50 protein-coding genes and 3 tRNA genes (2 of these 53 running past the window's edge) are annotated in these 55,785 nt (G+C 65.8%); 39 read left to right on the top strand and 14 right to left on the bottom strand.

The genetic code is table 11. The annotated features are described in order from the left end of the window. The 9 genes from D2T30_RS09815 to D2T30_RS09775 form a co-directional block, all read left to right on the top strand. On the top strand, positions 1-279 hold the 3' portion of the coding sequence (locus tag D2T30_RS09815) for a head-tail adaptor protein (RefSeq protein ID WP_128208723.1). 36 nt of this gene lie to the left of the window's left edge; only the last 279 of its 315 coding nucleotides appear in the window; its start codon lies beyond the left edge, outside the window; its stop codon occupies positions 277-279. Next, entirely contained in the window at positions 276-668 is a 393-nt protein-coding gene (locus D2T30_RS09810) for a phage terminase small subunit P27 family (RefSeq protein ID WP_128208722.1), read from the top strand. The genes D2T30_RS09815 and D2T30_RS09810 overlap by 4 nt, the downstream gene beginning before the upstream one ends. Next, positions 668-2,287, top strand: coding sequence for a terminase large subunit (locus tag D2T30_RS09805; protein WP_128208721.1), 1,620 nt, complete (start codon positions 668-670; stop codon positions 2,285-2,287). The genes D2T30_RS09810 and D2T30_RS09805 overlap by 1 nt, the downstream gene beginning before the upstream one ends. Positions 2,288-2,303: 16 nt before the next feature. After that, positions 2,304-4,334 (top strand): phage tail tape measure protein, encoded by a 2,031-nt coding sequence (locus D2T30_RS24015; protein ID WP_128208720.1) that lies wholly within the window; start codon positions 2,304-2,306, stop codon positions 4,332-4,334. Beyond that, complete coding sequence (locus D2T30_RS09795; RefSeq protein ID WP_128208719.1) at positions 4,331-4,681, top strand: phage tail protein; 351 nt, start codon at positions 4,331-4,333, stop codon at positions 4,679-4,681. The genes D2T30_RS24015 and D2T30_RS09795 overlap by 4 nt, the downstream gene beginning before the upstream one ends. A gap of 530 nt (positions 4,682-5,211) precedes the next feature. Then, positions 5,212-5,676 (top strand): hypothetical protein, encoded by a 465-nt coding sequence (locus D2T30_RS09790; RefSeq protein WP_128208718.1) that lies wholly within the window; start codon positions 5,212-5,214, stop codon positions 5,674-5,676. 180 nt (positions 5,677-5,856) lie between these two features. Next, entirely contained in the window at positions 5,857-6,111 is a 255-nt protein-coding gene (locus D2T30_RS09785) for a hypothetical protein (RefSeq protein WP_128208717.1), read from the top strand. A 178-nt stretch (positions 6,112-6,289) separates the two neighbouring features. Further along, entirely contained in the window at positions 6,290-6,592 is a 303-nt protein-coding gene (locus D2T30_RS09780; protein WP_128208716.1) for a hypothetical protein, read from the top strand. Next, positions 6,589-6,897 carry a hypothetical protein gene (locus D2T30_RS09775; protein WP_128208715.1) on the top strand — a complete coding sequence of 103 codons (309 nt, stop codon included), beginning with the start codon at positions 6,589-6,591 and terminating at the stop codon, positions 6,895-6,897. Before D2T30_RS09780 ends, D2T30_RS09775 begins: the two co-directional genes overlap by 4 nt. Positions 6,898-7,279: 382 nt before the next feature. Here D2T30_RS09775 and D2T30_RS09770 read toward each other — a convergent pair. Continuing rightward, positions 7,280-7,354, bottom strand: a tRNA-Gln gene (locus D2T30_RS09770). A 100-nt stretch (positions 7,355-7,454) separates the two neighbouring features. On the opposite strand from D2T30_RS09770, the gene D2T30_RS09765 reads away from it, so the two are divergent. Continuing rightward, positions 7,455-8,639, top strand: coding sequence for a BaiN/RdsA family NAD(P)/FAD-dependent oxidoreductase (locus D2T30_RS09765; protein ID WP_128208714.1), 1,185 nt, complete (start codon positions 7,455-7,457; stop codon positions 8,637-8,639). 101 nt (positions 8,640-8,740) lie between these two features. On the opposite strand, the gene kdsA is transcribed toward D2T30_RS09765, so the two are convergent. From kdsA to D2T30_RS09750, 3 genes are read right to left on the bottom strand one after another with little or no spacing between them, the layout of a single operon-like run. Further along, positions 8,741-9,574: a 3-deoxy-8-phosphooctulonate synthase gene (kdsA, locus tag D2T30_RS09760; protein ID WP_128208713.1), complete on the bottom strand. Its 834-nt coding sequence runs from the start codon at positions 9,572-9,574 to the stop codon at positions 8,741-8,743. 20 nt (positions 9,575-9,594) lie between these two features. Further along, positions 9,595-11,310 (bottom strand): capsule biosynthesis protein, encoded by a 1,716-nt coding sequence (locus tag D2T30_RS09755; RefSeq protein ID WP_128208712.1) that lies wholly within the window; start codon positions 11,308-11,310, stop codon positions 9,595-9,597. Further along, entirely contained in the window at positions 11,297-11,947 is a 651-nt protein-coding gene (locus D2T30_RS09750; protein ID WP_128186611.1) for an ABC transporter ATP-binding protein, read from the bottom strand. Before D2T30_RS09750 ends, D2T30_RS09755 begins: the two co-directional genes overlap by 14 nt. Before the next feature lie 124 nt (positions 11,948-12,071). Here D2T30_RS09750 and D2T30_RS09745 point away from each other — a divergent pair, with 124 nt between their 5' ends. Both D2T30_RS09745 and D2T30_RS09740 read left to right on the top strand, forming a co-directional pair. Further along, positions 12,072-12,683 (top strand): uracil-DNA glycosylase family protein, encoded by a 612-nt coding sequence (locus D2T30_RS09745; RefSeq protein WP_128208711.1) that lies wholly within the window; start codon positions 12,072-12,074, stop codon positions 12,681-12,683. Further along, entirely contained in the window at positions 12,680-13,480 is an 801-nt protein-coding gene (locus D2T30_RS09740; RefSeq protein WP_128208710.1) for an SseB family protein, read from the top strand. The genes D2T30_RS09745 and D2T30_RS09740 overlap by 4 nt, the downstream gene beginning before the upstream one ends. Positions 13,481-13,872: 392 nt before the next feature. Here the strand turns inward: D2T30_RS09740 and D2T30_RS09735 are convergent, their stop codons facing one another. Further along, on the bottom strand, positions 13,873-15,351 hold the full coding sequence (locus D2T30_RS09735; RefSeq protein WP_128208709.1) for a phospholipase D-like domain-containing protein: 1,479 nt from the start codon (positions 15,349-15,351) through the stop codon (positions 13,873-13,875). A gap of 137 nt (positions 15,352-15,488) precedes the next feature. On the opposite strand from D2T30_RS09735, the gene mobA reads away from it, so the two are divergent. Next, complete coding sequence (gene mobA, locus D2T30_RS09730) at positions 15,489-16,151, top strand: molybdenum cofactor guanylyltransferase MobA (protein ID WP_128208708.1); 663 nt, start codon at positions 15,489-15,491, stop codon at positions 16,149-16,151. A gap of 26 nt (positions 16,152-16,177) precedes the next feature. Beyond that, the gene (locus D2T30_RS09725; RefSeq protein WP_164881771.1) at positions 16,178-16,714 is read left to right on the top strand and encodes a DUF2478 domain-containing protein; all 537 of its coding nucleotides are present in this window, start codon (positions 16,178-16,180) and stop codon (positions 16,712-16,714) included. 681 nt (positions 16,715-17,395) lie between these two features. Here D2T30_RS09725 and D2T30_RS09720 read toward each other — a convergent pair. Next, a tRNA-Asn gene (locus D2T30_RS09720) sits at positions 17,396-17,470 on the bottom strand. Positions 17,471-17,539: 69 nt separating this feature from the next. Continuing rightward, entirely contained in the window at positions 17,540-18,412 is an 873-nt protein-coding gene (locus tag D2T30_RS09715; RefSeq protein ID WP_128208777.1) for an MBL fold metallo-hydrolase, read from the bottom strand. A 49-nt stretch (positions 18,413-18,461) separates the two neighbouring features. On the opposite strand from D2T30_RS09715, the gene D2T30_RS09710 reads away from it, so the two are divergent. From D2T30_RS09710 to D2T30_RS09685, 6 genes are all read left to right on the top strand, one after another. After that, positions 18,462-19,808: an ATP-binding protein gene (locus D2T30_RS09710; RefSeq protein WP_128208706.1), complete on the top strand. Its 1,347-nt coding sequence runs from the start codon at positions 18,462-18,464 to the stop codon at positions 19,806-19,808. Between the two features lie 169 nt (positions 19,809-19,977). Next, positions 19,978-22,392: an endopeptidase La gene (gene lon, locus D2T30_RS09705; protein ID WP_128186625.1), complete on the top strand. Its 2,415-nt coding sequence runs from the start codon at positions 19,978-19,980 to the stop codon at positions 22,390-22,392. A gap of 129 nt (positions 22,393-22,521) precedes the next feature. Next, a tRNA-Val gene (locus tag D2T30_RS09700) sits at positions 22,522-22,596 on the top strand. A gap of 445 nt (positions 22,597-23,041) precedes the next feature. Then, positions 23,042-23,272: a YdcH family protein gene (locus tag D2T30_RS09695; RefSeq protein ID WP_128186627.1), complete on the top strand. Its 231-nt coding sequence runs from the start codon at positions 23,042-23,044 to the stop codon at positions 23,270-23,272. Between the two features lie 64 nt (positions 23,273-23,336). After that, the gene (purE, locus tag D2T30_RS09690) at positions 23,337-23,822 is read left to right on the top strand and encodes a 5-(carboxyamino)imidazole ribonucleotide mutase (protein ID WP_128208705.1); all 486 of its coding nucleotides are present in this window, start codon (positions 23,337-23,339) and stop codon (positions 23,820-23,822) included. After that, positions 23,815-24,888: a 5-(carboxyamino)imidazole ribonucleotide synthase gene (locus D2T30_RS09685; protein WP_128208704.1), complete on the top strand. Its 1,074-nt coding sequence runs from the start codon at positions 23,815-23,817 to the stop codon at positions 24,886-24,888. Before purE ends, D2T30_RS09685 begins: the two co-directional genes overlap by 8 nt. Positions 24,889-25,080: 192 nt before the next feature. Here D2T30_RS09685 and D2T30_RS09680 read toward each other — a convergent pair whose 3' ends face one another. After that, the gene (locus D2T30_RS09680; RefSeq protein WP_128208703.1) at positions 25,081-26,100 is read right to left on the bottom strand and encodes a ribose-phosphate pyrophosphokinase; all 1,020 of its coding nucleotides are present in this window, start codon (positions 26,098-26,100) and stop codon (positions 25,081-25,083) included. Positions 26,101-26,215: 115 nt separating this feature from the next. Here D2T30_RS09680 and D2T30_RS09675 point away from each other — a divergent pair, with 115 nt between their 5' ends. Continuing rightward, entirely contained in the window at positions 26,216-26,815 is a 600-nt protein-coding gene (locus D2T30_RS09675) for a 2-hydroxychromene-2-carboxylate isomerase (protein ID WP_128208702.1), read from the top strand. Beyond that, positions 26,815-27,624 (top strand): alpha/beta fold hydrolase, encoded by an 810-nt coding sequence (locus D2T30_RS09670; protein ID WP_128208701.1) that lies wholly within the window; start codon positions 26,815-26,817, stop codon positions 27,622-27,624. Before D2T30_RS09675 ends, D2T30_RS09670 begins: the two co-directional genes overlap by 1 nt. A gap of 1 nt (position 27,625) precedes the next feature. Here D2T30_RS09670 and D2T30_RS09665 read toward each other — a convergent pair whose 3' ends face one another. Both D2T30_RS09665 and D2T30_RS09660 read right to left on the bottom strand, forming a co-directional pair. After that, positions 27,626-28,048 (bottom strand): OsmC family protein, encoded by a 423-nt coding sequence (locus D2T30_RS09665; protein ID WP_277749242.1) that lies wholly within the window; start codon positions 28,046-28,048, stop codon positions 27,626-27,628. A 220-nt stretch (positions 28,049-28,268) separates the two neighbouring features. Further along, complete coding sequence (locus D2T30_RS09660; protein WP_128186639.1) at positions 28,269-29,417, bottom strand: deoxyguanosinetriphosphate triphosphohydrolase; 1,149 nt, start codon at positions 29,415-29,417, stop codon at positions 28,269-28,271. Positions 29,418-29,515: 98 nt separating this feature from the next. On the opposite strand from D2T30_RS09660, the gene erpA reads away from it, so the two are divergent. From erpA to xth, 3 genes are read left to right on the top strand one after another with little or no spacing between them, the layout of a single operon-like run. Beyond that, positions 29,516-29,848 carry an iron-sulfur cluster insertion protein ErpA gene (gene erpA, locus D2T30_RS09655; protein WP_128186641.1) on the top strand — a complete coding sequence of 111 codons (333 nt, stop codon included), beginning with the start codon at positions 29,516-29,518 and terminating at the stop codon, positions 29,846-29,848. Between the two features lie 56 nt (positions 29,849-29,904). Next, on the top strand, positions 29,905-31,179 hold the full coding sequence (locus D2T30_RS09650; RefSeq protein WP_128208700.1) for a hemolysin family protein: 1,275 nt from the start codon (positions 29,905-29,907) through the stop codon (positions 31,177-31,179). Between the two features lie 58 nt (positions 31,180-31,237). Beyond that, complete coding sequence (gene xth, locus D2T30_RS09645; RefSeq protein WP_128208699.1) at positions 31,238-32,017, top strand: exodeoxyribonuclease III; 780 nt, start codon at positions 31,238-31,240, stop codon at positions 32,015-32,017. Between the two features lie 462 nt (positions 32,018-32,479). Here xth and D2T30_RS09640 read toward each other — a convergent pair whose 3' ends face one another. Next, positions 32,480-33,649, bottom strand: a complete 1,170-nt coding sequence (locus D2T30_RS09640; RefSeq protein WP_380728296.1) for an FAD-dependent monooxygenase — start codon at positions 33,647-33,649, stop codon at positions 32,480-32,482. Positions 33,650-33,721: 72 nt separating this feature from the next. Beyond that, positions 33,722-34,144 (bottom strand): RNA polymerase-binding protein DksA, encoded by a 423-nt coding sequence (dksA, locus tag D2T30_RS09635; protein ID WP_128186649.1) that lies wholly within the window; start codon positions 34,142-34,144, stop codon positions 33,722-33,724. Between the two features lie 317 nt (positions 34,145-34,461). Here dksA and D2T30_RS09630 point away from each other — a divergent pair, with 317 nt between their 5' ends. Further along, a complete protein-coding gene (locus D2T30_RS09630) occupies positions 34,462-35,400 on the top strand; it encodes a DMT family transporter (protein WP_128208698.1) in 939 nt (312 codons plus the stop codon). Here the strand turns inward: D2T30_RS09630 and D2T30_RS09625 are convergent. After that, the gene (locus tag D2T30_RS09625) at positions 35,342-35,998 is read right to left on the bottom strand and encodes a thiamine diphosphokinase (protein WP_128208697.1); all 657 of its coding nucleotides are present in this window, start codon (positions 35,996-35,998) and stop codon (positions 35,342-35,344) included. The genes D2T30_RS09630 and D2T30_RS09625 overlap by 59 nt on opposite strands. Positions 35,999-36,137: 139 nt before the next feature. On the opposite strand from D2T30_RS09625, the gene D2T30_RS09620 reads away from it, so the two are divergent. Beyond that, positions 36,138-38,090, top strand: a complete 1,953-nt coding sequence (locus D2T30_RS09620; protein ID WP_128208696.1) for a hypothetical protein — start codon at positions 36,138-36,140, stop codon at positions 38,088-38,090. 21 nt (positions 38,091-38,111) lie between these two features. Here the strand turns inward: D2T30_RS09620 and D2T30_RS09615 are convergent, their stop codons facing one another. Then, complete coding sequence (locus tag D2T30_RS09615) at positions 38,112-39,323, bottom strand: aminotransferase-like domain-containing protein (RefSeq protein WP_128208695.1); 1,212 nt, start codon at positions 39,321-39,323, stop codon at positions 38,112-38,114. A gap of 330 nt (positions 39,324-39,653) precedes the next feature. On the opposite strand from D2T30_RS09615, the gene D2T30_RS09610 reads away from it, so the two are divergent. From D2T30_RS09610 to D2T30_RS09555, 12 genes are all read left to right on the top strand, one after another. Further along, on the top strand, positions 39,654-40,814 hold the full coding sequence (locus tag D2T30_RS09610; protein ID WP_128208694.1) for a M20 aminoacylase family protein: 1,161 nt from the start codon (positions 39,654-39,656) through the stop codon (positions 40,812-40,814). Next, positions 40,811-41,947, top strand: coding sequence for a M20/M25/M40 family metallo-hydrolase (locus D2T30_RS09605; protein ID WP_128208693.1), 1,137 nt, complete (start codon positions 40,811-40,813; stop codon positions 41,945-41,947). Before D2T30_RS09610 ends, D2T30_RS09605 begins: the two co-directional genes overlap by 4 nt. Positions 41,948-42,027: 80 nt before the next feature. After that, positions 42,028-43,101, top strand: a complete 1,074-nt coding sequence (locus D2T30_RS09600) for a phosphotransferase (protein WP_206612906.1) — start codon at positions 42,028-42,030, stop codon at positions 43,099-43,101. A gap of 22 nt (positions 43,102-43,123) precedes the next feature. Further along, positions 43,124-44,485, top strand: coding sequence for an aspartate aminotransferase family protein (locus D2T30_RS09595; protein WP_164884271.1), 1,362 nt, complete (start codon positions 43,124-43,126; stop codon positions 44,483-44,485). A gap of 30 nt (positions 44,486-44,515) precedes the next feature. Then, positions 44,516-45,799, top strand: coding sequence for an ArgE/DapE family deacylase (locus D2T30_RS09590; RefSeq protein WP_128208692.1), 1,284 nt, complete (start codon positions 44,516-44,518; stop codon positions 45,797-45,799). A gap of 334 nt (positions 45,800-46,133) precedes the next feature. Continuing rightward, on the top strand, positions 46,134-47,723 hold the full coding sequence (locus D2T30_RS09585) for an ABC transporter substrate-binding protein (RefSeq protein WP_128208691.1): 1,590 nt from the start codon (positions 46,134-46,136) through the stop codon (positions 47,721-47,723). Positions 47,724-47,727: 4 nt separating this feature from the next. Continuing rightward, positions 47,728-48,669, top strand: coding sequence for an ABC transporter permease (locus D2T30_RS09580; RefSeq protein ID WP_128185452.1), 942 nt, complete (start codon positions 47,728-47,730; stop codon positions 48,667-48,669). 88 nt (positions 48,670-48,757) lie between these two features. Further along, positions 48,758-49,672 (top strand): ABC transporter permease, encoded by a 915-nt coding sequence (locus D2T30_RS09575; protein WP_128208690.1) that lies wholly within the window; start codon positions 48,758-48,760, stop codon positions 49,670-49,672. 11 nt (positions 49,673-49,683) lie between these two features. Beyond that, entirely contained in the window at positions 49,684-51,312 is a 1,629-nt protein-coding gene (locus tag D2T30_RS09570; protein ID WP_128208689.1) for a dipeptide ABC transporter ATP-binding protein, read from the top strand. Between the two features lie 18 nt (positions 51,313-51,330). Beyond that, positions 51,331-52,845 (top strand): M81 family metallopeptidase, encoded by a 1,515-nt coding sequence (locus tag D2T30_RS09565; protein ID WP_128208688.1) that lies wholly within the window; start codon positions 51,331-51,333, stop codon positions 52,843-52,845. Between the two features lie 10 nt (positions 52,846-52,855). Then, complete coding sequence (locus D2T30_RS09560; RefSeq protein ID WP_128208687.1) at positions 52,856-54,250, top strand: amidase family protein; 1,395 nt, start codon at positions 52,856-52,858, stop codon at positions 54,248-54,250. Between the two features lie 19 nt (positions 54,251-54,269). Further along, on the top strand, positions 54,270-55,785 hold the 5' portion of the coding sequence (locus tag D2T30_RS09555) for a gamma-glutamyltransferase family protein (protein WP_128208686.1). The gene runs 83 nt beyond the window's last position; 1,516 of the gene's 1,599 nt are visible here — the first part of the coding sequence; it begins with the start codon at positions 54,270-54,272; the stop codon falls past the right edge of the window.

The following is a 55,785-nucleotide window of genomic DNA, read 5'->3' as shown; positions in this document are numbered from 1 at the left end:
CAACGGGCCAGCGACGGCCCCATGACGCCCGGACGCAAGGTCACGCAAGTTTGGACGACCTACGCGCGGGGCAAGGCTGAACTTCGGCAAGCGTCCATCTCTGAGTTTCTTGCCGACTATGGCGAAGGCTCGAACAATTCCGCCGTGTTCCTGATCCGGTGGGTGCCGGGCGTGGCCGTATCTGACCGCATCCTCCACGGCGGCAAGGCGTGGAACATCGTCGCCATTGCCGAGATCGGACGGCGGAAGGGCCTCGAACTTCGGGCAGTGGCGGCATGAGTGTTTACTTGAGAGGGGTTAAGCCCGGACTGTCTGCCGACCATGAGGCGCTGACCAAAGCGCCACCCGCGCCCGCGTGGCTGTCCAGCTATGCGAAGACCGAATGGCGGCGGGTAATGCCCCAACTGATCGCCCGGCGCGTCGTTACAAAGGCCGATCTGTCGGGCGTCGAAAACTATTGCGTTGCTGCTGGCGCGGTTCGTCAGATCGCGGAAATTCTCGCGCTGAACCCTATCCCTGATCTGAAACTTGCCGGGCTTCAAATCCGCTATGCGCAGACCGCCCGCCAACTTGCCGCCGAATACGGGCTTTCCCCGACCAGCCGCGCGCGCATGGGCACGGTGCAGGATGACGACGACGATGCGGATAATCCTCTGGCGGTGACCTGATGACCGCCAGCACCTTTCCCGCGTGGATATATGACAACAGCCCGATCCCCGACCCTCTCGGGCATGGGGAACGTGCCGTTGAATTTCTGCGCCGTCTTCGGCATCCGGCCAGCACCGAACCCGGCCACAGGTTTCAGCTTTATCCGTGGCAGGAGCGGATCGTGCGTCGCATTTACGGCCCGAGGAATCCAGACGGATCGCGGATCGTCAAAACGGTGATGCTTCTGCTGCCACGCGGGAACCGCAAGACCAGTCTTGCCGCTGCGCTATCGCTTTTGCATCTGTTCGGACCAGAAGCCCGCCCCGCCGGGCAGGTGCTGTTTGCCGCCTGTGATCGGGAACAGGCGTCTATTGGCTTCCGTGAAGCCGCAAACATCATTCGCGCCGACAAGCGCCTCATGCGCGCGGTGAAAATTCGGGATGCCTTCAACTCGAAAAAACAGATGACATCCTACCGCGACGGCAGCACCCTGACCGCCCTTGCCTCGGATGGTGGCGCTGCGCATGGCCTGACGCCGAGTTTCACCTTGATCGACGAAATCCACGCATGGCGCGGGCGCGACCTTTGGGAAGCGATCAAGTCCGGCCAAGCCAAGACCGACGACACGCTGATGGTGATCGCCACGACTGCCGGACGTGGTGCTGACAGCCTTGCCGCCGATCAGTTTACCTATGCGACGCAGGTGGCAAAGGGCGAGATCGTGAACCCCGAGTTTCTGCCGGTCCTGTTCATGGCCGAGCCTGATGACGACTGGCAGGATGAAGCGGTCTGGCACAAGGTCAATCCCGGCCTCAAATATGGCTTCCCGTCGCTGTCGGGCTTGCGCGCGCTGGCGAAAGAGGCCGAGGGCAATCCTTCGGAACTTGCGAGTTTCAGGCAATACAACCTGAATATCTGGCAAGCCAATTCGCGCGACCCGTTGTTTGACATGCCGTCTTACGACCGGCGCAAATTCGATGATGAGGAGAAAGACCTCGAACAGCTTCCGGCCTATGTCGGTGTGGACCTGAGCCAAACGGGCGACCTGACCGCCGTTGCCATTGCCTTCCGCCACCCTGATGGGCAGGTGACGCTGCGCAACAGGTGTTTCGTTCCGATTGGGGGTAATATCAAGCAAAAGTCCGACCGCGACCGCGCGCCATATCAGGAATGGGCGGACGCGGGTTTGGTTGAACTTTGCCCCGGTGGCGTGATCGACGTGAAGGCGGTGGAGGATCATGTCGCTGGCCTTTGCGCCCGCTATGACGTGCAGGAGATCGCCGTGGACCCCGCCCTTGCGCGAGTCCTGATGCAGCACTTGGCCGACGCGGGCTTGCCAGTCTTTGCCCACCCACAAAGCGCGGTGGTCATGTCCGAGGCAATCGGAAACCTGATCCGCGTAGTGAATGGCGAACTGATCCGGCACAATGGCGACCCGGTCTTGCGGTCGCACTTTGATGCTGTCGCGATCAGCACGAACGCGCAATCCGGTCTCGTGAGGGCACACAAGGCGAGATCCACCGGAAAGATCGACGCCGCTATTGCATCTACGATGGCCGTTTCACGGGCTGTTGTCGCCCATAACGCAAAATCCCGATATGACAGCCCAGATGTGTTCGGGCTGTCGATGATCCTGTAACGAGTGAGTTTCCCAGATGAGTGACACCGAAATCAAAGGTCTTCTGATCGACCTTGAAGTGCGCCAGACCAAACTTGAGCGCGGCCTTTCGAAAGCGAATAAAACGCAACGCCGTGCTTCGGACGAGATGGAACGGCGGGCGAAACAATCCGCCGATCGCATGAGCGCCGCCTATGGCGGCGTGGGCGACAAGATGGCTGCATCCTTCGCCAAGCTGTCGAAATTCGCCGTGCCCTTCGCTGGCGGCTTGCTTGGCGGTCTGGCGGTGGGAGGCATCAACGAAGGTATTTCTGCTGTCCAGCGCCTGTCCACGGAAATCGCCAATGTCGGCAATGAGGCAAGGCGCGCCGGTGTCTCCGCGAAATCGTTTCAGGAGTGGAAATTCGTCGCGGAACAGAACCGGATCGGGGTTGATGCCCTTGTGGACGGCCTCAAGGAATTGAACCTGCGCGCCGATGAATTTGCGGTGACGGGCAAGGGTTCAGCCGCCGAAGCATTCCAGCGCCTCGGATTCAGCGCACAGGACGTGGCCGAGAAGCTGAAAGACCCGGATGCAATGCTTCAAGAAATCTTCAAACGCCTTGAGCAATTGGACAAGGCCGCGCAAATCCGTATCGCAGACGAGCTGTTCGGTGGCACCGGCGGCGAACGGTTTGTGGAGCTGCTGGAACAGGGATCGCAAAAGATCGAGGCCACGAAGAACCGCGCTTCTGAACTTGGCATCGTCATGTCGGATGACCTGATCGCCAAGGCAGAGCGGCTGAACCGAGAATTCACGACCGTTTCGCAGACGGTGGGCGTGGCGCTGAAATCCGCGATCATCAGCGCCGCCTCTTCACTCTCGGATTTTCTCGACGGCTTCCGGTCCTTCCAGAACCAGCGCGATGAAACCTTGCAGGCCCGGCAGGGTGAAATCATGAAATCCAAAGTCGCCTTGAATGACCGGCTTGGCAAGGTGATCCTTGAGCGCGACCGGAAGCGCATCCGGCAACAGATGAAGGACTTGAACGACGAGGAAGATCAAATCATCGCCGAGTTGCAGAAGCGCACCCCTCCCAGTTGGAAGCCGAAGTCAGACGAATGGGTAGCGCCGAGCGGTTCCGGCGCTGTCGTTCCTGATAGCGGTTCGGGCGGCAGCAAGAACAAGGGAAAATCAGGTGCGTCAAAGGCCGCCACCGATCCCTTTGCCTCGACCAAACAACAGATCGCAGAACTTGAGGCCGAGGGCGTTGCGTTGCTTGCCGCCGCTGCTGCGGGTTCTGAATACGCGGATGCAATCGAACTGGCGCGCAAAAAGGCCGAACTGCTGACCGCTGCACAAAAAGCGGGCAAAGAGATCACGCCGGAATTGACCGATGAGATTGACCAGCTTGCGCAAAAATACGTGAGCGCCGGAAACAGCGCCGAGGATGCCGCCGCGAAATTGAAACTGATCGAGGATGCCGGGCAGCGTGGCGCGCAAACTCTCTCGGAAATGTTCACCAGCATTTTGACCGGCTCACAGTCTGCCGAGCAAGCCCTCTCCAATCTATTGTTGAAATTGGCCGAGGCGCAATTCAATCAGGTGTTCGCGGGTCTGTTCGGGGCCGGTGGCGCGGGTGCTGGTGCTGCGACATGGGTGGGCAAACTCTTGTCCGGCGGGTTTGCCTCTGGCGGCTACACCGGCCACGGTGACAAATTCGAACCTGCCGGGATCGTTCATCGCGGCGAATTCGTGTTCTCGAAAGCGACCGTCCAGCGCCTCGGGGCTGCAAATCTCGACAGACTCCACCAGAGCGCGCTACGGGGCTATGCCTCGGGCGGGCTGGTAGGTGACACCGGAAAGATCGCACAAGCCGCCAGCGCTCAATCTGGAGCCTCTGGGAAGGCACCTGAAATTAATCTCGCATCCCATGTGACAGTCAATGCCTCTGGCGGAACGCCCGAAGCCAACGCCGATCTGGCCGAGCAAGTTGCCCGACAGACCGAGGCAGCCATGCGCGCGCTGATCCAGCAAGAGATGATCCAACAGATGCGCCCCGGCGGCATGATGAGGACAACGAGATGACCCTACACACGTTCAACCCCGCCGTCGCGCCCTCGCCCGGAACGACCAACACGCCCCGCGTCTCTCTGAACAAGGCGGAGTTTGGCGATGGCTATACCCAGGCATCGCCGAAGGGCCTTAATCACATCCGGCGCACCCTCACGTTGAAATGGGAAGGCCTCTTGCCGGAACAGGCGGCAGCGCTGGACAGCTTCTTTACGGGTCAGGGCGGCTATATCCCGTTCTACTACACGCACCCCGTGGAAGGCGTCACCCGGAAGTGGACTTGCGAGGAATGGGGTTCGACCTACGGCGCGCCCGCCAAGTTCACCGCGACGCTGGTGGAGAATTTCACACCTATGACGTAAGACTCGCGGAGAAGGCCGTGGAGCGGCCTCTCCGCGTTTGGGGTGGAGTTGGACCGGAAAACCAGCCGGGGAGTCTGGGTGACTCTCTCCGCGAGTCTGTGACGGCACGAACGCCTCTGGTGGTTCTGTGGTTCTGTGGAACCGGGCGCGGGGCTTTTACGACCGAGGACGGGAAGCGTGTTCCTACCTTCCCCTCACTTCCTCGGATGGGAAATCCTGAAACCACGAGCCGAGCGCGAAGCGCGAGGCCAGCAACGAGCGCCGAAGGCGCGAGGCGCAGGGAGCCGCCGTAGGCGGCGAGTATCGGCCCGAAGGATTTTCTGCCAAACCGTCACGCTCTCGGTAGTTATAAGAACTTCTTTTAAGATATATACTATATATGGAGCGCGTGACGGTTTGGCAGAAAAATCTTGACATCAACAACGATCTGGCCGACCAGATCGACCATGCCCAGAAATGAGGTAGGGGGCCAGCGCGCCAACGCTGACCCCCAAAAAATAATCGTCCCTCAACGATGAAGGTTCTCTACCATGTCCGATTCCGACCCGCAAGGCGGGGCCTGCACTAAGGCACAAATTGCTCATGTTGAACAGATGCTTGCGGAAGTCGCAGCGCCCGCCGAAACCTCGGATGAAAGTGATCTTCGCGCCCTTCATGTCGGAATAGCGCGCCAATATCTCGAAAAGCTGGCAGTCGAAAAGGAGGCGGCGCGAGAGGTAAAGCGCCTTGCCGCTGATGAAGCCAAGTTTCGGAATTACAAGGCCCGTTACGGCTGGTCTCGCGACGATTATACGCAGTTCTGCGCACAACCCCCGGACGTTCAAGGTGCAATCCTGAGCGCGGAACGCTCGAAGCGATACCGCACCAAGAAACGGGACGGCAAACCCGCGCGCGCATGGGAACATCGTAGCGCCGAAGATCGGGCTGAACAAAAACGACAGCGTGAGCGGGAACGTTACCAATTCAAGAAGGCGGCGAAGATCACCAAGGAATAGGCCGCTATGCGGACGCCTTCTGATCGGAAGGCGTTTTAGCTAAGCAGCTATCCAGCCACTTAGCTATCGGACCCGAAAGGTAAGTAAGCACTTACATATTGATTTTATTGAATTTTTATTCTTGACGCCCGAGTCGGCGCGGACATAGATTCTTGGCATCCGAACCAAACGAGGGACGCCATGACCGCCGCAACCACCTATCTCCCGGATGAAAAATTCGGCGCGCTTGTCGCTGACCTGCAAGCCGCCGTCATTCGCGCCATGACCACGACCGGCACCGATCTGCACAACGAAATCTGCATGACGCTTGTGAGCGCTGGTGTTGCCCCGCGATATTGCGCGGACGACGTGGCAAGAGAGGAAGCCAAGGACGACCACCGCTGGAAGGTCGCAGAGGTGAAGCGCCGGCTGCGTGGAATGCGTCAAACGGCCTAAAAAGTTGCAAAAATACAACAGAATGGACCACAATCGCGAATCCGCAAATGATCCATGCGACAAGCGCTTGCACTCTGTTCAATAGAGGATTTCCCGAAGCATCGCTTGATTCGGGGGTAACTGGCGCGATGTGACGACCATCGCGCCCCAACGTAGGATCAAACTAGGAGAAAGATCCATGCTGAATAACACTGGACGTTATACGCAGAGCAACGAGAACACAAGCCCTGTTGCCCCCGAAACAGCAATCGTTGCTGTCTATGATCCTCGACCCGGCGGAATGTCCGACTTTGGAGTGAAGGGAACAATCGTGTATCGCCTCCCCTCCGGGCGCGCCGCTATCGGAAAGTTTTCTATCATTGTTGGGGTTCTAACTGTTGCCTATGGCGACAAACGCAAAGGTAAGCTGCTTAGCGGAACCGATATGCCGCTTTCCGTAGCTGAAACACTTATGAGCGATCTGGTCAGTGAGGCCGCATGATGCAGGCTAAGGATAGATTTTTCGACAGAGTAGAATTCTACTATGACTTTCGCGACGCAAAACCAGAAGACTTCTCCCCGATTGCACTAAAAAATTTGGCCCATGACTTGGTGCAGGCGTGTGATACAGTCAGCGAAATTACCGATTGCGTAAATGACCCGCTCTATCGTCAGATGATCTCTAAGATTTCTGACGATAATATCGCATTGAGGGAATGGGAGTGTCGCGGTTACCATCTGAATGAGGGGGCCCGCTTGTTAGCCCGGACCCTAACACCAAAGTTCGGGTTCAAGGAAGCGGCCTGACTCGATCACAAGAACGGGCGTCCATCAGACGCCCGTTTTTTCTTCCGTCCCGATGAGACACTTCCCCGGCTCGCCGGTATAGGCCCAATGTAGGGTGACGCGCCCTGCCCGACCAGCACGGGTGAATGCGTTGCGATTACTCGGGCGGTGCGCGGTTGGCATAACCGAAAACTCCGAGACGGCACGGCGGCTTTGCCTTATGGCTGCGCGGTGCTGATCCTGATCTGGGCGAGGGCTTCGGTCCTCGCCCTTCTGGTTTTCAAGCTGCGATCCGAATCCCGCCAAGGCCGCAGTTATGGTCCGGTTGGATGAACCGGAAAAGTGTTCCGGAGTCAGTCAAGCCGGACTTCGCAACCCATTGAAAATAAATGGAAATTTTGATTGGCTGGGGCGGTAGGATTCGAACCTACGGTACACGGTACCAAAAACCGTTGCCTTACCACTTGGCCACGCCCCAACCGTGCGGCGGTGTTTAGCCAAGCATGAAAATGATCGCAAGGGGGAAAATCGCGGAAAAACAGTTGCGCAGGACCGGGCAGAAACGATACCGCGAAGGCATGATTGAAGTCGATGTGGTGATCCTTGGCGCCGGGGCGGCCGGCCTTTTTGCCGCGGGCGAATGCCTGTTGCGGGGACGGCGCGTGGTGGTTCTGGACCATGCGGCGCATCCGGGGGAAAAGATCCGGATCTCGGGCGGCGGGCGGTGCAACTTCACCAATCGCGCGCTGACGCGGCAGAACGCGCCCGAGCGGTTCCTGTCCGGCAACCCGCGTTTCGCGCTGTCGGCGCTCAGCCGGTTCACGCCGGCGGATTTCATCGCCCGGGTCGATCGCGCGGGCATCGCCTGGCATGAAAAGCACCTCGGCCAGCTGTTCTGCGACGGCAAGGCGGGGCAGATCATCGACATGCTGCTGGCCCCCCTGCGCGACGGCGGGCTGGAACCGGGCGTCACCATCGACACGGTGGAACGCGAAGGCGAAGGCTTCCTCGTCCACACGAGCGAAGGCACGGTCCGCGCCGCCAGCGTCATCGTCGCCACGGGCGGCAAGTCGATCCCCAAGATCGGGGCCAGCGGCCTTGGCTACCGGATCGCCGAGGGCTTCGGCCTGAAGGTGACGGAAACGCGGCCGGCGCTGGTGCCACTGACCTTCTCGGAGCAGGATCTTGCGCGCACGGCACCACTGTCCGGCATCGCGGTCGAGGCGACGGTTTCCGCCGGGCGCACACGGTTCACCGAGCCGGTCCTGTTCACCCATCGCGGCCTTTCGGGCCCGGCGATCCTGCAAATCTCCAGCTACTGGCGCGAGGGCGACAGCCTGCATGTCGATCTGGCCCCCGGACGCGATATCGCGGGCGAGCTTGCGAAGATGCGCGGCGAGGCGGGGCGCATCGCGCTGCACAACGCGCTGGCGCGGCTGCTGCCGGAAAAGCTCGCGCAGCTGGTCGTGGCGGATGCGGGGCTTTCGGGGCGGCTCGCCGATCAGAACAACGACAAGCTGCGGGCGCTGGCCGCGCGGCTGCATGGGTGGGAAATCCGCCCGGTGGGATCCGAAGGCTACCGCACCGCAGAAGTCACGCTCGGCGGGGTGGACACCGACGAACTCGACGCCCGGACGATGATGGCAAAGCGGGTGCCGGGGCTCTATTTCATCGGCGAGGTGGTGGATGTGACCGGCTGGCTTGGCGGTTACAATTTCCAGTGGGCCTGGTCATCCGGCTGGGCGGCGGGCCAGGTGGCCTGACCCGCGCCCACCGCTCCATCCCATCATTCTTCCATAAATATCCCGGGGGTGAGCGCCAAAGGCGCGAGGGGGCTGGCCCCCTTGCCCCCCCTCCACCCGCGCTACAGCCGGAACGGATCGGCCTTCGCCAAGGCGTCGAACTTCATCAGCGAGCCGATCAGCCCCGGCATATCGTCCAGCCGCACCATGTTCGGCCCGTCGGAGGGCGCGTTGTCCGGGTCCTGATGGGTCTCGATGAACACCCCCGCGATGCCAAGGCTGACCGCCGTGCGCGCCATCACCGGGGCGAATTCGCGCTGCCCGCCCGAGGAACCGCCCTGCCCGCCCGGCTGCTGCACCGAATGGGTGGCGTCCATGATGACAGGATAGCCGGTCTTCGCCATGATCGGCAAAGACCGCATGTCCGCGATCAGGGTGTTGTAGCCAAAGGACACGCCGCGCTCGGTCAGCAGGATCCTGTCGTTCCCGGTCGAGGCCACCTTGTCGGCGACGTTCGGCATGTCCCAAGGCGCGAGGAACTGCCCCTTCTTCACATTCACCACACAGCCGGTATTGCCCGCCGCCAGCAAAAGGTCCGTCTGCCGGCACAGAAAGGCCGGGATCTGGATCACGTCCACCACCTTGGCCGCCGCCTCGGCCTGCGGAATGTCATGCACGTCGGTCAGCACCGGACAGCCGAATTCCGCGCGGATGGTTTCCAGAATCCGCAGCCCGGCCTCCATCCCCACGCCGCGACGGCCCTTGAGGCTGGTGCGGTTGGCCTTGTCGTAGCTCGCCTTGAACACGAATTGCGTGCCGGTCCCCTCGCAGATCCGCGCCAGCGTTTCGGCGATCATCCGCGCATGGTCGAGCGTTTCAAGCTGGCAAGGCCCGGCGATCAGCGTCAGCGGCTGGTCATTCCCGACGGTCAGCCCGCCGATCTGCACGTTCTTCATGGTCTTTCTCCTTTGGGCGCCTAGCTCGACACCTGCTCGCGCAGGATCGAGGCGGTCAGCGACATCATCAGATAGATGCCCGAGAAGATCAGGAAGGCAAGCAGCGTATATTCGAAAGCGCGCGGATAGGTGGGTTCGTCGGGCGCGACGGGACGCACGCCGGTTTCCAGATAGCGCACCTGCCGGTTCGCCTCGATCCGCGCGGTTTCCATCTGCGCGGCCGCCGCCGCCAACAGCGCCTGCCGGGTCTGCAGATCCGCCTCGGCGATGCGAAGCTGCCCTGCGGCGGCGGCCAGCGATTCGCCCGCCCCCGTCGCCTGCGTCAGCTGCCCGCGCATCGCGGCGATCGAGGCTTCGAGCCGCGAGATATCCCCCCGCACCCCCTCGACCCGCGCCGAGCTGGGCTGCGCATTGTCCAGAAGCTGGCTCAGCTGCAACCGCTTTTCCTCAAGCTGCGTCTGGAGCGTGCCAAGCTGGCTCATCACCAGACTGTTCTCGCTGACCGGATCGAGGATGCCGACCTGCTGTTGCAGGGTCAGGACGCGGGCCTGCGCCTCCTGCACCTTGGTCTCGGCGTCGCCATAGCTTTCGCGGGCGCCGCGCATCTGATCCTCGCGCAGCCGGTAGGTGAGCTGGTCGACCTGCTGTTCGGCATAGCGGATCAGCGCCTGCGAGAAGCGTTCCGAGGTCTGCGGATCGGCGGCGCTGACCTCCATCCGGATCACCCCTTCCGAAGGGTCGTAGCCGATCTTCACCATCTTCTGGTAAAGCTTGTAGGCCGCCTCGTTCGAGGCATTTTCCGGCAGCCGTTGCAGCGGATCGATGTCGGGGGTCGAGAAATGATCCTTGAAATGCTGGTCTTCATCCAGCCGCAGCATCGCCTCGCGCGATTGCAAGAAGCTCTGGACGGTGATCGAATCCTGATTGGTCGCCAGTTGCGTGCCGGAAAACAGCCCGCCAAGCCCGGCGCCGGCATTGGCGGAATCGGCCTTCTGGATCACCATCTCGGTCTTCGTCGCATAGAGGGGCGTCGCGACCATGAAATAATACCAGCCGGCGATCAGCGTCGGCAGGAGGACGAAGAAGGCCAGCCGCAACGCCAGCATCGCCAGCTTGCGCCGACGGCGGCGAATGATGTCGCGCTGGATCCGCAGCACCTCGCGGGCGCGTTCCGCCTCGTCGGGAAAGCCGGGGAAGCCGGGCGGCGGCTGGCGCGGGAACGACGGCGGCAACTGCGGCATCGGCTCCAACGCGCCGGCCCGCCTTGGGGCGGGGGTCCTGTCGCCGCTGCGGATCAGATCGCCCCCCGTCGCATCCGGCGCCCTGTCCTCCACCGTGCCGTTCACCACCGGCGGAGAGGCCTTCTGCGCGCCACTGTCGAGCGTCAGCAGCAAGGCGCGATCGAACGGGTCGATGCCGCGCCGGCGCAGTTCCAGCACCGCCTCGGCATCCGTCGTGACGTCGATCCCCTGCCGCAGCGCGATCCGCCGCGCCAGCCGGAGCTGACGGCCGGTCAGCCCCTCGTTCAGGATGGCGTCGAGCGCCTGCCGCCGCTGTTCGGCCGTTTCCCGCGCGGGTGCTGCCTCCGCCTTGCGGGGCCGGAAGATCGCCGGATCGAAGCCGTCCTCCGCCGCGCCCGGGCTGAAGGGCATCGCCTGCACGACGGCCTCCCCACTGCCCGACGGCCGGATCTTCAGCTTGCGGATCCTGTAACGGGGCGCCCTAAGTATAGTCATACATCCGCCTCGCTTCCTCAAGGGTGTCGAACATGTAAAGCCGGCCGTCCCGCAGGACCGCCGCCGACCGGCAGAACTTCTCGATCGTCGAGGCCTGATGCGACACGATCACCACCGTCGATTCGCGCAGCCGTTCATACAGGATCGCCCCTGCCCTTCGGTTGAAGGCGACATCGGTGGTCTGCGGCATGCCCTCGTCGATCAGGTAGATGTCGAATTCCAGCGCCAGCATCAGCGAGAATGTGAACCGCGCCCGCATGCCCGCGCTGTAGGTGCCGATGGGCATGTCGAAATATTCCTTCAGGTCGCACAGCCAGCGGCAGAAAGCCTCGACGTAATCCGCGTCCAGCCCGTAGAGCCGCGCGATATAGCGGGCGTTCTCGCGCGCCGTGTGGCGCGGCACCACGCCCCCCATGAAGCCAAGCGGAAAGGAGACGCGACATGTCTTGCGGATCGTCCCTTCGTCGGGCTTTTCCAGCCCGGCCATCATGTTGATGATCGTCGTCTTGCCGGTGCCGTTGGGCGCAAGGATCCCCAGCGAATGCCCCGGCTCGACGCGGAAGCTGGCCTGATCGAGGATGACCTTGCGCCGGGTACCCGTCCAGAACGACTTGCTGACGTTATCGAATTCAAGCATTCCGCGTGACATGCAATCTGGCTGCGCGACAGGCCGGGGCGGGCGCCGCAAATTCGGGAGGAGGCAGCCATTCATCCGGCGCCGACAAGATCCTATATACAGCGCGCCGATGCCGGATGGCTACATGAAAGGACGGGCCTTGGATCTTGCTGACAGCGCCACAGGGCTGATCGGACGGATCGAGGCCTGCCGGATCTGCGCCGACCGCTTTGCCGCGACCGCGACGGCCCATGCGCCGCGCCCTGTGGTGTGGTTCCGGCCCGGCGCCCGGGTGCTGGTCGTCGGGCAGGCGCCGGGGGCGCGGGTCCATGCCTCGGGCAGGCCGTTCACCGATCCGTCGGGCGACAGGCTGCGCGACTGGATGGGGGTGGATGCGGAAACCTTCTACGACCGCGACCGCATCGCCATCGTGCCGATGGCCTTCTGCTTTCCGGGCTATGACGCCAAGGGGTCCGACCTGCCGCCGCCGCCGGTTTGCGCCCGCACATGGCGCGACCGGGTGATGGCGGCGCTCGGCCCGATGGATCTGACGCTGCTGGTAGGTGGTGCGGCGCAGCGCTGGCACCTTGGGCCGGGGCGCGTCACCGACACCGTCGCCCGCTGGCGCGATCACGCGCCGCACGTCTTTCCCTTGCCTCATCCGTCCTGGCGCAATACGGCATGGCTGAAACGCAACCCGTGGTTCGAGGCCGATCTGCTGCCCGTCCTCCGCGCCCGGGTGAAGGAGGTATTATGACGCCCTACGACCGCGCCCATGCCGCGATGGAAGCCGATCCGGAGAATGAGGCCCTGCGCCTTGCCGTCTATGACCGGCTTGCCGATGCCGAGCTGTTCCTGCTCTTGGAACACGAACCCGACGAGGACAACGACATCATCCCGCAGGTGTTCGAGACCGAGGAGGGCGATTTCGTCCTCGCCTTCGACCTTGAGGAACGGCTCGCGGCCTTCGGCGACGCGCCCGCGCCCTATGCGGCGCTGCCCGGCCGGGTGATCGCGCAGCATCTGGCGGGGGAGGAAATCGGGCTGGGCATCAACCTCGGCGTGGCGGACTCGGCGATGCTCCTGCCGCCCGACGCGCTGGAATGGCTGACCCATACGCTGACCCATAGCCCCGAATATGCCGAGGCTCGCCCCACCGCCTTCGACGCCCCTGCCCTGCCGCCCGCCGTTCTCGCGCTGCTGCTCCCGGCGTTCGAGGCGAAATTCGACCAGATCGCCGGGCTCGCCTCGCATGCGCTTCTGGGCGGCGTCACCTATGAAGGCGGCCGGCGCGGCCATGTGCTCGCGTTCCTCGGCACGCCCGAAGCGGCGCAGCCCGGCCTCGCCAAGGCGATCCACGAGGCGCTGACATTTTCCGGCCTCGAAGCCGGAGAAATCGACGTGACCTTCCTGACCGAAGACGATCCCGCCGCGCAGGTCCTGCTGGACAAGGCGCTGGTGCTGCATCTGCCCGAAGCGGAACCCGAACAGGTGCAGGAGGTGACGCTGACCGGCCCCGGCATGGATCCCGCGAAACCGCCGATCCTGCGCTGATCCCCGTCGGGACAGTGCCTGCCGGACAAGGGCCGGACGGCCTCCCCGGACAAGCCGCCCGCCTTTCATCCTGTCCTGAATTTCCCGGCCATAAATCCCCGGGATGACCGCGGCCGCATCGCCATGCCGAAAGGTCGTCCCACCGAATACCCGGGCCAAGGGCGGCGTCCATCCCCCCGGCAGGAATTCAGTTGAGGGCGCACCGCGAAACCACCGGGAGAACCCCCTTCCCATCATCTTTCCATAAATATCCCGGGGGTGAGCGGCAAAGCCGCGAGGGGGCTGGCCCCCTGCGCCCCATCCACCGGCGCCTCGGCCCCGGTTTTACACGCATTCCCGCAACCCGTCCCGGACCCTCGCGGGGACAACCCGTCGGATCTGCCCTCGCGGGGTCAGGCCCGGTGGTGCAGGCGGTTCAGCAGCCGGTCCCATCCCTTGAACAGCCCACGCCGGGCGGGATGTTCGAACATCTCGTCCGGCCCGTTCGGGTCGAGGATTTCATTGTCCGCAAGCCATTCCGACACGCCCGAAAGCCGCGGGACGCGATAGGGGACAAGGCTGCGCCCCGCGCCGCGCAGCGCCTCGATCGAGGCGGTCAGCGATCCGGTCCGGGCGAAATGCGCGGCAAAATCGGCGGACGCGATGCCCAGATGCTCGGCGATCAGCCGGTCGCGCAACCGGGCGATGCCCGGAACCGGACCGGCGCCCTCCGCCTCGGGTGCGGTCAGGATCACGTCGCATTCGGTGTCGAGTCGCAGCGAGCGGTTGTTGAAATTCGACGATCCGACCCGCAGCACGCGATCATCGACGATCATCACCTTGGCATGGACATAGATGTTCCTCCCGCCCTCGGTGCGCGGATGATAGATCCGCAGGCGCCCGTGACGGTCGATCCTGCGCAGCGCCGTGACCAGCCTTGCACGGGCGCTGTCCATCGCGAGGGGTTCAAGCCAGCCCTCCGCCACATGGGGATTGACGATGACGATCTCCGGCCCGTCCTCTTCGGCCAGCCGCTCGGCGATGGCATGGGCGATGCGGCGCGAGGCGAAATACTGGCTTTCGGCATAGATGAACCGTTTCGCCCCGGCGATCAGGTCCAGATAGGCGGTCTCGATCTCATGCGCGGGGCGGGTTCCGTTCATCTTCGGCATGGTGCGCGCGATACCCAGCCGCATGCCGCGAAATCCGGGCGCGACGCCCTTTGGCCAGCAGTCGTGCGGCTCGGTGCATTCGGGCAGCACCTCCCCCGTCGCGGCCTGCCAGCGCGCACGGGCAAGCTCGCCCATGACACGCGCGGCAGGGCCGTCGAACACCGTGGTCACGTCGTGCCAGGGCTTCAGCGGCCGGCCGTTCGGATCGACGCGGCGGGGATCGTCGTCCAGATGTTCTGACGTGTCCCAGCGGCCCAGGGTGATGTCGATCCCGCCGCAAAAGGCCAGGCAATCGTCGATCATCACGATCTTCTGGTGATGCGAGCCCGCCACCGGATGCACCCCGTCAAGGCGCAGGGTGATCCGCGGATGCGCCTTCCAGCGCAGGATGGTCCAGATCATCGAGCCGCGCAGCAGCGCCCGGAACGCGCCGGTATCCCAGCGAAGCAGGCGGATCTGCAATCCCGGCGTGCGATCGGCCAGCCAGAGCAGGAAATCCCCCAGCCGTTCCGGCCCGTCATCGCCATTCCCGGTCGCGCCCAGCCGGATCCGCGCATCGAAATCCCAGCCGATCAGCGTGATGGTATGGCGCGCGGACAGCATCGCCCGCCGCGCCGCGACAAAGTAATCCGCCGCATCGACGATGACGGCAAGGCGGTCCGCGGGCGCGATGCGCCAGCAGTTCCGGCCCGGTTGCAGCTGGAAGTCCCTCGTCGTCATGCTTTCCCCGGTCCGACGCCCCGGATTGATGCGGGGTCAACGTGCCCCGAACGGGCCGGGTTCCCCAGCCGCGGGAAAATCGCGCCCTTGCGTCACCGGAGGCGTTTCGGGCACACCGGCGTCAGGGAGGCCGGGCGATGACCGATCCGCGGACAGACATCATGGGCGTCATCCTCGCCGGCGGGGCCGCGCGGCGCATGGGCGGCGGCGACAAGGGGCGGCTGTCGCTTGGCCCCCTCACGATGATCGAGGCGGTGGTGGCGCGCCTGCGCCCGCAATGCCGGACGCTGGTGCTGAACGCGAACGGCGATCCGGCGCGGTTCGCTGATCTGGGGCTCGAGGTCGTGCCGGACAGTCTGCCGGGCCTGCCCGGGCCTCTGGCCGGGGTGCTGGCGGGGATGGATCACGCCGCCGCGCGGGGTTACGGCCATATCCTGACCGCCGCCGCCGATACGCCCTTCCTGCCCGCCGGTCTGGCCGGGGCGCTGTGGCGGGCGAAGACACCCGAAACCCCGATCGTGCTCGCCGCGACCGACGACCCCGCCAGCGGACGGATGGTGCGGCATCCGACCTTCGGGCTCTGGCCGGTATCGCTGCGCGAGGATCTGCGGCAGGCGCTGACGGCCGGGGTGTCGAAGATCGTGCTGTGGACCGAGCGGCACGGCACCGGCTGGGCGCGCTTCCCGACGGAGCCCTTCGATCCGTTCTTCAACGTCAATGCCCCCGGCGATCTGGACAGGGCGCGCCGTCTGGCCCCGCTGATCTTCGGCCTTGACCGCCAGCCGCCGGCGGGATCATGATCCCCGGATCATCAGGGATTTGCGCGATGCCGTCAAAACTTGCCGCCGTAGTGTTCGACCCGGAAACCCCGGTCGACGACATGATGGCCGAGGCTTTGGCCGACCCCGCCCTGCGCGGGCGGCGGATCGTCGGCTACCTTCAGGGCTATGAACCCGGCACCGGATGCGACTGCACCGACATCGTGCTGCGCGCGCTGCATGACGGATCGCGGCGCAAGATCACACAGGATCTGGGCACCGGGTCGCAGGGATGCCGGCTCGATTCCGTCGCGCTGACCGAGGTCGCGGGCGAGGTCGATGCCGTTCTGGCGGTGCGCCCCGACCTTCTGGTGCTGAACCGATTCGGCAAGGTCGAGGCCGAGGGCGGCGGCTTTCGCGCCACGCTGGAACAGGCGCTCTTGTCCGACGTGCCGGTGCTGATCGCGGTCGGGCGCAAGCATCTGGGCTTCTGGCAGGACTATTGCGGCGATCTGGCCGAGACATTGCCCTGCGACGTGCCCGCCATCCGCGGTTTCATCCGCGAGGTCTGCGGAATCGACGCGGCTGTCGCGCTGCGCGCCTGACCCCGCGCCGATTGCGGATTGAAAGAGGGGCCGACACCCGGTTAGAAAGCAGTCGGCCCTTCGCGGGGCCATGCGGACGTGGCGAAACTGGTAGACGCAGCAGACTTTAAAAATTGGAGTGCCCGCGGGGAAATCCGCGGTGTAGAACCGCTCAAAGTCGGGGAAAGCTTCCGGGGAAACCCGTTGCCAATCCCGAGCCAAGCCCCGCAAGGGGAAGGTGTAGAGACTGGACGGGCGGCGCCTAAAGCCTACGGGTCATCAAGCCTGCGGGTCACGGCGAAGGGACAGTCCAGACCACGAACGCCCGGCCCGCAAGGACGGGGCGGCGGCGAAAGCCGAAGTGGTACGAAAATCTGCCTCTCTGTGAGAGTACGGGTTCGATCCCCGTCGTCCGCACCAATACCGGTTACGGTAAAATCCAGTGAAAACCGGGTGATGGGCGGAAGAGTTCATGTCCGCTCAAACCCCCGCCGGTCAGTGCATCGGCACCGCAGGACCCGGAATCTCCTCAGAAAGGCGCCCGCCCCCGGATTTATCCACGCGGATGACATGCTGGTCGTGACCAGCCCACGCCTGAACGCCCGCAACCAACCAGCCTGACCGCCGTTCGGCTTCAAACGAGTCAGGTGATGGGTGGGGAAAGTGTAGCTGAACAGAAAACTGAATGTCTTCAGTGATCTATGGCTCCGGCGGTAGGGATCGAACCTACGACCAATTGATTAACAGTCAACTGCTCTACCGCTGAGCTACGCCGGAACATGCGGCGGTGTATAGCGGCAGCGATTCAGGGGTGCAAGAGGCGGAAACGAGATTTTTCGACTTTTCTTACCGGCGGAAGAAGATTGCCCCGGGGGACAGCTCCGAAGCCTGAGATATCTCGTTTTTCGAATGCATTTCAACAAGATGCGCAAAGACGTTGCGGGCGGCGACGGGATGCAGGTCCTCGGGCAGGTCGGTGTAGAGGCTGCGCACGATCGACATCACCGTCGCCGGTCCCCGCGCCAGAACCTCCATGATCTGGCGGGAGCGCGCGCGGCGATGCCCGGCAAGGGCGGCAAGCCGCTCGGCCGGCGTCTCGACCGGATCGCCGTGGCCGGGGAAGAAGCGCCGCGCCCCTTCCGCCGCCAGCCGGTCGAGCGAGCGCATGTAATCCCCCAGATCCCCGTCGGGCGGGGAAATCAGCGTCGAGGACCAGCCCATCACCAGATCGCCGGTAAAGATCGCGTCGCCAAAGGCGAAGCCGAGGTGATTGCCGAAATGGCCGGGGGTGTGCAATGCGCGCAGCGACCAGTCCGGGCCGGACACCACCGCGCCATCCGCCAGAAGGACATCGGGCCGGAATGCCGCATCGACCCCCTCGCCGCCCCCCGCGAGCCCCTGCGCCGCCAGCCGGGCCATGACGGGCGAACGTCCGGCGTCGGCCGGGCCGAAAGCATGCACCGCCGCGCCCGTCACCTCGGCCAGAAGGCGCGCGCCGGGGGAATGGTCCAGATGCGCATGGGTGACGAAGATCGCCTCCACCCGCTCGCCGCGCCCCAGCCCGCCAAGCAGCGCCTGCATATGCGCAGGATCCGCCGGGCCGGGGTCGATCACCGCGACGCGCCCCGTCCCCACGACATAGGTGCAGGTCCCGGTTCCCGTCATCGGCGAGGGATTGCGCGCCACGATCCGCCGCACGCCCGGCTCCAGCCCGGCCATCATCGCCATTCCGCTTCCCCCCGTCAGGCATTGCGGATAAGAATTTAGGATGAATTTCGGCTGGCTCAAACAGGTGATGCCGCGCGGGCTCTACGGGCGTGCCGCGCTGATCCTCATCGTGCCGGTCATCACCATCCAGCTTGTCGTCTCGGTCGTCTTCATCCAGCGCCATTTCGACCGCGTGACCCGGCAGATGACCGAATCCATGCTGCGCGAGATCGTGCTGGTGACCGACAGGATCGACCATGCCCCGACGCTCGGCGCCGCGCGGGAGGCGATTCTGGACCTCTCCGAACCGCTCGGCCTGACGGTGGCGCTGCCCGACACCACGCCGCGTGACATCGACACCGACATGCGCCGCCCGCTCGACCTGACCGGGATCGTCGTCATCGACACGATTCGCAATGCGATTCCCGGCCTGCGCTCCATCGATCTGCGGGACGGATCGCGGGTCACGCTGCATGTGCAGAGCCGGTGGGGGATGATGCGCATCTCTTTCCCGCGCGACCGGGTTTCGGCCAGCAATCCGCATCAGCTGCTGGTGCTGATGGTCGGGGTTTCCATCCTGATGACGGTGATCGCCTTCATCTTCCTGCGCAACCAGTTGCGGCCGATCCACCGGCTGGCGCGCGCGGCCGAGGCCTTCGGCAAGGGCCATTCGGTGCCCTACCATCCCTCGGGCGCGACCGAGGTGCGCACCGCCGGGCGCGCCTTCAACGACATGCGCGCCCGGATCGAGCGGCAGATCGAGCAGCGCACCCTGATGCTGTCAGGCATCAGCCATGACCTGCGCACTCCGCTGACGCGGCTGCGGCTGGGCCTGTCGATGCTGCCCGACGATCCGGACACGCGCGAGGATATCGCCGCGATGGAACGCGACGTCGATGAAATGGGCAAGATGATCAACGCTTTTCTCGATTTCTCGCGCGAGGGGGCGTTGCAGGATGATCCGGAACCCACGGATATCTGCGATTTCGTCACCCGCATCGTCGGGGATGCGAACCGGGTCGGCAATCCGGTGACGCTGGCCTCCTGCCCTGCCCCGGGATCCGTCGTGCTGCAGCTGCGCCACGACGCGATCCGCCGCGCGCTGGAAAACCTGCTGGGCAATGCCGCGCGCTACGGCTCGCGCGCCGAGGTCACGGTTACGCTGACCCCCAAGACCGTGCGCATCACCGTCGAGGACGACGGCCCCGGCATCCCGCCCGCGCAACGGGAAGAGGCGCTGAAACCCTTCACCCGGCTCGACCCCGCGCGCAATCAGGACCGGGGACAGGGCGTCGGGCTGGGCCTTGCGATCGCCGCCGACATCGCGCGCCGCCACGGCGGCACGCTGAAGCTGGGTGCCAGCACCCGGCTGGGCGGGCTTTCCGTGGAAATGATCCTGCCGCGCTGATCCCCCTTGCCGTCCGACGCCGGTGCCTGCAATGTAACCACGACGTGACGGGCCAGACGGGCGCACTGGTTGAACCGCCCGCCCCGGCCCCCTAGATATGGTCAAACCGGGAAGGGCCGTGGCTGCCGCAAGGGCGGGGCCGGTGCCCTTTCGCCATAGAGGAAAAATGATGACCGAGACCCTCTCGACCACCTATCCGGTCCTTCCGCTGCGCGACATCGTGGTGTTTCCCCACATGATCGTGCCGCTTTTCGTGGGCCGGGAAAAATCCGTTCGCGCCTTGGAAGAGGTGATGTCGGACGACCGCCAGATCCTGCTGGCCAGCCAGATCGACCCTTCGGTCGATGAGCCGACCCAGGACGGGATCTACCGCACCGGCGTGCTGGCCAATGTGCTGCAACTGCTGAAATTGCCCGACGGCACCGTCAAGGTGCTGGTCGAAGGCAAGACGCGGGTGAAGATCACCGAATTCCTGACCAACGAGTCCTTCTTCGAGGCCGAGGCCGTCGAGCTGGAGGAAACCGAAGGCGATCAGGACACGATCCGGGCGCTGCTGCGCTCGGTCGCCGAGGAATTCGAGCGGTATGCCAAGATCAAGAAGAACGTCCCCGAGGAAGCCCTCGCGGCCGTTTCGGAAACGCATGAGGCCGACAAGCTTGCCGATCTGGTGGCGGGTCACCTTGGCCTCGACGTGAAGGCGAAGCAGGAACTGCTTGAAACGCTTGACGTTTCGTCGCGTCTGGAAAAGGTCTACGGCCTGATGCAGGGCGAGGTTTCCGTCCTTCAGGTCGAGAAGAAGATCAAGTCCCGCGTCAAGTCGCAGATGGAGAAGACCCAACGCGAATACTATCTGAATGAGCAGATGAAGGCCATTCAGAAGGAACTCGGCGACGGGGACGAAGGCCAGAACGAACTGACCGAGCTGGAAGAGAAGATCGCCAACACGAAATTCTCCAAGGAAGCCCGCGAAAAGGCCGAGGGCGAGCTGAAGAAGCTGAAGTCCATGAGCCCGATGTCCGCCGAGGCCACCGTGGTGCGCAACTACCTCGACTGGCTGCTGGCGCTGCCGTGGGGGGTGAAGTCGCGCGTCAAGAAGGATCTGACCGTGGCGGAAAAGGTGCTCGACGCCGATCACTATGGCCTTGAGAAGGTCAAGGAACGGATCGTCGAATATCTGGCCGTGCAGGCGCGTTCGGACAAGCTGAAGGGGCCGATCCTGTGCCTCGTCGGTCCGCCGGGCGTGGGCAAGACGTCGCTCGGACGCAGCGTGGCGAAGGCCACGGGGCGCGAATTCATCCGCATCTCGCTTGGCGGTGTGCGTGACGAATCGGAAATCCGCGGCCACCGCCGGACCTATATCGGCTCGATGCCCGGCAAGATCATCCAGGCGCTGAAGAAGGCGAAGACCACCAATCCGCTCATCCTGCTCGATGAAATCGACAAGATGGGGCAGGATTTCCGTGGCGACCCGGCCTCGGCGATGCTGGAAGTGCTCGATCCGGAACAGAACGGCACCTTCGTCGACCACTATCTTGAGGTGGAATACGATCTGTCGAACGTCATGTTCATCACCACGGCGAACAGCTACAACATGCCCGAGCCGCTGATGGACCGGATGGAGATCATCCCGCTGTCGGGTTACACCGAGGACGAAAAGCGCGAGATCGCCAAGCAGCACCTTGTCGCCAAGGAAGTGAAGGCGCACGGCCTGAAGAAGGGCGAGTTCACCGTCACCGACGCGGCGCTGACCGACATCATCCGCTACTACACCCGTGAAGCCGGGGTCCGCAGTCTGGAACGCACGATCGCCAAGCTGGCCCGCAAGGCGGTGACCGAGATCCTCAAATCGAAGGGCGCGGTGAAGTCGATCACGGTCGATGCCTCGAACCTCGAGGACTATCTCGGGGTGAAGAAGTTCCGCTACGGTCTGGCCGAGAAGGAAGATCAGGTGGGCGTGGTCACGGGGCTGGCCTGGACTTCGGTCGGAGGCGACCTGCTGCAGATCGAGGCGTTGCGCCTGCCCGGCAAGGGCCGGATGAAGACGACCGGGAAACTGGGCGACGTGATGAAGGAATCGATCGAGGCGGCGTCGAGCTACGTCCGTTCGATCGCCCCCGAGCTTGGCGTGCGGCCGCCGAAATTCGAGAACATGGACATCCACGTCCACGTTCCCGAAGGCGCCACACCCAAGGACGGGCCTTCGGCCGGGATCGCGATGGTGACCTCGATCGTCTCGGTTCTGACGGGCATTCCGGTGCGCAAGGACATCGCCATGACCGGCGAGGTCACGCTGCGCGGCAATGTCCTGCCGATCGGCGGGTTGAAGGAAAAGCTTCTGGCGGCGCTGCGGGGCGGCATCAAGACGGTGCTGATCCCGGACGAGAACGCCAAGGATCTGATCGACATCCCGCAGAACGTGAAGCAGGGGCTGACGATCATCCCCGTCACCCATGTGCGTGAGGTCCTGCCCCGCGCGCTGGTGCGGATGCCGGAGCCGATCGAATGGGACGAGGTGGCCGAAGAAGCGGCCGCGGCGGCCCGTGCCGCGGCGGCCCGCGAAGGTCAGGGCGCCGTCGCGCACTGATCCGCCACCTAAATCCGGAACACGCGCCCTCGGGCGCGTGTTTCCTTTTTCAGGCCCGGCGAAAGTCGGAAAAAGCGGTGAAACAGCCTCTTGCGGAACCTGATCACTGCCGCTAAAAGGCCCCCTACCGGGCGATTAGCTCAGCGGTAGAGCGCTTCGTTCACATCGAAGATGTCAGCGGTTCAAATCCGTTATCGCCCACCAGAATTACATGAAACCCCGGGTTCGCCGAACCCGGGGTTTCCTTTTTCCCGGCCATCCGCCCGGGCGAAACCGCATCCAGTTCCCCGCAGAACAACAGCCGCCCGAACCGGGTTCGGGCGGCTGCCGACACATACTCAAATGCAACCTCTCAATGAGGTCAAAATAAGATGATTCCCCGATACATGTCCTTGACGCAGGTCAGGGACAACGCTCCCGATCCTTGCGATGATATGGGGGGATTTCGTCCTGGGATCGGAACGTCCCCCATATGGGGACGAAAACATATGGCGGCGAAAACGCCCCCCTCGCAGCAGTCCGGCAGCGGAAACGCGGCGATATCGGGCCCGAACCATTAATTTGGTGCTTAACGGCAGGAAATCGCTATATTTATCGAAAGCCACCGCGAGTCGCCGGGGGCAGCAACCCATTTGATCGGAAGCCGGAGATGAACGCTCATACCGACACCTCCATGGAAATGAAGCACGACGATGTGTTGCGCGTGAAACTCGCCGTTCTGCGCCGCGAACATCGTGACCTCGATGAGGCGATCATCGCCCTGACGCAGGCCGGCCACCCCGATCAGTTGCGCATCGTGCGGTTGAAGAAGCAGAAGCTGGCGCTCAAGGACCAGATCGCCCGGATCGAGGATCTGCTGACCCCCGACATCATCGCCTGAGACTCCGCCCTTGCCGATGCGTGTCGGGCGCCTATAGTGCGCGCTCCATTTGGAAAGGGCGAAGATGGGCGTGAAAGTGGGAATCATCATGGGCAGCCAGTCGGACTGGGCGACCATGCGTGAAGCGGCGAAGATCCTTGATGACCTCGGGATCGGCTATGAGAAGAAGATCGTCTCGGCCCATCGCACCCCCGACCGCCTCTGGACCTATGGCAAGACCGCCGTCGAACGCGGATTGCAGGTCATCATCGCCGGCGCCGGCGGGGCCGCGCATCTGCCGGGCATGATGGCGTCCAAGACCCGCGTGCCGGTGATCGGCGTTCCGGTGCAGACCAAGGCGCTGTCGGGCGTCGACAGCCTCTATTCCATCGTGCAGATGCCCAAGGGCTTTCCCGTCGCCACCATGGCGATCGGCGCGGCCGGGGCCGCCAATGCCGGGCTGATGGCGGCGGCGATCCTTGCCAACAACGACCCTGCCCTTGCCGCGCGGCTCGACGCCTGGCGCGACGCCCTTTCCGCCTCCATTCCGGACGAACCGCAAGATGAATGAGATCCCCTCCCCCCTGCCCACCGGCGCGACCATCGGCATCCTCGGCGGCGGTCAGCTTGGACGGATGCTGTCCGTCGCGGCGGCGCGGCTCGGCTTTCGCACGCATGTCTTTGAACCCGGCGCCCAACCGCCCGCCGGTCATGTCGCCCACCGCGTCACGACCGCGCCCTATGACGACGAGGCGGCGCTGCGCGCCTTTGCCGAAAGCGTCGATGTCGTCACCTATGAATTCGAGAACATCCCGACCGAGGCGCTCGACCTGATCGAGACGATCCGCCCGATCCATCCGAACCGCCGCGCGCTGGCCATTTCGCAGGACCGTATCCGGGAGAAGAGCTTCCTCAACGACCTCGGCCTTGCCACCGCGCCCTGGGCGGAGGTCACTGATCGCGCCTCGCTCGACGAGGCGATCGCGCTGATCGGCACGCCCGGTATCCTCAAGACCACGCGGCTCGGCTATGACGGCAAGGGGCAGGCGCGGATCATGAGCCCCACCGACGCGCCCGAGGCCCTTGCCGCGATGGCGGGTGCGACGGCGGTGCTGGAGGGCTTCGTGGATTTCTCCTGCGAGATTTCGGTGATCGCGGCGCGCGGGCTTGACGGTTCCGTCGCCTGCTACGATCCCGGCCAGAACGTGCACCGGAACGGCATCCTGCACACGACGACGGTGCCGGCGCAGATCCCCGCCGCCCGCGCCTCGGATGCGGTGCTGATCGCGGGCAGGATCCTCAACGCGCTGGATTATGTCGGCGTCTTGGGGGTGGAGCTGTTCGTGACGCCCAAGGGCCTGCTGGTCAACGAGATCGCGCCGCGGGTGCATAATTCCGGCCACTGGACGCAGGCGGGCTGCACCGTCGACCAGTTCGAGCAGCATATCCGCGCCATCGCCGGCTGGCCTCTGGGCGACGGGGCGCGCTACGTGGATGTCGAGATGCTCAACCTGATCGGCGACGACATCGAGAAGGTGCCGGACTATGCGCGCCAGCCGCGCACGCAGATCCATCTCTACGGCAAGGCCGTGGCCAAGCCGGGGCGCAAGATGGGCCATGTGAATCGCGTGCTCTGAGGTAGGAGGGGCCCTGCCCCTCTTGCCCCTTCGGGGCAATTCACCCCGGGATATTTATGGAAGAATGAAGGGGCTTTCGTCTTTTTCCAGATATCCTCGGGGAAAAGTCTGAAAAAGCGGCCTCCCGGGGGAAGGCCGCTCTGGCGGATGCGCGGCCCGGGCCGCGGGCGAAGAGGGCGCCGCCCCCTTGCCTCAGTTCTGCGAATAGAGACCTTCGTAGATCGGCACCAGCGTATCCGTCTCGAACAGCGAGGAGACCGAGGTTCCCGACCATGTGTTCAGGATCGCCTGCGCGAACATCGGCGCGGTCGGCACGATGCGGATGTTGCCCGCGCCCAGCACCGCTTCGGTCGGGTTGATCGAATCGGTGATGACCAGCGATTTCATCACCGATTTCGTCACCCGCTCGACCGCCGGACCGGAGAGGACGCCGTGGGTGATATAGGCATGGACTTCGGTCGCGCCGGCTTCGAGCAGCACTTCCGCCGCCTTGCACAGCGTGCCCGCCGTGTCGCAGATGTCGTCGACGATGATGCATTTCTTGCCTGAGACCTCCCCGATCACGGTCATCCCCGCGACTTCGCCGGCCTTTTCGCGGCGCTTGTCGACAATGGCGAGCGGCGCGTTGATCCGCTTGGCCAGTTCGCGCGCCCGCGCCACGCCGCCCACGTCGGGCGAGACGACCATCACATCGCCAAGCTGGCCGCGGAAATTGTGCAGGATGTCGAGCGCGAAGACCGGCGCCGCATAGAGGTTGTCCACCGGAACATCGAAGAAACCCTGGATCTGCGCCGCATGCAGATCGAGCGTCAGCACCCGGTCCACGCCCGCCTCGGTCAGCAGGTTGGCGACCAGCTTGGCCGAGATCGGCGTGCGCGCCTTGGACCGGCGATCCTGCCGGGCATAGCCGAAATAGGGGATGACGGCGGTGATCCGGTCGGCCGAGGAGCGCTTCAGCGCGTCGGTCATGATCAGCAGTTCCATCAGGTTGTCATTCGCCGGGTTCGAGGTCGGCTGGATGATGAACATGTCCTCGCCCCGGACGTTTTCGTAGACCTCGACGAAGATCTCCTGATCGTTGAACCGCTCGACCCGAGCATCGACGAGGTTGACCGACATTCCCCGGTGCATCGACATCCGGCGTGCGATGGACTGGGCAAGGGGCTTGTTGGCGTTACCGGCGATGATTTTCGGTTCGGTCATGACGGGCATCGGTTTCCCTCTGGGCTGCGCCGGCGGGGCTGTCGGCGGATTCGCGTGGATTGCGCCCGCCTTAGCACCGGGCTAGCCTTCCCGCAAATGTCGCAGCCGCAGAGAGGCCGTCCGGATGGCACAAATCGACTATTTTTTCGCGGTCAACAGCCCGTGGTGCTACCTCGCGGGCCTTCGGCTTGAGGAAATCGCCGCAAAACACGGCGCCGCGATCAGTTACAGGCCGCTTGACGTGCTGGCGCTGTTCGACCGCACGGGCGGCACGCGCCCGGTGGCGCGGCATCCGAACCGGGTGGCCTACCGGCTGCAGGAGCTGACCCGCTGGCGCGATCGGCTGGGCCTGCCGATGGTGCTGTCGCCCACGCATTTCCCGGTCAATCCGGCCCCGGCCTCCTATGCGATCATCGCCGCGCAGAAGGCGGGCGGCGGCGATCTGGGCGGGCTCGTTCATGCGATCCTCGGTGCAGGCTGGGCCGAGGACCGCAACATCGCCGAGGATGATGTGATCCGCGAAAAGCTCGCCGCCTTCGGCTTTGATCCGAACCTCGTCACGAGCGGTCTGTTCGACGGGGCGGTGTCCTATGAGAAGAACCTTGAGGAAGCGGTCGAGCGTGGCGTCTTCGGCGCGCCCTTCTACATCGTGCGCGAAACCGACCAGCGGTTCTGGGGGCAGGACAGGCTCGATTTCCTCGACGATCATCTGGGAAGCCCGTGATGGCGCAGGACGTCTTGCAGGGGCATACGATCCACTGGCAGAGCTTCGGTGAAGGCGAACGCCCTGCCCTCGCGCTGCATTGCATGCTCGGCACGTCGGATCTCTGGGCGCCGGTGCTGGAGCCGCTTGGCGACCGGATCACCGCCACCGCCTTCGACCTGCCGGGCCATGGCCAGTCGGCCCGATGGGAGCCGGACGGCACGCCCGGCAGCTACCAGACGCTGGCGACGCGGATCGCGGCGGGCTTCATCGACCGGCCGCTCGACCTGATCGGGCACAGCTTCGGCGCGGTCGTGGCGCTGCGCATCGCCGTTGGCGCGCCGCAGGCCGTGCGCTCGCTGACGCTGATCGAGCCGGTGCTGTTCGAGGCGATCACCGGCAGCCCAGACTGGGTGGATTGGCGCGGCAAGCAGGACCGGCTGGACGCGCTGCTCGCCTCCGGCCGGCATGAGGAGGCGGCGAAGGATTTCCTTGAGGACTGGGGCGCGGGCGTGCCCTGGGCCGTGCTCTCCGAGCGCAACCGCAGCCGCTTCATCGCGCAGATGCCGATGGTCGAGGATGTGAGCCAGGCGAATTTCACCGATCCGGGGCGGATCTGGCGCCCGGACGGGATCGAGGCCATCGACACCCCGGTGCTGCTGATCCATGGCGAGAAAAGCCCCGCCGCCTGCGCGGCGATCTGCACCGCCATCGCCGCGCGGCTGCCCGATGTGGGCGTCGCCTCGGTGCCGGGGGCGGGGCATATGCTGCCCCTCACCCATGCGAAACAGCTGTCCGATCTGATCGCGCTCAACCTCGACCGGAGCTGAGTCAGCCGATCGTCAGGTCCATTCCGACCTCGCAGGACAGCACCCGCGACACGGGGCAGCCGGCCTTGGCCGCATCCGCCGCCTGACGGATCGCCGTTTCATCCCCCTGCCCCTTCACCGTGACGTGGAGGATCGAGGATTTGATGGTGAAGCCCTTGTCGTCCTTGTCCATCGAGACTTTCGCCTGCGTGTCGATGGTGACATCGGTGACCCCGGCATCTTCGAGCCCCTTCGACAGCGCCATCGAGAAGCAGGCCGCATGGGCGGCGGCGATCAGTTCCTCGGGATTGGTGCCGGGCTTGTCCTCGAACCGGGTGTTGAAGCCATAGGGCTGGTCGGTCAGCGCCCCCGACTGGGTCGAGATCTTGCCCTTGCCGTCGCGGATCGGGCCTTCCCAGTGAGCGGAACCGGATTTGACGATCATGATAACCTCCTGTGCGTGGGTCAGCATGATCAACGCGCGAAAGACCCGCGCGTTCCCCCCGTGCCCGGAATAACCCGGAGCCGGGGGGCCAATCGGGAACATGGCCGCCCGTGGCGGGCGCGGCAGGGGGCCAGCCCCCTCGGCGCAAGCGCCTCACCCCCGGGATATTTATGGAAGAATGAAGGGGAGAAGCGACAGGTTCGGTATGGCGAGGCGCCGTTCAGAGGTCCGGGTCGATCAGCCGATGGTATTCCTGAATGGCGAAACGGTCGGTCATGCCCGCCACGTAGTCGAGCACGACCCGTGCCAGTTCGATCTCGTCCCCGCGCGCCTTGCCCGCGTCGCCCTGCCAGTCCTCGGGCAGCAGGTCGGGCCGGTTGAGGAACAGCGGGAACAGCGCGTTGACCATCTTCGTCACGCGGCGGCGTTCCTCGATCACGGTGGGGGCGCGATACATCCGCTGGAACAGGAAGGACTTGATCGCCTTCAGGTTCTGATAGAGCGGCTTGGAAAACCGGATGATCGGGCCGTCCATGTGGCGGATGTCGTCGACCGAGCGCGGCTGCAGCGCGGCCAGCCGGTTCTGCGCCACCGAGATCACATCCTCCACCATCACACCGAAGACGCGGCGCAGCGCCTCGTGCCGGCGGCGCATGGGTTCGAGGCCGGGATGCAGCCGGTCCACCTCGGCGAAGCATTCGCCGATGACCGGCAGGCCGCAGAGATCCTCTTCGGTGAAGAGCCCGGCGCGCAACCCGTCATGCAGGTCGTGGTGGTTGTAGGCGCAATCGTCCGCCACCGCCGCCACCTGCGCCTCGGCGCTGGCATTGGTGCCAAGCTCGAGATCCCACAGCCCGTTCACCTCGGCCAGCGCATAGTTCCACGGCGGATCGACGGGGCCGTTGTGCTTGGCGATACCCTCGAGCGTCTCCCACGTCAGATTCAGCCCGTCGAAGCCCGCGTAATGGCGTTCGAGCCGCGTCACGATCCGCAGCGCCTGCGCATTGTGGTCGAACCCGCCGAACGGCTCCATCAGGATCGCCAGCGCATCCTCGCCGGTATGGCCGAAGGGCGGATGGCCCAGATCATGTGCCAGCGCCACCGCCTCGGCCAGATCGGTGTTCAGCCCGAGCGCGCCCGAGATCGTCCGCGCCACCTGCGCCACCTCGATCGTATGGGTCAGGCGGGTACGGTAATAGTCGCCCTCATGCTCGACGAACACCTGCGTCTTGTGCTTGAGCCGGCGGAAGGCCGAGGAATGGATGATCCGGTCCCTGTCGCGCTGAAACGGCGAGCGGAACGTGGACATGTTTTCCGGAAAGAGGCGGCCGCGCGAGGCGTCCGGCAGACAGGCATAGGGTTGCAACAAGAAGTCCTCGACTTGTCGGCGTGTTCGGCCCATCCTATATCTGGAAAGTTCCGGAAATACAGGCCCCCTGAACAGGGGCGCAATCAGGCCGTCATAAAATGCTTCTGCCTCCGACCGTCACCCCCCGCGCCTTCGCGCGCCTCGCCCAGATCAACGCCACCCAGGCGGACCATCCGCGCGCCTTGCGCGTCGCGGTCGAAGGGGGCGGCTGTTCCGGGTTTCAGTATGACCTGAAGCTTGAGGAGACGCCGGCCGACGACGACATCGTGATCGAGGCCGAGGGCCAGAAGGTGCTGATCGACCCTGTATCCCTGCCCTTCCTTGAAAATGCGACGATCGACTTCACCGAAGAACTGATCGGCGCGCGCTTTGTCGTGCAGAACCCCAATGCGACGGCCAGTTGCGGCTGTGGCATTTCGTTCTCTATGTGAGCCGCCGATGCCTGACGGTGCCTTACGACCCCCTTCCTCGGGCATAACCCGGATCCATGTTCCTTGAGATACTGATCGTCGTCGCTCTGACGGCGCTGAATGGTGCGCTGTCGATGTCGGAACTGGCCGTCGTCTCCTCGCGCGAGGCGAAGCTCAAGCGGATGGCGGAGGACGGGTCCAAGGGCGCGGTCGCGGCGCTGCTGCTGAAGGAAAATCCCGGGAAATTCCTGTCCTCGGTGCAGATCGGGATCACGCTGGTCGGCATCGTGGCGGGCGCGGTTTCGGGCGCGGCGCTTGGGCTCAGGCTGTCGAATGCGCTGATGGGGATGGGGATGTCCGCCTCGCTCGCCAATACGCTTGGCGTCGGCGGGGTCGTCGCGGCGATCACCTATGCGCAGCTCATCCTTGGCGAACTGGTGCCGAAGCAGGTGGCGCTGGCCGATCCCGACGGGGTGGCCGTGCGGGTCGCGCCGGCGATGCGGATGCTCGCCCGGATCGCAACGCCGATCGTGTGGTTTCTGGACATCTCCGGCAGGCTGGTGCTGCGCCTGATCGGCCAGTCCGGCAAGGGCGACGCCGGCATCACCGATGAAGAGGTCGAACTGACGTTGGACGAGGCCGAGGGCGCGGGCGTCTTTGCCCCCGGCGAGCGCGAGATGCTGACCGGCGTGATGCGGGTCGCCGACCGGCGGGCCTCGTCGCTGATGACCCCGCGGCATGAGGTGGAACTGCTCGACCTGTCCCTGCCCCGGCCTAAGCTGATGGAGCAGATCCGCAAATCCTCCTTCGACCGGCTGCCGGTGCGCGATGGCGGCGAGGATGACATCATCGGCGTGATCGTCACGCGCGAGGCGCTGGCGCTTCCGCAGAACGGCTCGATCCCCTCGATCGTGCGGCCGGTGCCGGTGGTGATGGATCAGGCGAAGGCGACGGTGGTGATCGAAAAGCTCCGCACCGAGGGCAGCCGCATCCTCTTCGTCTTTGACGAATTCGGACATTTCGAGGGGATCATCACCGCGATGGACGTGCTCGAAGGCATCATGGGCCGGTTCGTCGATCCGGATGACGACGAACCGGCGATTCAGGAACGGGCGGACGGATCGCTGCTGGTCTCGGGCTGGGTCCCGGCGGATGAGCTGACGGAACGGCTGCGGATCAAGGATGCGCATGGCGATTACGACACGGCGGCGGGCTTCGTCATCGACCGGCTGGCGCGGCTGCCGCAGCAGGGCGACGTGCTGAGGAGCGACGGCTGGCTCTTCGAGGTGGTGGACATGGACGGCGCGCGGATCGACAAGATTCTGGTGCAGCGCGATCCGGCGGGCGGCTGACCCCGCCCGATTGCCCCCACCCCGCATTCCCCCTAGAACGGGGCAAAGGGAGCATCCGATGAAGATCGCCACATTCAACATCAACGGCATCAAGGCCCGCGCCGAGGCGCTGGTCGACTGGCTGCGCGAGGCGGAACCCGATGTGGTCTGCCTGCAGGAGATCAAGGCAACCGACGAGGCCTTCCCGCATGAGCTGTTCGACGGGCTCGGCTATACGATCGCCACGCATGGGCAGAAAAGCTTCAACGGCGTCGCGATCCTCAGCCGGCTGGGGCTGGAGGACGTGACCCGTGGCCTGCCCGGCGACGAGGGCGACGAACAGGCCCGCTGGATCGAGGCGACGGTGGTGGGCAGGCGCGCGGTGCGGATCTGCGGGCTCTACCTGCCGAACGGCAACCCGGCGCCGGGGCCGAAATACGACTACAAGCTCGCCTGGATGGAACGGATGCGCGCGCGCGCGACGGCGCTGCTGGCAACCGAGGAGCCTTTCGTCCTCGCCGGCGACTACAACGTCATCCCGCAGGACGAAGACGCCGCGAAGCCCGAGGCCTGGCGCGAAGATGCGCTCGCCCTGCCCGAAAGCCGGGCGGCCTTCCGGCGGATCCTGAACCTCGGCCTGACGGATGCCTTCCGCGCGCGGGTGCGCGGGCCGGGGCATTACACCTTCTGGGATTATCAGGCGGGCGCCTGGCCGCGCAACAACGGCATCCGCATCGACCACCTGCTGCTGTCGCCGCAGGCGGCCGATCTGCTGCGCGACGCCGGCATCGACAAGGAAATCCGCGGGCGCGAGAAGCCTTCGGATCACGTGCCGGTCTGGATCGACCTCGACGCGTAAAGGGAGCGCTTCGCACATTCCGCCTTTGGTGGGATGTCCGAAGCGCGTTTCAGAACCGGATCGAGGCGCACACGGATGGGTCGCAGGGGGCGCCGCCCCCTCGGCCGTGCCGGCCTCACCCCCGGGATATTTATGGAAAAACGACAGGGAAAGGTCCCCTCGTGCGGCTTTGAATGCGCTCATGGAGATCGCAGACAGCCCGGATCCGCCGAAGGGCCGAGCCTGTGTGAAAACTCGGTTCCGGCGACGCGGAGGAGAACGTTGTTCCCTTCGACAGTCTACAGGTCCACGTAGCTGCGCGTTATCTGACTCACTCCGGCATTTCTGGAGGGTTTTCTTCCAAGGCATTGTCATGAAGACGAGTTTACCCTCGGCCGACCCCTTCCTGCCGTCGTTTTTCCATAAATATCCCGGGGGTGAGCGGCACCAGCCGAAGGATGGGGCCGCGAGGGGGCTGGCCCCCTATTCCTTCGTCACGTCGAAATCATAGATCCAGTCGAAGCGACCGATCAGCTTTTCCGGCATCAGGGTCGACACCGCCCGCATCCCCAGATGGCCGAGCGCGCGCGGCACGCCGCGCAGATGGTAGTTTCGGGCGTTGCGGTTCGCCGCCTCGACGATCTTGGCGCAGCGCGCGGCGCGGGCGGCCTGATAGGCGGCGAGCGCGGCTTCGTCCCGGTCGTGGAGCGCGAGCAGCGCCGCCAGCGCCCAGGCATCCTCCAGCGCCATCGACGCGCCCTGCGCCATGAAGGGCAGCGTCGGATGCGCCGCATCGCCCAGGATCACCGCCCCGCGTCCGTGCCAGCGTTCCGCCACCGGATGGCGGAAGAGGCCCCAGAGTCCGGGCTCCTCGACCTGCGCGAGCCAGCCGCGCACCCTCGGGCAGAAGTCGGAAAAGGCGGCGCGCAGGGTCAGGGGATCGTCGCGCAGGCTCCAGCTTTCCTCGACCCAGCGGGGACGCTCCTCGACCGCGACGATGTTGCGCTGGCCGTTGGCAAGCGGATAGCTGACCAGATGCCTGCCCGCCCCCATGAAGACCTGTGCGACGGGTGGGGCACCCGGCTCGCTGGGGATCAGCGCGCGCCAGGCGATCTGATGGGTGAAGAAGGGCGCGACCGGGCCGTTCAGCGCGGCGCGCACATGCGAATGCAGGCCGTCCGCGCCGATCAGAAGTTCGGCCTCGATCCTCTCGCCCTGCTCGGTCTCGACCACCGGATGCGCGCCGGACAGATCGACCCGCGCGATCTTCTGCAACAGCCGGATCTGCACGCCCGCGTCGCGCGCCCCCTGCGCGAGGATATCGACCAGCCGGGCGCGGTGGATGGCGCGGTATTCCGCCTGCGGACGCAGCCGCGCCAGATCGAGCCGCACGACGCGCGAGTCGGTCTCCCCGTCATACAGCTCGATCCCCTCGATCCGCAGCCCCGCCGCCGCGAAAGCCTGCCCTAGGCCAAGCGCATGCAGCACCCGCGCCCCGTTCGGCGAGATCTGCAGCCCGGCGCCGACCTCGCGGATCGCCTCCGCCTGTTCCAGAACCGTCACCACCGCCCCGTGCAGGGCCAGCGCCCGCGCCACCGCGAGCCCGGCGATCCCGGCCCCGATGACGGTGATCCTGCGTCCGATCAGCACGATTTCCTCCGATATGAAAATGCCGGCCCCTGTCGGCGCCGGCATGACACGATCCGCGATGACCCGCCGATGCGGTCAGTCGTCGCGGTGCACGCGCTCGCGCCGTTCGTGGCGTTCCTGCGCCTCGAGCGTCATCGTCGCGATCGGGCGCGCGTCCAGCCGCTTCAGGCTGATGGGTTCGCCGGTCATTTCGCAATAGCCGTATTCGCCATTGTCGATCCGACGCAGCGCCGAGTCGATCTTGCTCACCAGCTTGCGCTGCCGGTCGCGGGTGCGCAGTTCCAGCGCGCGGTCGGTCTCCTCGCTGGCGCGGTCGGCAAGATCGGGGACATTGCGCGCCGATTCGGCCAGACCTTCGAGGGTTTCCGCGGATTGCTCCAGCAGTTCCGCTTTCCAGGCAAGAAGTTTGCGGCGGAAATATTCGAGCTGACGATCGTTCATGAACGGTTCGTCCTCGGCGGGGCGGTAGTCATCCGGAAGGAAGATTTCAGCCTTCATCTCTGCCCTCATATGCTGCCCTCTGCGTTCGGGCGCACAATTCCGCCCGTACATCCTGCGCGCTCCCTTAGCGCAACGGCGTTGCGATGTCACGCCCCTCGGTCGGGCTTTGTGCGGCCGGTGCCGGGCAAAGCGGCTATCCGTTCGCAAACAGCCTTATTTTTCGGCACAATGCTGGACAGACCCCGGATAGTGCACCTCCTGCGGGCAATCGGCGCATCCGCCCCGCCCCGGGAAGTCTGAAACCGGCATGATCCGCCGCGCAGCATGTCGCTTTCAGGATGGACGGACCTGGGTGGAAACGATAGCCCCCGCACATGGGACAGCAGGACAGAATACTTCCGGGAATCGCGCTGATGCTGGGCTTTTGCATCATCGCGCCCCTGATCGACGTGGCGGCGAAGCTGGCATCTCAGGCGGTGCCGGTGGGCACGGTCACGCTGGCGCGCTATCTGGTGCAGGGGCTGATCATGGCCCCCTTCATCTGGATCCTGCGCCTGCCGCTGCTGCCGCAAAGCGGCACGCTGCGGCTGTCGCTGGCGCGGGCGTTCTTTTCGGTTCTCGCCACCTATTGCTTCATCGCCGCGGTGCAGGTGATGCCCATTGCCGACGCGCTGGCCATCGCCTTTGTCGAGCCGTTCGTGATCCTGTTCATCGGCCGCTTCGTGCTGAACGAAGAGGTGGGCGGCCGCCGTCTTGCCGCCGCGGTCGTGGGCTTCATCGGCGCGCTGTTCGTGATCCAGCCGTCGTTTTCGCGCTTCGGCGCGGTGGCGCTGTTTCCGCTCGGCACGGCGGTCTGTTTTGCCGGTTACATCCTGCTGACCCGGTCTCTGTCGCGCCGGATGCATCCGGTGGCGATGCAGTTCCAGACCGCCCTTCTGGGCGCCGTGCTGTGCCTGCCGCTGCTGCTGATCGGCACCGCGGCCGGGATCGGTGACATCAGCCTTGCGGCGCCGCAGGGCATCTTCTGGATCTGGTGCCTCTGCGTCGGGCTCGCCTCGACCGTCAGCCACATGCTGATGACCTATGCGCTGAAATTCGCACCCTCGACGCTGCTGGCGCCGATCCATTATTTCGAGATGATCGCGGCGACGCTGTTCGGCTATCTCGTCTTCGGCGATTTCCCGAACCGGCTGACTTGGATCGGCATCGCGATCATCACCGGATCGGGCCTTTACGTGATCCACCGCGAACGGGTCAAAGCAGCCCAAGCGCGGCGGGCAGCGTGCCCAGATACCGTTTCGGCACAAGGATAAGCGCCGGCCCCTCAAGGTCCAGCGTGACCGGACCCGTCACCCGGTTCGAGGTGCCGACCCGTCCCGCGGGCGCGAAATCCAGCCCCTCGATCGGCCAGTTGAGCCCCTCGGACCGGCCCGTCACCGCACCGAAGGGGAAGATCGAGAACCTCTCCCCCGCCGGCAGGTCCAGCCGCAGGTGGCGCGGCGCGCGAAAGATCGCGTCATCCTCGGCGATCAGGATCACCGGCTGGCCGGGCCGCTGCGCGATTTCCGACAATGCCGCCAGCGTGTGATCCAGCCGCAGCCCGGTGAAGCCGAGGCCAAGGTAGAACCGCGCCCGCACGAGGTTCAGGCATTTGCCGAAATCGGTGCTGTCCTGTTCGGCGACATGATGCACCCGCGCGCCAAGCCGCTCCCGGCCCGCAGCGCTCAGGCTGTCGAGATCGCCGATCACCGCATCCGGCACCAGACCAAGCGCCAGCGCCCGGTCCCCGCCGCCATCCGCCGCGACAAGCCCCGGCGCCAGACCGAGCGCCAGCGCCAGGTCGGCCCGGTCGGCCGTCCCGCCCCCCAGAAGGGTCACGCCCTGCGCATAGGATCGGATCACATCGCTCATGCCGGTTTCATGACTTGGAAGACGGAAAAGCGCAAGCATCCGAAAATGCCGCCGGTTTTCCGCCATGATTTATCCATCGTTAGGAACCATGCGCGCATGATGGGGGAAATCCACGGGTTCGCATAGGGGCAGGGTTTTCATGGTCGCCGGCGCAAGCAAGATCCTCACCGTATCCTACGGCACGTTTTCCTGCACGCTCGAAGGGTTCGACGAACCTTTCGTGATGATGCGGGCGATCGCGGAATATTTCCGCGATCTGGCGGCCGAGGACCGTTATTTCGGCGCGGAACCGCCCCAGCCGGACGGGGAGGCGCTGCAACGTCTGGCCACCCGCGAAACCCGCGCACGGGTCGAGGCGCGGGTGGACGCCTCCGGCCTCACCCTGCGCGCGTCTCCGCCGGGCGCCTCCGTGGCGGATGGTGCCGCGCCGGACGGCGCTCCGGCGCAGATCGATCAGGAGGTGGCGGCGAAACTCGACCGCATCCGCCGCGCGGTGGCGGAGGCAAGGGCCTCGGCCACCGCCGATGCGGGGGTATCGGAGATTCATCCGGAGGCCATCGCCGAGCCGCAGGACTCGCCACGCGATTCCGCATGGGAGGATCCGGACCTGACGGAGGACCAAAAACCCCTCCCCCTTCTTCTCGAAACCCCCTTGCCGGCGGTTGCCGATCTGCCGGCGCCTGCCGAAGCAACCGCACCCGAAGACGCCCCGCAGGAAGGTCCACCGCCAGAGGCACTTGCGGAGGAGGTCATCGCAGATCCTTCAATCACCATTGAAACGGCCCGCTTCGAGGACATGCCGCAGGAAAGTCTCCCGGTAGAGGCGCTTTCGGAAGAGACCATCATGGTCCCTTCGTCGGCCACCGAAGCGGTCACCTCCGAGGACAGCCAGCAGGAAGATCCTTTGGCGCCCACCCTTCCGGAAGAAGGCCGCGAAGACCTTCCCGCCGCCATCGAAACGGGATCCGACGACCAGGCTGAGGCTGAGGCTGAGGCTGAGGCTGAGGCTGAGGCTGAGGCTGAGGCTGAGGCTGAGGATATCGCCCCCGATCCCATCGGGATAAAGGAATATTCCGTCATGGAAGATCTCCTGCCGCCGCCGGCTCCCGTCGCATCCGCCGAACCGGCGGATGACAGGCCTGTCGCGGCGGAGGCTGTCGATATGGCGCCTCCGCAGGAAAGCCACGCCGATGAGCCGGTCGGAGAATGGCCCGCCGTCGCGCGGGACGCGCCGCTGCCTCCTGCCCCCGAGGGCTTTCCTCTGGCCGCGGCGGACCCGCTGAGCGCCGAGACCGAAACCATGCCGCAGGAGGAGAACTTGCTGCGCGACCCACAGCCTGCGGAACTGCTGCCCCTCGCGGAGCCCGTTTCACCGGCCGAAGCGGTGCCGGTCGATTCGGCACCCAATGCGCAGGAAGGCAATCTGCGCCACCTGTTCGATGCGACCGAAGAACACCTCATCGGGCCCGAAAACCACCGGCGCCTCTCCGCCGTTGCGCAACTCAGGGCGGCCCTGGCCGCGACGATCGCCGACCGGCTGTCGCTCGGACGCCGCAAAGCCCCGGAACCGGAAGCCGCCCCCGAACGGCACAATGCGGAATCCGCGCCGCCGGCATCGCGGCCCGCCCCCCTCGTCCTCGTCACCGCGCAGCGGATCGACCCGGAGGCCGGGGGGAAAGCGGCCCCCGATGCGGAGCCCCCCCTGCCCGGGGATGGCCTCATCCATCCCCAACGCATTCGCGTCGCGCGGATGGAGGCGCAGCTTACCCGCTCCTTCGATCTTTCCGGCCCGCCCTGCGATCCGGCCACGGCGCAGAATTTCGCCCGCTTCGCCCGCTCCCACGGCTCGCACGGGCTGGACGACCTGCTCGAAGCCGCCGCCGCCTATACCGCGCAGATCGAGGGGCACAGCCATTTCTCCCCCCCCGACATCATGCACAAGCTCAGCGCCGTCGCGGCGGAGGGCGAATTCACCCCCGAGGAACGCCTGAGGGTCTTCGGCCGCCTGCTCCGCCAGGGCAAGATCGCCAAGATCAGGCCCGGCCAATACACGATCACCGAAGCCTCGCGCTTCTATCAGAGGCGCGCATGAGGCGACACGAACGGATCGCGGTCAGCGCGCCGCCATCGCCACGCGCAGCGTGCGGCCGAGCCGGGTGATCCCCTCTTCGATCTGCGCCTCGTTCGGCATGGAAAAGTTGAGCCGCAACGTATTGCGGTTCGACCCATCCGCGAAAAAGGCGCCGCCCGGCACGAAGGCCACCTTTTCCGTCGCCAGCGCCTGCGCCAGCAGATCCGCGCCGTCGATCCCCTCCGGCAACTGGCACCAGACGAACATGCCGCCTTCGGGCCGGGTCCAGCGCACCCCTTCGGGCATGTGCCTGTCGAGCGCCGCGAGCATCGCTTTCAGCCGCGCACCGTAAACCGCGCGGAGCTGCTCCACATGCGGCTCGAACAGTTCCTCGGCCACCCGCGCAGTCACCATCTGGTTCAACGTCGCCGTCTGCAGATCCGCCGCCTGTTTCAGCAGCACCATCTGCCCGATGACCGGACGCGCGGCCACCACCCAGCCCACACGCAGCCCCGGCGCCAGCGTTTTCGAGAACGATCCGCAATAGATCGTGCGGCAGGCGTCGATATCGCCCTTGCGCGCCTGCTCGATCGCCAGAAGCGGCGGCAGCCGGTCCCCGCTGTAGCGCAGCGCCTGATAGGCACCGTCCTCGACCACCGCGATATCCAGCGCATCGGCCAGATCGAGGATCTTGCCGCGCTCCGCCAGATCCAGCGACACCCCCGTCGGATTGGCGAAATCCGGCGAAAGATAGGCGAATTTCACCCGCCCCCCGGCGGCGTCCTGCAAGGCGGCAGGCGGCTGGTTCGTCGCCACATCCAGCCGGTCGTAGCGCGGCTGATAGGCGTTGAACGCGCCGAGCGCGCCAAGATAGGTCGGCCAGCCGACCAGAACCGTATCCCCCGCATCCAGAAACAGCTTGCCCAGATAATCGAGCGCCTGCTGCGACCCCGCCGTGATCAGGATATTGTCCGCCCCGCAGATCACCCCGTATTGCGCCATATAGCGCGCGATCCATTGGCGCAGCGGCAGATAGCCCTCGGACGGCGCATATTGCAGCGCGCTCGCGGCCTCGGACGAGCCGGTGCAGTCGATCATCGCCCGCTGATAGGCCTCGCGCGGGAACAGCGTGGGGTCGGGAATGCCGCCGGCAAAGGAAATGACCTCGGGCTGATCGAGGAGTTTGAGCAGCTCACGGATCTCCGAGGCCTTCATGCCTTCGGTGCGCGTGGCGAAAAGGTCGGTCAGGGGCATCGACGGACATTCTCCATTTCCGGTGTCGAGTTTGGCGCGTTTGCACCCGGAACCGGCGCGAACCGCAGGCCGTTCCCGCTGCCAACAAGCCTCTCGCGCAACAAAACGCAAGAGGGGAGCCGCAAATTGAAACGCATTTTGATATGCCCCTCCGGCCGCGCCGCGGGCCGGAGGGAACGGGATCGCGCCACCTTGTTCAATAATGATGCAGATCCCGGAATCCGGTCCGGCGATGCCGCGGCAAGGATTGACGACAATCGGCAGGGCATGGATAGATAATTGTCGACAATATGGGACCGCAGAAGGAACCCCCCATGCCCGAGCCTGCCCATGCCCGCGCTTGAACGCATCGCCGCCTTCGCAGACGATCTGACCGCGATCCGGCGCGACTTCCACGCCCATCCCGAGATCGGCTTTCAGGAACACCGGACCTCGGACAGCGTCGCCGCGCGGCTGACGGAATGGGGGGTCGAGGTGACGCGCGGGATCGGCGGCACCGGCGTCGTCGGCGTGCTGCACGGCAACAGGCCGGGGCGGCGGATCGGCCTGCGCGCCGATATGGACGCGCTGCCGATGCAGGAGATGACCAACCTGCCCTATGCCTCGCAAACCCCCGGCGTGTTCCACGGCTGCGGGCATGACGGGCATACGACCATGCTGCTGGGCGCCGCGCGCTATCTGGCCGAGACGCGCGATTTTGCTGGAACGGCGGTGTTCATCTTTCAGCCCGCAGAGGAAGGTCTGGGCGGCGCCCGCGCCATGATCCGCGACGGATTGTTCGAGAAATTCCCCTGCGACGAGATCTACGGCATGCACAACGCCCCCGACCACGCCCTCGGGCAGATCGGGGTGAAGCCCGGCGCGGCGATGGCCGGGGCGGATTTCTTCGACATCGACATCAGGGGGCGCGGCAGCCACGGCGCCAATCCGCAATTCAGCAAGGATCCGGTCGTCATCGGCGCCGGGCTGGTCAAGGAATTGCAGGGCATCGTCGCGCGCAACGTCACGCCGACCCATGCCGCCGTGCTGTCGGTGACCAGGTTCAACGCCGGATCCGCCTACAACGTCATCCCCGACACGGCGCGGCTGTCGGGCACCGTGCGCTATTTCGACCCCGCCGACGGCGCGCTGATCGCCGAGCGGATGCGGGCGATCTGCGCGGGCTTCGCCACCGCCCATGACTGCGAGATCGACATCAACCTGTGGAACGTCTTCGACGTTCTGGTGAATGATCCGGCGCGCAGCGCCGACATGCTGGCCTGCGCCGCCGATATCGTGGGTGCGGACAGTGCAACCGAAAAGACCGAACTCCAGATGGGATCAGAGGATATGGCGGACATGCTCAGAATCATTCCCGGCGCCTATTGCACCGTGGGTCATGGCGGCGGCGTGCCGCTGCACAATCCGGGGTTCATCCTCGATGACGCGATCCTGCCGGTGGGTGCGAGCCTTTACGCCCGCCTCGTCGAGGTGCGGGGGGCGGCGCAATGACCCTGCCCGATCTGCCCTTCGACAGCCATGCGATGCTTGCCGGACTGAAGCCCTGGATCGAATGCGAAAGCCCCAGCTATGACGCCGCCGCGGTCGGCCGGATGATGGATCTGGTGGCCTTCGACTGCGCCGCCGCCGGCGCCACGGTCGAGATCATTCCCGGCCGGATGGGATGCGGCCCCTCGGTCCGGGCGCGGATGCCGCATCCGGATCAGGGCAAGCCGGGGATCCTCGTCTCGGGTCACATGGACACCGTGCATCCGGTCGGCACGCTGGCGAAGAACCCCTTCCGGATCGAGGGCGACAAGGCCTATGGCCCCGGCATTCAGGACATGAAATCAGGGAATTACATCGCGCTTGAAGCCATGCGCCAGATCACCCGCGCCGGGTTGCAGACGCCCCTGCCCGTCACCTTCCTGTTCACCCCGGACGAAGAGATCGGATCCCCCGCCACCCGCGAGTTGATCGAGACGGAGGCGCTGGCGAACCGCTATTTCCTTTGCCCGGAACCCGCGCAGCCCGGCAATGCCGTCACCACCGGCCGCTATGCGATCGCGCGGTTCGAGATCACCTGTTCCGGCGTGCCCAGCCATGCGGGCGCCAACGTCAAGGGCGGGGTTTCCGCGGTGCGCGAACTCGCCCGCCGGATCATCGAGATCGAGGCGATGACCACCGAGGATTGCACCTTCTCGGTCAATGACGTGACCTCGGGCCAGTGGGTGAACTGCGTGCCCAGCTTTGCCCGCGCGCAGGTGCTGTCGATGGCGAAGGTGCAGGCGGATCTGGATGCCGGGGTCGAAAAGATGCTGGCGCTGGCCGGGGAACAGAACGGCGTGACCTGCACGGTGGAAAAGACCGTGGTCCGCCCGGTCTGGGAAAACGAACAGCCCGAGACGATGGCGCTCTATGAAATCGCCCGGGGGCTGTCCGCCGAAATGGGCATGGATCTGCCCTATGTGTCCTCGGGCGGCGGGTCGGATGCGAATTTCTCCGGCGCGCTGCGGGTGGCGTCGCTGTGTTCGCTGGGGGTGGCGGGGGAAGGCCTGCATACCCTGAACGAGCATATCGTCATCAGCAGCCTCGCCCCGCGGGCACGGCTGATGGCGGGGCTTTACGTGACACTGGGGGCGTGACCTTCGGGCCGCGGCGGGGCTGTGCCCGCCGCGGCCCGATCGTCTCCCCCCGTCGTCGGGACGGATACCGCGGAGTTTTCATGGACAGATCGACCGGCGCAGGCATCGACCTCGGCGCTCTTTCGACGCCCTTCACGCCGATGGACGCGGCGCAGGCGGCCCGCGTCGCGCGCGATGTCTATGGTCTGGACGGCACGCCGAACCGGATGGAGACGGAAAAGGACGACACCTTCCGCCTGACCCTGCCGGACGGGCGCCGTTTCGTGCTCAAGATCGCCAATCCGGGCGAAAGCCATGAGGAACTCGACCTGCAGGTCTCGGTCCTGCGGCATCTGGAACGCCATGCGCCCGATCTGCCGGTGCCGCGGGTCTTCGCCGATCTGCGGGGGCGGGCCATTTCCGGGATCACCGATGCGAATGGCACCCGGCGCAGTGTCCGGCTGATGAGCTTCCTCACCGGCACGGTGCTGGACACGATCCGGCCCGACGCCGGCGAGCGGCGCGAGATCGGCCGTCTTCTCGCGCGGTTGCGGCTCGCGCTGGCGGATTTCACCCATCCGGGCGCCGGACGGATTCTGGCGTGGGACGTGCGGCAACTGCCGCTGCTCGCGCCGCTGTTGGCCGATGTGGAGGATGCCGGGCAGAGACGCGCGCTCGAAACCGGGTTCGCGCGTTTCATGGATCTGCGCCCGCGGATTGACGGGCTTCGCCGTCAGGTGCTGCACAACGATTTCAGCCGCTCGAACATTCTGGTGGATCGCGGCATGTTGGATCGCGGCGGCCCGGCGCGGGTCAGCGGCATCATCGACTTTGGCGACGCCGTGGAAACCGCCATCGCCATCGACGTCTCGACCGCCCTCCTCAACCAGCTGCCGCGCGACGCCGAGGGGCGCGAGGTGCCCGACCTGCTGGCCGAGGCGCGCCAGCTTCTGGCCGGCTATCTGGAAATCGCCGGGCTGACCGATGACGAACTTTCCCTGATCCCGCATCTGGTGATGGGGCGGATCGTGGCGCGCGCGCTTCTCAGCCTCTGGCGCGCGCGGATGTTTCCGGACAACAGTCGCTATATCCTGCGCAATACCGGACAGGGCTGGGCGCAGCTCGACTGGTTCCTTGCGCGCGGGGCGGATGAGATGTCCGCCCTGCTTCTCTGAACACAACCGAAAGGGAAATCCGATGTCCTCGTCCAGTCCACCGCGCGGCAAGATGGTCAATGCCTTCAACCCCGACGCCATCGACGCCCTGCCCGCCGAAACCCGCCGGGCGATCGAGCGGCGGATGCGGCTGCTGGGTCCGGCCTACCGGCTGTTCTATCAGGACCCGGTGCAGGTCAGCACCGGCCGGGGCACGCGGCTCTTTGACCGCGAGGGGCGCGAGTATCTGGACGCCTACAACAACGTCGCCTCGGTCGGGCACGCCAATCCGCGCGTGGTCGAGGCGGTGTCGCGCCAGATGGCGACGCTGTGCACCCATACCCGCTACATTCAGGACGGCATTCTGGATTACGCCGAACAGATGCTGCCGACCTTTGGCGGGCAGATCGCGGCGGCGGGGCACATGATGTTCACCTGCACCGGGTCCGAGGCCAACGACCTCGCCATGCGGATCGCCAAGCATCACACCGGGCGGCACGGGATCATCTGCACCGCCGAGGCCTATCACGGCAATTCCGACCTGACGGCCAGCTTTTCGCCCTCGCTCGGCGCGCAATCGCCGCTTGGCACCTGGGTGCGGCGGGTGCCCGCGCCCGATTCCTGGCGCAGCGATCCGGCGACCCTTGGCCAGAAGATGGCCGAGGCGGTGGCGGAACAGGCCTGGCTGCTGAAGCGGCACGGCGACGGGCTGGCGGCCTTCATCGCCGATTCGCTGTTTTCCTCGGACGGGATCTTCGCCACGCCCGAGGTTCTGCGCCCGGTGGCCGAGGCGGTCCGCGCGGCGGGCGGGCTGTTCGTCGCGGACGAGGTGCAATCGGGCTTCGCCCGGTCGGGCGATCGCTTCTGGGGCTTTCAGCGGCACGGAATCGACCCGGACATCGTGACGATGGGCAAGCCGATGGGCAACGGCTACCCCGTCGCCGGCATCGCCGTGGTGCCCGAGGTGGTCGAACGCTTTGGCCGCGACACGCGCTATTTCAACACCTTCGGCGGCAATGGCGTGGCGATCGCGGCGGCGCAGGCGGTGTTCGACGTAATCCGCGACGACGGTGTGCAGGACAATGTCCGCCGCATCGGGGCGCTGATCCGCGACCGGCTCTCGGCCCTTGCCGAGAGGTTCGAGGCGATCGGCGACGTGCGCGGCGCGGGGTTGTATATCGGGGTCGAGATGGTGACCGACCGCGCGACCCGCACCCCGGATGCCGATGCCGCAACGCGGATCGTCAACGGATTGCGGGCGCGGCGGGTGCTGATCTCGGCCACCGGGCCGGAAGCCAACGTGCTGAAGATCCGCCCGCCGCTGGTCTTTTCCGAGGCCGATGCCGACTGGCTGCTGGCGGAAACCGAAAACGTGCTGGCCGAGGTCTACGGCCAGACCGCCTGACATTGACACCAAGACCGACAGGGAAAACCCATGACGCTGACCCCGGAACTCCGCGCGGCGATCGTCCAATCGGTGGAAGACGGTTTCACCGACCAGATCGCCTATCTGCAAAAACTCGTCGCGTTCAGATCGCAACGCGCCGAGGAATTTCCGATTCAGGACTTCCTCTTCACCGATCTGCGCGACCGCGGCATGGTGATGGACCGCTTCGCGATGAACGAGGCGGAACTGGCCGCGCACGAAGGCGGGGCACCGTTTTCCGCCGGGCATTCCCGGGCGCCGATCGTCGTCGGCATCCACCACCCCCGCACGGAAAAGGGCCGCTCGCTGATCCTGCAACACCATGTCGATGTCGTGCCCGTCGGCCCCGCGGACATGTGGGAACACGATCCCTATGGCGGCGAGATCGAGGGCGACTGGCTTTATGGCCGCGGCGCGGCGGACATGAAGGCCGGGGCCTCGGCCAATGTCTTCGCGCTCGCGGCGCTGAAGCGCATCGGCCTGCAACCGGCCGCGACCGTCTATCTGCAATCGGTGGTCGAGGAGGAATCGACCGGCAACGGTGCGATGCAAACCTTCCTGCGCGGCTATACCGCCGATGCGGCGCTGATCCCCGAACCGGAATATGAAATGCTCGTCCGCGCGGGGCTTGGCGTGCTGTGGTTCAGCGTCGAGGTGCGCGGCTTCCCGACCCATGTGCGCGAAATGGGGGCCGGCGCGAATGCGATCGACGCCGCCTACCGGCTGATCGGCGCGCTGCGCGAGGTCGAGGCCCGATGGAACGCGGAACGCGACGACCATCCCGAGGTCGCGGGCACGGACCATCCGATCAACCTGAACATCGGCCGGATCGAGGGCGGCGACTGGGGCTCATCCGTGCCCGCATGGTGCCGGTTCCAGGTCCGGGTGGCGATCTATCCGGGCCAGAAGGCCAAGGAGAAGTTTCAGGAAATCGTCGATCACGCGATGGCCTTTGCGCGCACCGATGCCTTCCTGTCGCAGAACCCGCCCGTCCTGACGCAGAACGGCTTCAACGCCGAGGGATATATCCTCGAACCCGGCTCCGAGGCCGAGGCCCTTCTGGGCCGCGCGCATGAGGCGGCCTTCGGCACGCCGCTCGAAACCTTCATGACCCCGGCCTATCTGGATGCGCGGGTCTATGCGCTTTACAACCGGATCCCGACGCTGTGCTATGGACCGAAATCCCGCGCGATCCACGGTTTCGACGAGGCGGTAAGCCTGACCTCACTGAAAAAGATCACCCAATCGATGGCGCTGTTCATCGCCGAATGGTGCGGAACCGAGTCGCTCTGACCGCCCGCCGCGCGGACCATCGCGCTATTTTCGCCTGCCTCGCCCCCCGGCCCGCCGGGGGTTTCGGCATGTCCGGAATTGCCCCGCCCGATGCGAGGGAAAACCGGCATATCAACAAGATGCCCAGATTTTCGCCACACCGGAAATCCCCAGTCAACGCATTGATTGTGAACAATAATTATTCGTCCCGAAACGCCGCCCCACCCTCTTCGCCGTAAAAGTCACCATGTCGCGGCATTGATCGTTGCGTGATCGAAAAACCGTGCATTACGCTCGTCGGTAGATTGGCGACAATCGTCACCTCCCCCTTTTCGTCCTGTCCGAGGAGACACGAATGTTCATGAACAGATTCCAGTCCGGCCTTCTCAAGACGACGCTTCTGTCGCTGTGTCTGAGCACCGCCGGTTTCGCCGCGCAGGCCGAGACGACGATCACCGCCGTGATGCACGCGCCCCTGCGCGCGGTGGATCCGGTGATCAGCACCGCCTATATCCTGCGCAATTACGGCTACATGGTCTATGACACGCTGCTCGCCCGCGATTCGCAGGGCGCGCCGCAGCCGCAGATGGCGGACTGGACCGTCTCGGACGACGGCAAGACCTACACCTTCACCCTGCGCGACGGGCTGAAATTCCACGATGGCGCCCCCGTCACCGCCGAGGATGCCGTCGCCAGCCTCAACCGCTGGAGCCAGGTGGACAAGACCGGACAGGTGATGGCCGCGCTGATGAGCGAGATGACCGTGGTCGACGACAAGACCTTCACCATGACCTTCCCCGAGCCGACCGGCATCGCCCTGATCGCGCTGTCGAAGCCCTCGGGCGTCGCGCCCTTCATCCTGCCCAAGGCCGCCGCGGAAACGCCGATCAGCCAGCCGATCACCTCGACCATCGGCTCCGGCCCGTTCAAGTTCGACGAGGCCGCCTATCAGCCGGGCGTCAGCGCCACCTTCCTGAAGAATGAGGATTACGTTCCCCGCACCGAACCCGCCGATGGCCTTGCCGGCGGCAAGGTGGTCAAGGTCGACAAGGTCGTCTGGACCACCATGCCGGATTCGATGACCGCCGTGAACGCGATGCTGTCGGGCGAGATCGACTTTTACGAACAGATCCCGCACGACCTGCTGCCGCTGGTCGAGGGCAATCCCGATTTCACCACCGAGATGTATCGCAAGCAGGGCAGCCAGAATCTGGTGCGGCTGAACTTCACCCAGCCGCCCTTCGACAACCCCAAGATCCGCGAGGCCGCGCTGCTCGCGCTTGGTCAGCAGTCGATGCTGGACGCGCAGGTGGGCGCCGGGTCGCAATATGCCCGGACCTGCCCGGCGGTCTTCGGCTGCGAAAGCCCCTATGCCTCGGATTACGCCGCCGACAAGATCCTTGAGCCGCATCCCGAGGAGGCAAAGGCGGCTCTGGCCGAGGCAGGCTATGACGGCGCGCCGGTCCTGCTGATGCACGCGACCGATCTGAACAACCTCGCGCCGCAGGGGCCGGTCATCGGGCAGCAGTTGCGCGACGCGGGCTTTACCGTCGACATGGTCTCGATGGACTGGGCCAGCGTCGTGGCCCGCCGCGCCTCCAAGGCGCCGGTGGCCGAGGGCGGCTGGAACGTCTTTTCCACCACCAACGTGCTGCCCGACGTGGGCGATCCGATCGGCTTCATCGGCGTGGCGGCGGGCGGTGCCTCGTCCTGGTTCGGCTGGCCCGACGTGCCGGAGATCGAGGAACTGCGCGGCAAGCTTGCCAGCACCTCCGATCCCGACGAGCAGAAGCGGATCGGGCAGGAGATCGACAAGCTGGTGATCGACAACGAGGTGATGATCCCGATGGGCGAGTTCTACAACGTCACCGTCAAGTCGGCCAGTCTGACCGGGCAACTCGACGCCGAGGCCCCGGTGTTCTGGAACATGGAAAAGTCCGAGTAGGCGGATGTTCGGTTTCGTTCTCAAACGGGTCCTGTCGGCGATCCCGGTGCTCTTGATGGTGGCGGTCATCGTCTTTCTGGTGCTGCGCCTGTCGCCGGGGGATCCGGCGGTGATGATCGCCGGCCCGAACGCCACGCCCGAACAGCTCGAGGACCTGCGCACCAGCATGGGGCTGAACCGCCCCCTGCTGGAGCAGCTCTTCATCTGGATGGGGAACATCGCGCGCGGCGATTTCGGCGTCTCGCTCGTCTCCGGCAAGCCGGTGGCGGATCTGGTGATGGACCGCTTCGGACCGACGCTGGCGCTGAGCATCACGACCGTGATCCTTGCCGTGGCGGTGGCCATTCCGCTTGGCGTCATCGCCGCCTGGCAACAGGGCAAATGGATCGACCGGCTGGTGATGGCGGGATCGGTGGTCGGCTTTTCGGTGCCGGTGTTCATCATCGGCTATGTGCTGATCCTGATCTTCGCGCGCAAGCTGGGCTGGTTTCCGGTGCAGGGCTACAGGCCGATGTCGGCGGGCTTCGGCGAATTCGCCAGCCGGCTGGTGCTGCCGACGGTGACGCTCAGCTTCCCCTATATCGCGCTGATCGCGCGGATCGTGCGCACCAACGTGATCGAGGTGATGAACGAGGATTACATCCGCACCGCCCGCGCCAAGGGTCTGGCCGAGCGCGGCGTGCTGATGGACCATGCGCTCGGCAATGCCGCGGTGCCGATCGTCACCATCGTCGGCGTGTCGATCACCATGCTGATCGGTGGCGTGGTGGTGACGGAATCCGTGTTCAACATCCCCGGCCTCGGCCGGCTGGTGCTCGAAGCGGTCCTGGCGCGCGACTACACGGTGATCCAGACGGTGATCCTGCTGTTCTCGACGATCTACGTCTTCATCAACCTCAGCGTGGACCTGCTTTACGGCCTCTTCGATCCGCGCATCCGATACTAGCGCCCCTTCGGGTCCCGGTCGCGCCGGGGCCCGGTCTTCCAGCGACCCGGGCCGCGCAGGGCCGGCCTCGAACAGAATGGACGCACAGATGACATTTGAACCCGATTCCGCCGTGGCGCCGAACGCGCCGCTCGACCTGCCCGAGATGGAGGGCTCCGGCAAGGGCGGCGCGTGGCAGGTACTGCGGGACGTGCTGTCAAGCTGGCCCGCCCGGATTTCCGCCATCGTGCTGTTGCTGATCGTGCTGATGGCGGTCTTCGCGCCCTTCCTCGGTACCGGCAATCCGGTCACCATCAACCCGGCGCTGCGGCTTCAGGGCAGTTCGGCCGAGCACTGGCTCGGCACCGACAGCTATGGCCGCGACGTCTATTCCCGCATCGTCTACGGGGCGCGGATCTCGCTGGCCGTGGGGGCGGGAACGGTGATCGTGTCGCTTGTGCTCGGCATCTTCTTCGGCGTGCTGACGGGCTATTTCAAATGGGCGGACATCATCGTGATGCGCTTCATGGACGGGCTGATGGCGATTCCGGGGATCCTGCTCGCCATCGCGCTGGTGGCGATTTCTGGCGCGACGCTGACCACGGTGCTGATCGCCATCGCGGTGCCGGAAATCCCGCGCGTCGCGCGGATGGTGCGGTCGGTCATCCTTGGCGTGCGCAACGAACCCTATGTCGAGGCGGCCTCGATCCTTGGCACCGGGGTGTGGAAGATGGTCTGGCGCCACATGCTGCCCAACACCGTCGCGCCGCTGATCGTGCAGGGCACCTATATCTTCGCCTCGGCGATCATGACGGAATCGATCCTCAGCTTCCTCGGCGCCGGGGTCCCGCCGGAAACGCCCTCGTGGGGCAACATGATGGCCGACGGGCGCACCTTCTTCCTGCTGAAGCCGGAGCTGATCCTTTATCCCGGGGTGATGGTGTCGCTGACGGTGCTCAGCGTGAACATGCTGGGCGACGTGCTGCGCGACCGGCTGGACCCGCGCATGGCGAAACGTCTGTAAGGAGCGACAGGATGAACGACACCCCCGTGGTCCTCTCGGTCGAGGACGTGACCATCGACACCCGCCCCGCCGGCCGCAAGCCGATCGTGCGCAACATCACCTTCGACGTGCGCGAGGCGGAAACCGTCTGCATCGTCGGCGAATCCGGATCGGGCAAATCCGTCACCTCGATGGCGATCATGGGCCTGCTGCCCAAGGATTCGCTGCAGGTGACGGGCGGGCGCATCCTCCTGGACGGAGAGGACGTGCTGAAGGTCACCCCCGCACGGATGCGCGAACTGCGCGCCTCGCGCGTGGCGATGGTATTTCAGGAACCGATGACGGCGCTGAACCCCGTCAAGACCGTAGGCGACCAGATCGACGAGGTGCTGCGCCTGCACACGAAACTGTCTGCCGCCGAGCGCCGCAAGAAGGTGCTGCACATGATGGAACGCGTGCAGCTGCCCGATGTGGAACGGATCTACCGGTCCTATCCGCATCAGCTTTCGGGCGGACAGCGGCAGCGGATCGTGATCGCCATGGCGCTGATCCTGCGCCCGCGCCTGTTGCTGGCCGACGAACCCACCACCGCGCTCGACGTCACCACGCAAAAGCAGATCCTGCGGCTTATCAAGGAATTGCAGGAAGAGGAAAAGACCGCCGTCGTCTTCGTCACCCACGATTTCGGCGTGGTGTCGGAAATCGCCGACCGGATCGTGGTGATGAACCGCGGCGATCTGGTCGAAACCGGCACGCGCGACGAAATCCTGACCCATCCGAAAGAGGATTACACCCGGATGCTGGTCTCCTCGGTGCCAAGCCTCGTGCCGCGCTGCGACCCGGTGCCGAAGAACCCGAAGGTGATGGAGGTGATCGGCCTTGCCAAGCGTTATGGCAAGAAGGGCTTCACCAGCGATTCCACCGTACTCGCGGCGCAGGGCATTTCCTTCACCGTCCGCAAGGGCGAGATCACCGGCATCATCGGCGAATCCGGATCGGGCAAATCCACCGTCGCCCGCTGCGTCATGCGCCTGACGGAACCGAGCGAGGGCGCCGTCGTCCTGAACGGGCAGGACATCGTGCCGATGCACAACCTGCGCGCCGTCCGCAAGCAGGTGCAGTATATCTTTCAGGATCCCTACCGCTCGCTCAACCCGCGCCGGACGATCGGGCAATCGCTGATGGAGGGGCTGGTCAACTACGGCGTTCCGGAAAAGGAGGCATCGCGCAAGGCGGCCGAGACGCTCGAAATGGTGAACCTGCCCGCGCATGTGATGAACCGCTATCCCCACCAGTTTTCCGGCGGCCAGCGCCAGCGCATCGCCATCGCCCGCGCCGTGGTGATGGAGCCGAGCCTGCTGATCGCGGATGAGGCGGTTTCCGCGCTGGACGTGACGGTGCAGGCGCAGGTGCTGCGGCTGCTCGAGGACATCCGCACCAACACCGGGGTGTCGATCCTGTTCATCACCCATGACCTGCGGGTGGCGGCGCAGATCTGCAACACGATCGTGGTGATGCAGCGCGGCAGGATCGTCGAGCAGGGGCCGGCGCGCGACGTGCTGGCCTGGCCCACGCATGACTATACCCGGGCCCTGATCGACGCGGCGCCCGCGCCGGACTGGGATTTCCAGAATTTCCGCCCGGTCGAACGGGCGGTGTGACGACAGGAAGGACAGGACATGCGCATCATCTTTGCCGGGTTTCAGCACGAAACCAACACCTTTGCCCCGGATCTGGCCGATGACGCGGCCTTTGCCCACGGCGGCGGCTTCCCCCCGCTGAGCCGCGGCGCCGACGTGCTGAAGGCGCTGGTGCCGACCGCGAACATCCCCGGCGCGGGTTTCCTGAACGCGGCGCGGGCGGCGGGGGACGAGATCGTCCCGATCCTGTGGACGGCGGCCTGCCCCTCGGGCTTCGTGGCGCGGGACACCTACGAACGGATCGCGGGCGAGATCGTCGCCGGGATCCGCGCCGCCCTGCCCGCCGATGCCATCTATCTGGACCTGCACGGTGCGATGGTGGCGGAACACGTCTTTGACGGCGAGGGGGAGCTGCTCGCCCGGATCCGCGCGGTGACCGACATTCCGGTGATCGTCAGTCTCGACCTGCATGCGAATGTGACGCAAAGGATGATCGACCTTGCCGATGCGCTGGTCGCCTTCCGCACCTATCCGCATGTCGACATGGCCGAGACGGGCCGCCGCGCCCATCGGCTGCTGGAACGCCGCGTGGCGGGCGCGCCCTTTGCCAAGGCCGCGCACCGCATCCCCTACATGATGCCGATCTGCTGGCAGGCGACCGGGGAACAGCCCGCCAAGGGGCTTTACGAAGGCCTCGCGGCGATCGAGGCGGAAACCGCCGTGCCCTCGATTTCCTACGCGATGGGCTTCGCCGCCGCCGATTTCCCCGAATGCAGCCCCGTCGTCTGGGCCTATGGCGACACGCCCGGACAGGCGCAGGCGGCGGCGGATGCGCTTTACGCGCAGGTCCTTGCGGCGGAGACGGCATTTTCCGGCCCGCTCTATGATCCCGATGCGGTGGTGGAAAAGGCGCTGGCGCTGAACGCCGGGGGCGTGCGCCCGGTGGTCATCGCCGATGCGCAGGACAATCCCGGCGCGGGCGGCAGTTCGGACACGATGGGCATCCTCAGGGCGCTGATCGCGCATGACGTTCCCTCGGCCGCGGTCGGCGCGATCTTCGATCCGGCGGCGGCGCAGGCGGCGCAGCAGGCGGGCGTCGGCGCGCAGGTCACGCTCGACCTCGGCGGCCGCGCGCCGATCGCGGGCGACAGCCCCCTGCGCGAGACCTTCACCGTCGAGGCGGTCTCGGATGGCCGTCTGCGCACCCACGGCCCCTATTTCGGCGAACTGGACATGGATCTTGGCCCCTCGGCCTGCCTGCGGCACGGGGGCGTGCGGATCGTCGTCGCCTCGGCCAAGGTGCAGATGGCCGACCGCGAGATGTTCCGCTACCTCGGCATCGACCCCGAGGCGATGGATATCGTCGTGGTGAAAAGCGCGATCCACTTCCGCGCCGATTTCGGCCCCATTGCCGGGGAAATCCTGACCGCCGTCGCGCCGGGCGCGATGATGATGCGCGCCACCGACTGGACGTGGAAGCACCTGCCCGACGACCTGCGGCTGATGCCGGGCGGGCCGAGCTTCGCCGAAACCAGAACCCCCGAACAGGCCTGAGGACAGACCGATGACCGAACTCTGGCGCCTTTCCGCGGCGCAGACCGCGAACCTGATCCGGCTGAAACAGGCCTCCGCCACCGAGGTGGCCGAGGCCGCGCTGGCCCGGCTGGCGGCGGTCAATCCGGCGCTCAACGCCGTCGTCGATCACAACCCCGAGGATGTGCTGGCGCAGGCCGCCGCCGTCGATGCCCGGATCGCCGCGGGGGCGGCCCTCGGCCCGCTCGCCGGGGTGCCGGTGACGATCAAGATCAACATCGATCAGGCGGGCTACGCCACCTCGAACGGGCTGCGCGGCAAGGCCGGCCTGATCGCCACGGAAAACAACCCGGTGGTGGACAATTTCCTGCGTGCCGGGGCGGTGCTGCTGGGGCGGACCAACACACCGGCCTTCAGCGCGCGCTATTTCACCGACAACCAGCTGCACGGCGCCACCCTGAACCCGCGCGATCCGCGGCTGACGCCGGGCGGGTCCTCGGGCGGGGCGGCGGCGGCCACCGCCGCGGGCATCGGCTGCATCGGGCACGGGAACGACATCGGCGGCTCGGTCCGCTATCCGGCCTATGCCTGCGGCATCCACGGGCTGCGCCCCGGGCTTGGCCGCGTCGCGACCTTCAACGCCACCGGGCCGGACCGTTCCATCGGGTTTCAGCTCATGTCGGTGCAGGGTCCCCTCGCCCGCACCGTGCAGGACGTGCGGCTGGGATTTCAGGCGATGGCCGGGCGCGACACCCGCGACCCGTGGTATTTCGAGGCTCCGGCCGCCCCGCACGATCCCCGTCTCGCCGCCTTCTGCGCCCATCCCGAGGGCATCGACACCGCCCCCGAGGTCGAGGCCGCGCTGCGCGACGCGGCCGAACGGCTGGCCGACGCGGGCTGGACGGTGGTGGAACTCGACGCCATCCCGCCCCTGAAGGAAGCCAGCCGGATCATGCACCTTCTGTGGGTCGCGGACGCGCCCGAACGCATCGTAGCGGCGGCCGAGGCCGAGGGCGACCCCGGCGCGATCTTCGCCATGCGCGGCGCGGTGGACTGGATCGGCCCGGTCGGGCTGACCGAATTCGGCGATGCGCTGACCCGTCGCGCGGCGCTGGTGCGCGAATGGGCGGCGTTTTTTGAAACCTTCCCGGTGCTGCTGATGCCGCCCTCGTCGCAACTGCCGTTCGAGGTGGATGCCGATCTGAAGAACGGCTTCGCCTGGCTGACCGAGCAGCAGTATTTCATGGCCGGCCCGCCCGCCATCGGCATGCCGGCGATGACCGTTTCCACCGGCCTTTCCGGCACCGCACCCGTGGGCGTGCAGATCCTTGCCGGACGCGGGCGAGAGGAGTTCTGCCTTGCCGCCGGCGAGGCGATCGCGGATCGTGGCGCCCCGCCCGCCCCCATCGACCCCGTTTCCATCTGAACGATCTTCCGGACCCCAAATGACCCTCACCGATATCCGATCCCCGAACCTGTCGCGCGGCCTGCGCCTGACCAAGCCCGCGACGCGCAGCGACAGGGGCATCGTCACCGCCCACAACCGGCAGGCCGCCCATGTCGGGGCCGAAATCCTTGCCGCGGGCGGCAGCGCCGTCGATGCCGCCGTCGCGGTCTCCTTCGCCATCGGCGTGCTCGAACCGTGGATGAGCGGCATCGGCGGCGTGGGCGCGATGCTGGTGCGCCCCCCGGACGGGCCGGTCACCACGATCGACGCGGGGGCGCGGTCGCCCGCCGGGCTGGACCCGGCCGATTTCCCGCTGGTCGAGGGCAAGGACGGCGATCTTTTCGGCTGGCCGAACGTGCTGGAAGACCGCAATGTGATCGGCGCGAAATCCGTCTGCATCCCGGGCCTGCTGCACGGGCTCGGGGCGGCGCATGCGCGGTTCGGCCGCCTGTCCTGGGCCGATCTGGTCGCCCCGTCGATCCGTCTGGCCGAGGCGGGCCCCATCGTCGATGCCCACACCACCCTGTGGATCGCGCAGGACATGGCGCGGCTGCGCCGGAACGAGGCCTGCGCCGCGTGGTTCCTGCCGGGCGGGCTACCGCCCTCGGCCCCCGCCGCGGTGACGGGCCGGGTCGCGCGGCTGTCGAACCCGGCGCTGGCCCGCAGCCTGCGCCAGATCGCCGAAGACGGGCCCGAGGCGCTTTATACCGGCGAGATCGCCGCGGCGCTGGCCGCCGATGTGCAGGCGGCGGGGGGCTACCTGACCGCCGCGGATCTGGCCGGATTCACCGCCGTCGAGGCCCCCGCGAAGACCGAACCCTACCGCGAGCACATGCTCCATCTGGTGCCCGAGCTGAACGGCGGCGTCACCGTGGCGCTGGCGCTGCGGCTTCTGTCCGGCCGCGCGAAGCCCGCGGGCGCCCCCACCCCCGCCGAGGTCGTCGCCAGCTGCAAGGCGATGGCGCAGGCGTGGGAGCATCGTTTCAGCCAGCTTGGCGACGGGGCCGAGCGCACCTTGCCCAGCTGCACCACCCATTTCAGCGTCATCGACCGCGACGGCATGGCGGTATCGCTGACGCAGACGCTGCTGTCGCTGTTCGGCTCGGGCGTGGTGTCGCCGCAGACGGGGATCCTGCTCAACAACGGGGTGAACTGGTTCGACCCGCGCCCCGGACGGGTGAATGCCATCGGCCCGGCGAAAAAGGCGCTGGCGAATTACACGCCGATGATGATGACCGGCCCGGACGGTGACGTGATCGCCATCGGCGGCTCGGGCGGGCGCAAGATCCTGCCCGCCGTGTTTCAGGCGCTGATCCATGTGGCGGATTACGGCTACGATCTGGAACAGGCCATCGCCGCGCCGCGCTACGACCTGTCGGCCCCGCCGGTGGTGGTGGCGGATGCGCGGCTGGGGGCGGAAACCCTTGCCGCGCTGGCCGCGGACTTTCCGGTGGTGCTGAGCGAGCGGATGCTGCATCCGAACAGCTTCACCACGCTTGGCGCCGTGCGCCGCC

Origin of the sequence: Paenirhodobacter populi, assembly GCF_004022215.1 — a bacterium.
In the GTDB taxonomy this organism is placed as follows: Bacteria; Pseudomonadota; Alphaproteobacteria; order Rhodobacterales; family Rhodobacteraceae; genus Rhodobacter; species Rhodobacter populi.
The sequence above is the reverse complement of the archived record's forward strand: the minus strand, read 5'-3'. Positions and strand labels throughout refer to the sequence as shown.

What these genes read in the sequence shown, in the direction of transcription:
- D2T30_RS09810 (WP_128208722.1), top strand. Translation starts at nt 276, where the DNA reads ATGAGTGTTTACTTGAGAGGGGTTAAGCCCGGACTGTCTGCCGACCAT.
- D2T30_RS09805 (WP_128208721.1), top strand. Translation starts at nt 668, where the DNA reads ATGACCGCCAGCACCTTTCCCGCGTGGATATATGACAACAGCCCGATC.
- D2T30_RS24015 (WP_128208720.1), top strand. Translation starts at nt 2,304, where the DNA reads ATGAGTGACACCGAAATCAAAGGTCTTCTGATCGACCTTGAAGTGCGC.
- D2T30_RS09795 (WP_128208719.1), top strand. Translation starts at nt 4,331, where the DNA reads ATGACCCTACACACGTTCAACCCCGCCGTCGCGCCCTCGCCCGGAACG.
- D2T30_RS09790 (WP_128208718.1), top strand. Translation starts at nt 5,212, where the DNA reads ATGTCCGATTCCGACCCGCAAGGCGGGGCCTGCACTAAGGCACAAATT.
- D2T30_RS09785 (WP_128208717.1), top strand. Translation starts at nt 5,857, where the DNA reads ATGACCGCCGCAACCACCTATCTCCCGGATGAAAAATTCGGCGCGCTT.
- D2T30_RS09780 (WP_128208716.1), top strand. Translation starts at nt 6,290, where the DNA reads ATGCTGAATAACACTGGACGTTATACGCAGAGCAACGAGAACACAAGC.
- D2T30_RS09775 (WP_128208715.1), top strand. Translation starts at nt 6,589, where the DNA reads ATGATGCAGGCTAAGGATAGATTTTTCGACAGAGTAGAATTCTACTAT.
- D2T30_RS09765 (WP_128208714.1), top strand. Translation starts at nt 7,455, where the DNA reads ATGATTGAAGTCGATGTGGTGATCCTTGGCGCCGGGGCGGCCGGCCTT.
- kdsA (WP_128208713.1), bottom strand. Translation starts at nt 9,574, where the DNA reads ATGAAGAACGTGCAGATCGGCGGGCTGACCGTCGGGAATGACCAGCCG.
- D2T30_RS09755 (WP_128208712.1), bottom strand. Translation starts at nt 11,310, where the DNA reads ATGACTATACTTAGGGCGCCCCGTTACAGGATCCGCAAGCTGAAGATC.
- D2T30_RS09750 (WP_128186611.1), bottom strand. Translation starts at nt 11,947, where the DNA reads ATGCTTGAATTCGATAACGTCAGCAAGTCGTTCTGGACGGGTACCCGG.
- D2T30_RS09745 (WP_128208711.1), top strand. Translation starts at nt 12,072, where the DNA reads ATGAAAGGACGGGCCTTGGATCTTGCTGACAGCGCCACAGGGCTGATC.
- D2T30_RS09740 (WP_128208710.1), top strand. Translation starts at nt 12,680, where the DNA reads ATGACGCCCTACGACCGCGCCCATGCCGCGATGGAAGCCGATCCGGAG.
- D2T30_RS09735 (WP_128208709.1), bottom strand. Translation starts at nt 15,351, where the DNA reads ATGACGACGAGGGACTTCCAGCTGCAACCGGGCCGGAACTGCTGGCGC.
- mobA (WP_128208708.1), top strand. Translation starts at nt 15,489, where the DNA reads ATGACCGATCCGCGGACAGACATCATGGGCGTCATCCTCGCCGGCGGG.
- D2T30_RS09725 (WP_164881771.1), top strand. Translation starts at nt 16,178, where the DNA reads ATGCCGTCAAAACTTGCCGCCGTAGTGTTCGACCCGGAAACCCCGGTC.
- D2T30_RS09715 (WP_128208777.1), bottom strand. Translation starts at nt 18,412, where the DNA reads ATGGCCGGGCTGGAGCCGGGCGTGCGGCGGATCGTGGCGCGCAATCCC.
- D2T30_RS09710 (WP_128208706.1), top strand. Translation starts at nt 18,462, where the DNA reads ATGAATTTCGGCTGGCTCAAACAGGTGATGCCGCGCGGGCTCTACGGG.
- lon (WP_128186625.1), top strand. Translation starts at nt 19,978, where the DNA reads ATGACCGAGACCCTCTCGACCACCTATCCGGTCCTTCCGCTGCGCGAC.
- D2T30_RS09695 (WP_128186627.1), top strand. Translation starts at nt 23,042, where the DNA reads ATGAACGCTCATACCGACACCTCCATGGAAATGAAGCACGACGATGTG.
- purE (WP_128208705.1), top strand. Translation starts at nt 23,337, where the DNA reads ATGGGCGTGAAAGTGGGAATCATCATGGGCAGCCAGTCGGACTGGGCG.
- D2T30_RS09685 (WP_128208704.1), top strand. Translation starts at nt 23,815, where the DNA reads ATGAATGAGATCCCCTCCCCCCTGCCCACCGGCGCGACCATCGGCATC.
- D2T30_RS09680 (WP_128208703.1), bottom strand. Translation starts at nt 26,100, where the DNA reads ATGCCCGTCATGACCGAACCGAAAATCATCGCCGGTAACGCCAACAAG.
- D2T30_RS09675 (WP_128208702.1), top strand. Translation starts at nt 26,216, where the DNA reads ATGGCACAAATCGACTATTTTTTCGCGGTCAACAGCCCGTGGTGCTAC.
- D2T30_RS09670 (WP_128208701.1), top strand. Translation starts at nt 26,815, where the DNA reads ATGGCGCAGGACGTCTTGCAGGGGCATACGATCCACTGGCAGAGCTTC.
- D2T30_RS09665 (WP_277749242.1), bottom strand. Translation starts at nt 28,048, where the DNA reads ATGATCGTCAAATCCGGTTCCGCTCACTGGGAAGGCCCGATCCGCGAC.
- erpA (WP_128186641.1), top strand. Translation starts at nt 29,516, where the DNA reads ATGCTTCTGCCTCCGACCGTCACCCCCCGCGCCTTCGCGCGCCTCGCC.
- D2T30_RS09650 (WP_128208700.1), top strand. Translation starts at nt 29,905, where the DNA reads ATGTTCCTTGAGATACTGATCGTCGTCGCTCTGACGGCGCTGAATGGT.
- xth (WP_128208699.1), top strand. Translation starts at nt 31,238, where the DNA reads ATGAAGATCGCCACATTCAACATCAACGGCATCAAGGCCCGCGCCGAG.
- dksA (WP_128186649.1), bottom strand. Translation starts at nt 34,144, where the DNA reads ATGAAGGCTGAAATCTTCCTTCCGGATGACTACCGCCCCGCCGAGGAC.
- D2T30_RS09630 (WP_128208698.1), top strand. Translation starts at nt 34,462, where the DNA reads ATGGGACAGCAGGACAGAATACTTCCGGGAATCGCGCTGATGCTGGGC.
- D2T30_RS09625 (WP_128208697.1), bottom strand. Translation starts at nt 35,998, where the DNA reads ATGAGCGATGTGATCCGATCCTATGCGCAGGGCGTGACCCTTCTGGGG.
- D2T30_RS09620 (WP_128208696.1), top strand. Translation starts at nt 36,138, where the DNA reads ATGGTCGCCGGCGCAAGCAAGATCCTCACCGTATCCTACGGCACGTTT.
- D2T30_RS09615 (WP_128208695.1), bottom strand. Translation starts at nt 39,323, where the DNA reads ATGCCCCTGACCGACCTTTTCGCCACGCGCACCGAAGGCATGAAGGCC.
- D2T30_RS09610 (WP_128208694.1), top strand. Translation starts at nt 39,654, where the DNA reads ATGCCCGCGCTTGAACGCATCGCCGCCTTCGCAGACGATCTGACCGCG.
- D2T30_RS09605 (WP_128208693.1), top strand. Translation starts at nt 40,811, where the DNA reads ATGACCCTGCCCGATCTGCCCTTCGACAGCCATGCGATGCTTGCCGGA.
- D2T30_RS09600 (WP_206612906.1), top strand. Translation starts at nt 42,028, where the DNA reads ATGGACAGATCGACCGGCGCAGGCATCGACCTCGGCGCTCTTTCGACG.
- D2T30_RS09595 (WP_164884271.1), top strand. Translation starts at nt 43,124, where the DNA reads ATGTCCTCGTCCAGTCCACCGCGCGGCAAGATGGTCAATGCCTTCAAC.
- D2T30_RS09590 (WP_128208692.1), top strand. Translation starts at nt 44,516, where the DNA reads ATGACGCTGACCCCGGAACTCCGCGCGGCGATCGTCCAATCGGTGGAA.
- D2T30_RS09585 (WP_128208691.1), top strand. Translation starts at nt 46,134, where the DNA reads ATGTTCATGAACAGATTCCAGTCCGGCCTTCTCAAGACGACGCTTCTG.
- D2T30_RS09580 (WP_128185452.1), top strand. Translation starts at nt 47,728, where the DNA reads ATGTTCGGTTTCGTTCTCAAACGGGTCCTGTCGGCGATCCCGGTGCTC.
- D2T30_RS09575 (WP_128208690.1), top strand. Translation starts at nt 48,758, where the DNA reads ATGACATTTGAACCCGATTCCGCCGTGGCGCCGAACGCGCCGCTCGAC.
- D2T30_RS09570 (WP_128208689.1), top strand. Translation starts at nt 49,684, where the DNA reads ATGAACGACACCCCCGTGGTCCTCTCGGTCGAGGACGTGACCATCGAC.
- D2T30_RS09565 (WP_128208688.1), top strand. Translation starts at nt 51,331, where the DNA reads ATGCGCATCATCTTTGCCGGGTTTCAGCACGAAACCAACACCTTTGCC.
- D2T30_RS09560 (WP_128208687.1), top strand. Translation starts at nt 52,856, where the DNA reads ATGACCGAACTCTGGCGCCTTTCCGCGGCGCAGACCGCGAACCTGATC.